This window comes from Thermotoga profunda AZM34c06 (genome assembly GCF_000828675.1).
Lineage (GTDB): Bacteria > Thermotogota > Thermotogae > Thermotogales > DSM-5069 > Pseudothermotoga_B > Pseudothermotoga_B profunda.
The window spans coordinates 692059-749729 of sequence record NZ_AP014510.1 but is presented as its reverse complement, the minus strand read 5'-3'; the positions used below and the strand labels follow the sequence as shown (position 1 = coordinate 749729).

The following is a 57671-nucleotide window of genomic DNA, read 5'->3' as shown; positions in this document are numbered from 1 at the left end:
CTTGGGAATAGGTATAGGTGTCCCTGGTACTGTGGATTCAAGGAATGGTTTTGTGAATTATATGCCTGCCTTCGAATTGAGAAATTTACCATTAAAAGAAGACCTTCAGAAAATGATCAGAATGCCAATTTTCGTTGGAAACGATGTAACTCTGAATGCGCTCGGTGAGATGTGGAAGGGAGCAGCAAAAGGACATAAAAATGTTCTGATGATTTCACTTGGAACGGGAACTGGTGCTGGGATGATCATCGATGGCAACCTTTACGAGGGCAGCAACGGAATGGCAGGAGAAATTGGTTACATGATAACCGATTGGTCCAAAGAAGATAGCCATGATTTACCTTTTGGCAGATTAGAAAGGTGGTTCTCGGGATATTCATTTGAAAAAATCTTGGAGAAAAATTTTTCTAAGATAACCGTGAAGGATTTTTTCGAGCTGAGTGATTCAGATCTCAACTTCAGTAAGATCCTTGATGAAGCTTGTGAACACCTTGCTTTGGCAATTTCGAATGCAGTCTGTCTTCTCAACCCAGACATTGTCGTGATTGGGGGTGGGATAGGGTACAATCAATATGAAAGAATCATCAAGAGAATCTTACCGGTGCTCGAAAATGTCACGCCCAGAGAAATCCTCGAAGGTCTTTTCTTTACAAAAGCCTCTCTTGCGGATTTAGGAGTTTGTTTGGGTGCTATATACATGGTACAAAAAAGTACTTTCATCATATGAGGAGGTGTTATCGTGAAGAGGTATTTGCTGGTTTTTTTGGCGGTTTTGCTAATTGTTTCTGTTTCAGTTTTCGCAAAAGTGAAGATCGTTTATTGGCAGTATTATTTTGAGACAAAAGTTAAGGCAATCGATGAACTGATCAAAGAATTTCAAAAACTCTACCCAGATATCGAAGTTGAACACGTGACTTTCCCTTACGAGACCTTCAACGAAAAGGTTGCAGCTTCTGTTCCTGCGGGAACAGGTCCCGATGTGGTGAACCTCTATTATGGATGGATACCAAAATATGTCACATCGGGTTATCTACAACCTCTCCCAAAGAGTGAATTTTCCGATGAGTATTTCGCAAAGAATTTCTTTTCTTTTGTTCCAAAAGGCGTTGAATTCATGGGAGAACGTTATGCTCTGCCAATAGCTGTGAGAAGTTTGGCATTATTTTGGAACAAAGACCTTTTCAAAGAAGCTGGTTTGGACCCAGAAAAGCCTCCAAGGACATTGCAGGAACTTGTTGAAATGGCAAAGAAACTCACAAAATACGACAAGCAAGGCAATATAGTTCAAGCAGGATTGGCAACACAGCCATCTGGACAAGGGCATCACTGGATAAGGGAAGTCCTGACCAGGCAATTTGGTGGTGCACCATACAACGATGACTATACAAAAGTAACCTATCAAAATGTTCCTGCGGCGCTGAAATTCTACACAGATCTCATAACCGTTCACAAAGTTGGCTATCCTGGCTTTATGAACGATGACATCACTGCTTTTACATCTCAGGCAGCTGCGATGAACATCGATGGGTCATTCAGAATTGCATCTTTGAAAAAAGCTGGTATCAATTTCGGTGTTGCTGAATTACCTGAATACAATGGCATCAAGTCGAATTTTGCATCCTTCTGGGCGAACGGTATAACCAAGAATGCAACAGGAGAGAAATTAGATGCAGCCATAAAGTTTATAAAATTCCTGTCGAGCGACAAAGTGATGGAAATATGGCTTGACAGGGTTGGAGAGCTCCCAGCAAATCCAACCGTGGCACAAAAATACTACAACGATCCAATTTATGGACCATTTTTGAAGGGCCTTGAGTATGCACACGCAACCATGTTTGTCGATGAAACGGCACAAAGACAAGTCATGATGGATGCTGTAGACAAAGTTTGGCTAAAGGGTATCTCTCCCGAACAAGCTTTCAAGGAGTCTGCTCAGACTGAACAAGCTGTGTTGGATAAGTTCTGGAAATCAGTTGGTAGATGAAATATGGGCGCGACTTTGGTCGCGCCCCTTTGAGGTGAAAACATGAAGCTCAGACACAAGAAGATCTTAACTGCGTATTTGTTTCTTTTAGTGCCTCTTACTTTTTTCGCATTTATACGTTTTTATCCCATGATATCTGCGTTTTACATCAGTTTCACTGACTGGAACATAATATCGCCGGTTAAACACTTTGTCGGTCTGTCGAATTATGTGAACATCTTTAAAGACTCTGTTTTTAGAATCTCTTTGTTGAACACGTTGAAATATGTACTGTATGGTGTACCGAGTGTGATAATTCTCTCGTTAATACTTGCACTTTTACTTAACAATATCACGAAGCTTCAGGGGTTTTATAGATTGATCTATGTCATGCCATACATCACACCTCTTGTTGCGACAAGTTGGGTCTGGAGATGGATGTATCAAAAACCACCGACGGGTATAATAAACAACTTTTTGAATTTCTTTGGTCTACCCGTCAGAAATTTTTTGATGAGTACAACTGAAGCTCTGCCTTCTATAGTTACAACAACTGTTTGGATTGAAGTTGGTTATTGTGTGATCATTTTTCTTGCTGGTCTTCAGAGTATACCCAAGGAATATCTGGAAGCCGCGAAGGTTGATGGTGCAAACCGAAGGCAATTGTTATTCAAAATAACTCTTCCATTGCTAAACCCGGTAATTGTCTTCTTGTCGGTGATGGAAACAATAATGTTTTTGAGGATATTCACACAAGTATACAACATGAGTGATCAAGGTTCGGGAGGTCCTTTAAATTCAACCAAACCGTTGGTTCTCTATATATATCAAAAGGCATTTAAATCATTTGATATGGGAATGGCCACTGCCGCAACTGTTGTACTTTTTCTCATAATACTTGGAATAACTGTGGTACAGCTAAAGGTTTTAAACAGAAAGATCCAATACTGAGGTGGTAAGATGACCAAATCAGAAAAGGTTATCAAGGTGGTCAGTTACGTTGTTCTAACGGCATTGATAGTTGTCATGATTTTTCCTTTTGTCTGGATGGTTTTATCGTCTTTAAAACCCTTCAGAGAAATATACAGGCCATATTTGTTTCCGAAAAATCCGACATTGGATAACTATAAACAGATAATGGGTTCTTCGCTCTTTCCGAATTGGTTTTTAAATAGCCTACTTGTAGCTTTATCAACCACTTTTTCTGTTTTGTTTTTTGATTCTCTTGTGGGTTACACGATAGCCAAATATCGCTTTCCAGGGAGAAATATCATCTTTATCTTCATTCTAAGCACTTTGATGATTCCAACAGAAATGCTCATAATACCTTGGTACATAATGTCATCGAAGTTGGGTTGGATCGATACATATTGGGGTATCATGTTTCCAGGCATGATAACTGCCTTTGGAATCTTTTTGATGAGACAGTTCATGGAAACGATACCAGATGACCTTTTAGATGCAGCGAGAATCGATGGTGTTTCTGAGTTCGGAATTTTCTATAAGATAGCTCTACCACTTGTCAAACCTGCATTGGCATCATTGGCAATCTTGAATTTCATAGGAAATTGGAATGCATTTTTGTGGCCACTCATAGTTTCTTCCAAACCAAAGATGTACACATTACCCGTAGGTTTGGCTTATTTCTCGAGTGAGAACTTGATGCACTGGGAACTCATTATGACTGGAGCGACCATCTCAACTATTCCATTGATAATTGTTTTTCTGATATTTCAAAAACAGATCATCAGGGGAATAATGCTCTCTGGATTGAAAGGATGATCAAAATGAGATTGATAGATTCTCATGTTCATTTTCCAATTGGTTCTCTTATAAAATCAGTGGCAGACCCATGGATAAAAAAAGAGAAAGAAAGATGGCTCAAGGCATGGAACTTTCCAGAGCCAGTAAAAATAGACGATTTTGATGAACTCTCTCGGCTCTGGTACAAAGAAACTTTAGATTACTCTATTGACAAAGTGGTCTTTGTAACTGCGAATGGCAACGAGAATATGTTAAAGCTTATTTCTAAACATCCAAACAAATTCATAGGATATGCCCATCACGATCCATCTAAAGAAGGTGCTGCACAAGAACTTGAGGAATGTCTCAAAAACGGTCTTAAGGGATACAAAATCTTAGGACCTGCGGTAAACATACCACTGAATGACAAATCACTTTATCCAATTTGGGAGGTCGCAAATTCGTATGAAATACCGGTGTTGATACACTTTGGCATCATGGGTGCCGCTGGTGGTATTGCTTATCATGTGAATATAAACCCTCTGATCATTCACGATGTTGCAAAACAGTTCAAGAAAATAAAGTTCATCGTGCCGCATTTTGGTTGTGGATATGTCTTTGAGACGTTGAATCTTTGCTGGGCATGTTCGAATGTCTACATCGACACGAGTGGTTCAAATCAGTGGATGAGATGGATGCCTTATGAACTCAATCTTGAAACATTGTTTAGAAAATACAGAGAGACGATTGGTCCAGAGAGAATAATCTTTGGCACTGACTCGAGCTGGTTTCCACGTGGTTTTTGTAAGGCATATTTGGATGAGCAAGTGAGAGCTATGGTTGATGTTGGTTACAGTGATGATGAAATCGATCGTGTCCTGTATAAAAACATCGCTGAAATATTGGGGTTGATCAAATGAGATTTTCAGAGATCTACAAAGAAATAGTGTTGGACAGTTCTTTTGAAAATTGGAAAAAACTCGTAAGATACTACATGCGATTGAACAAGGCTCATTTGTTGATGTTAAAGAAAACAAAGATAGTACCACAACAGATATGTGTTGAGATAGCAAAGACTTTGAAAAAAATCGAAGTTGAAAAGATAGAAGAAAAGCTCCCAGAACAAACAGAAGATCTGGTGTTTTTGATAGAAAAAAAGTTATCGGAAGTGGTCGGTATTGAAAAAGCAGGATTTCTTCATACGGCAAGGAGTAGAAATGACATAGATACGACTATCTTTAGAATGTGCATTCGTGATGAATTGATGGAGTTCGCACACCAATTGATCGATGTGATAAATGTAATTGTTCAAAAAGCAAAAGACAATCTTGAAACTCTCATCTTGCTCTATACCCATGGTCAACCGGCTCAGGTATCGAGTTTTACACATTATTTACTTGCCTATGCATTCGATTTTCTTGATGTTTTAGAGAATCTAATTAGATCAATACAAATTGTGAACATCTGTCCTATGGGTTCAGGTGCAATAACTACAACGGGTTTTCCCATAGACAGAGATATGGTAAGCGAATATTTAGGTTTTTCAGAACCTGTGGAAAACTCCTACAGAGCCATTGCGACTTCACATTGGATCACATTTCCTTCGAGTTGTCTGAGAATATTGATGAACGATTTAACAAGATTCACCCAGGAATTTATCCACAAATCTTCTTGTGAAGTTGGGATCTTTCAGTTTCCAGATGAAGTTGTTCAAATAAGTAGCATAATGCCACAGAAAAGAAATCCCGTGATACTTGAACACATCAGGATAAGAGCGAACATAGCACATGGAATCTTTGACATGACTGAAAAAACTTTTGTTAATACACCATATCAAGATATCAATGAAAATGGGGATTTTGTGTTGTTCAAATTCTTGGAAGGAATGAAAACAGCAAAAGAAGCACTAACTTTGGTCAAGGAGACTGTGCAAAAGGTTGATGTTGATCAAACAAGGGTGAAAGAACTCTCCTTGAAAACGGGTGCAACAACAACGGAGTTGGCAGATGAACTTGTTAGGAGATTCAATATCAGCTTTCGTCAAGCGCATACAGTTGTCTCTGAGTATGTGAGATCTAATATGAGATACGATGCCTTGAATCAAAGTTTTGAAAAAATATGTGGCATGAAACTCACCTTAAACCAAAAACAGGTTGAGAAAATATTATCACCAGAACATTTCGTCAAGGTCAGAAAAATAGCCGGAGGACCAGGGAAAAAACCAGCACTTGAGATGATTAAAAAGATTGAAAAAATCACCAAAACACTGAAGAAAAAAGTGGAAATGATGAACCAGGAAATGACAAAATCCTTAGAAAGACTCGAGAGTGATTTTTACTCCATAGAAAAATAAACCCAGCAGGCAATCCCTGCTGGGTATTGTCTTTCAACAGATCTTACCACCATTTTCTAAGAGTAAGGGTAATTGTGGGTGTATTATTAACGATTTTGACATCTGGATAAGCTTCTTGGAGTTTAGTCGTATCAACATCATTTCCTGTGTAAGAAATCGTCACAATGACTTCACCTTTTGTAGCCCAATTGGCGTTATCTACCTTCATCTCGTATTCGTTACCTGGGTTTGCGGACAGATAACCTGAATCTACTAAGTCGTCTATATCGAGATCGAGCCCTGATGTATCGGATGGCCTTTCAATACTTACGTAACTTTCAATGGCGCTTTTGATGTTTCTCATATTACTTGCTACTCTCATTACATTTGCTCGAGCAACTGCATTAAGTGCGATAGGAGTTGCAATAGCCATCAAGGCGGCCATAACTGCCAAGACGATCAACAATTCGATCAATGTGAAACCTTTCCTTATAAAAATCCCTCCTTTTCAATTTTCAAGAACATTATACTATACTATAATTTTCAAAGATCAACAGTTTGTTCCACTTGAGTTACGTTATTTTATCAAACTCATTCCTGATATCAAAGCAATCTGGATTGGATAAGCCTTGTGTTCTTTGAGTTCTGTGAATTTATTGTTGGTCATGATAATTTTAATTTCTTGAATATATTTTTCACGCCTTTGAGAATAGTACAACAAACCTTCCTCGATAGGTTTTTTGATCTTACCGGCTCTGATGGCTCTGAACTCTTTGTAAAACGGTGATACATTCAGATTGTAAGCATAACTTCTCATCGAACTCAATAAATCTCGAAACCTTCTGACTTCGTATACTTCATCATCGGGGCGTTCTCTTGGTACAACTCCATTTCCTGGACTGAAGGTCCATTCTCCGAAAATATTATTCGCTTCGATCGCAAACCTTGAAGTTCCCCATGCCGATTCTATTGCCGCTTGAGCTAAAGCGATCTCTACTGGTATCACATCGACTTTCTCAAGGAGTTCTTGTTTTGTCTTTGCTTTATACTTTGCCAGATAATGTTGGAGTTCCTGACTGTCATTTGTCAATTTCATGATTTTTTCTCTTTCTTGTTTGATCTCCTCGTTCACCTTCAATATTATCGGCAACATTATCTTGACAAATAAATCTTTTTTCAACTGGACGTCTTTTATCTGGTTCATGTCTTTTGGTAAGTTCTTCAAGATAACCGCTGGAACTTCTTTTTTACCAAGGTCATATCCTATCTTTTCGAAAAACTCCAAAAGATCTTTGTAACTATCAAATCCAAGCTCAACAACCTGATCTTCTTCTGTCTCGAAGTTTTCAAAATAACTCACCAACTCAAAGGTGAATTTCGGAACAGTCACAAAAAGAACAGTGAGTGCGAGAATCATTATCATCTTTTTCAACTTGATCACCTCTGTTTATAGACTCACTCACCCTGTGCGTTAAAGATTAGATGGTATCTTAGATATTCTTTTTTACCGTCATTAGCACTGATCATGACTCTGTTGTACATTTTTGTCAGTGCAGTCTCACCAAAGATTTCACTATCTTTGAGATGACTTTTAATTATGCCTTTTTCGGACACGTACAGGGTCGCGTACTTCACCTCCTTTGGAACTGTTATCTTTGCTTTTACTGTTAGTATACCATTTTGTAACACGAATGACAAACTTTCTGTCACAAGAGGTTCCCTGTTCAAGATATACTTCAGGTGTTTTTCGCTTGCCCAATCTTCAAGCAGTGGTTCTCTTGGTATTTCAAAGATCCCATAGCTCAGATCATAAGGGCCAGGATTTTGGGTAAAACCGAGTGTAAAACCTTCTTGTTTCAATACATCGATCATTTCTGGAATATAATGCCCATAAGGGTACGCATAATAATTCGTAGTTTTACCTGTTTTCTCTTTGAAGACTCGCTGAGCCTTTTGGAGATCTGATCTGAAATACTCGAGCATTTGTTCCTTATTCATCTTAGACAACAGTGAAGGAAAATCTGAGTGACTAAAAGAATGGTTTGCAAATTCCACACCGTTCTTGATCATTTCATTGATCATTTCCCAGGTTAGATAATCTGGATATCCTACAGCACCAACTTGAAGAAAGACACAAAAAGGAACGTTGTGTTTTTTGAAAATCTCATATGCGCTATCGTAGACCGAACGATAACCATCGTCTATTGTGAAAACAACGGCATCTTTTGTCATCTTCCTTTTTCCATAGATATAATTCTCAAGGTCTTTCACTGTCCAAATCTCAAGACCGAGTTCTTTAACAATGCGAATGTGATTTTCAAGCTCGCCTGTCCATGTACTTGTCGATGGATATCGAGCATCATCAAAGCGATGATATAGAAAGATTATCACCTTTGCCTGTACAGAAATAGACACAATCACCAACAAAATCAGCACGATCTTTTTTATAGACATTTTCATAGTGATTATTATACACTATTTGTGGTATTGTGTATAATGATCTAAGGATGGTGATTGGATGAGGCTTTTAGTAATGTTAATAACTATTTTCTCTCTTTCTTTGTTTAGCCAAACACTTTATTTTTCTCCAAATGGCGATCTTGCTTTAACTGTCTATGATCCCTTTATCATGGTTAAACCAACAAATCCAAATGAAATAGGATCATTCAGAGTCCTGACGAGTAATTCTGTATTGCAAGTATTATCCGTCAATCTTACTCAATCAACGGACTTGGTGACTTTTTCAAAATTGATAGGGATACAACTCGTTGGAGCAGAGGAAACAGCCGCAGGGTTAACCAAAATCGATGATCTACAGATTTTCTATAGAAGATTCTCACTCAATATTTCTGGTACAAAATCAGAAGCCTTTCAGATTATTTTTATCAAGTTTCAAAGAGGTTATGTCATGACTTATTATTCAACGCAAGAGGATTTTCACAAATACCTTGTTCCTGCATTGCTGTCGATGAGTAGTGTCAAAACTGCCTCGATCAAACAGGAATATTTGAACGAGGAATTCAGGTATTCGGTGAATTTGATCGAACCTTTTGAAGTTATAAAACCAATCCAAGGTGAGATAGGCTCGTTCATAGCCGTTCAGGATAACAAAGCAGGGTATATTCAAATAGTTCGTGAGGAACTGACAAAGAAAATGGACACTCAAGAATATGCAAAATCAGTCGAGAAAAATTCACTCATCAATCTTTCTGATTACAAAGAATTCTCGAATGGCAAAAATCTGGTTCAAGGGGAAGAATTCTATTGGAGAATCTTTCAATTTTCTTCAAAAGGTACTTTCTATAAATGTTTACAATCACACGTTCTTTTGGGCAATGATGCTTTTACTCTGACATATATGGCAAAATTGGAGGACTTTGATCAGTTCATCTTACCTGCTGTGTGTGTTGTTTTTTCTTTCAAGCAAAAGTAAAACCTACCCCTCCCTTGTGTGATAATTTATACGAGGGAGGTGTTGATATGAAAAAAACTTTTGTGTTTTTTCTTGTAGCAATTGCGATCATATCTTTTTCTCAAGAGTTGGAAAATTACGTGATCAATCACAAAGATGTTAAATACGAAATCTATTCCGAAAAGATAACAGATACTGGAATGAAGATAACTCACGTTATATTCGAAAGCCAAACTTGGCAAGATATACGTTGGGTTCATGATCTTTTGATCGTCCAGCCAAGTCAGATTACATTCAGTGATGTAGCAGTCTTGTTCATTACAGGAGATTTCGATCCCACAAAATCAAAAGATGTCGAAGATTATCTCTGGATTGCAGAAAAGTTTTCCTGTGTTTTTGCAGTCCTTGGAGATATACCAAATCAGCCCATTTACAATTTGAGAGAAGACGATCTGATAGCACATACATTTTTACATTACACCAAGACAAAGGACCCTACTTTGCCACTTTTGTTTCCAATGACTACATCGGCTGTGGGAGCAATGGATGTGATCGAACAATTGTTTAATGTGAAACGGTTTTTTGTAACTGGTGCATCAAAAAGAGGTTGGACTACTTGGCTTACAGCAGTGGTTGACAGCCGTGTTTTTGCCATAGCGCCTATAGTCTTTGACAACCTGAATTTTCCAAAACAATTCGAACAACAACTGAAGATGTATGAAAATTACAGTGAGAGCATTTCACCTTATGTAAAACGAGGTCTACCTGAAATGATACACACGCAAGAAGGTCAAGATCTCCTTAGGATGGTCGATCCTTATACCTATAGAGACAGGCTCACTATGCCTAAGTATATAATCAACGCCACAAACGACGAATACTGGACTATATATTCAGCCAACCTTTATTTTTTTGATCTACCTGGAAAGAGTTACATTCTCTATGTTCCAAACAACAAGCATGGTATTAAAAATATTCCATACGTTGTTGATAACGCATCGATTTTTCTTAAACTTGTAATAACAGATAAATTGCCTAATTTTGAATTCTCAATACAGAAAGATGAGATAACCATCAAAGATTGTCCTCAGATCAAAGAAGTATACGTCAACAGAGCTGTTTCAGACAAAACAGATTTTAGGGGTTCACTCTGGATAAGATTACCAGTTCTACCAGAGAAAGGTATATACTCAATTCATGTTGAACCACCGCAATCAAGACATGTCGCTTATTATGCAGAGGTGGTTTTTGAGATCGAAGGAAACAAGATAAGTTTTTGTACACCAGCGGTTTATAAATAATAAATAAAAAGAGGTGGGAAAATGAAAGTAGCTGGGATTGTAGGTGGTATGGGATCACTTTCAACAGTAGATTTTCTACAAAAAGTCGTTGAACGCACAAAGGCAGAAAAAGACCAAGATCACATCAGGATGGTAGTTGATTTCAACACGGCGGTACCCGATAGAACAACGGCACTACTTCATGGTGGAGAGGATCCAACACCGTATCTCGTTGACTCTGTAAAAAGGCTTGAAATGGCTGGTGCGGATTTTGCTGTTTTCATTTGTAATACAGCACATGCCTTCCTTGAGAAAGTGCAAGAGCAAAGCAACATACCAGTACTCAGTCTACCAGAACTCGCCGTGGAAAGACTCAGAAAAAAAGGAATCGGTGAAGCTTGGTTAACAGGAACAAAAGGACTAATAAAAAGCGGTGTTTATCAAAAAGCAGCACAAAAAGTCGGAATGATCTTACACATCCCAAATTCAAAGATACAGGATCATCTGATGCAAATAATCTATTCCGTAAAAGCAGGAGAGCTTTCCAAAGCCGAGAAAATTTGGTATGAAAATGTAGAACCATCTCTTGGTGGTAGCGTTCTTTTGGGTTGTACAGAACTTCCGGTAGTTGCGAAGAGTCAGAGATTCAACGTAATAGACCTAAACATGGTCTGGGCAGAGATAGTCATAGAATTGTGTGGTGGGAAATTGAAATAGCTGTAGCCGGGAGGTGGAAAAGTGAATATCGCCAAAGAATCTGCAAGAAGACCTATCGCCATATTGATGCTCCTTTTGGCTATTTCAGTGATCGGAATCATCGCGCTTAGAAAATTGCACATGGAACTATTACCTCAGCTTGAATATCCATATGCCGCAGTTTTTGCAACCTACATGGGTATGGGAACTGAAGAAATAGAACAACTCGTAACAATACCAATTGAAAAAGTCATTGCGACGGTACCCGGTGTGAAGAATTTTACATCCATCTCCCAACCAGGTCTTTCTTTGATTCTCGTGGAGTACGAATGGGGTGTTGATGTACTCACTGCTTCTTCAAGGCTTGAAAGATATCTCAATATTGCTCAAACAGAACTGCCAGAACAGGTCAAGCCGACCGTCGTTGAATTTGATCCATCGATACTTCCCGTTTTTGTTTTTGCAACGACTGAAGATCCCAATTCATTCATTGACAAGATCAAACGTCTACCAGATGTATCAGGGGTGGAAAATTTAGGAGAACCGAAGAAGATAGTAAAGGTAACGATAGATCAACAAAAAGCAAGAGATCTTGGGTTAGATCTCACGTTGCTCGATACCTTTCTGGCTGGCAATTTTGTCTATCCGATGGGACAACTCAAGGACGAAAAGGGAAGTGTCTATACTGTCACAGTTGATGGGAGATTTAAAGATATCAACGATCTGAAGAATGCGATAGTCGGTTTTCGTGGACTTTCATATCAGATGGCAATGAGCGGACAGATGCCAAGACTCCTTGTACCGGTGAGATTAGGACAAATCGCAGATATACAAGTTGTGGATGAACAAGTAAGGGGATTGGTAAGGGTTGATGGTGAAAAGTCAAGTGTCATTTCAATTAGAAAGAGAGCTGGGGCAAATACTGTAAACAGCGTCAGACAAGTGAAAAAACTCCTCGATGAACTAAAGGTATCATATTCCACATTGGTAGATCAATCTCTGTACACCGAGAAGGCTATCAGCAATCTATTGAAAAACCTTATACTCGGATTGATCGGAGCTGCGATAGTTGTCATGATATTCGTATTGGATGTAAAAAGCATGATGATTGTTTCACTGAGCATTCCCATATCACTCATAATTGCTATTGTCTTGATGTATTTGTTCAGGATAAACATCGATCTTCTAACACTCGGTGGGTTAACGATGGCCGTTGGCATGTTGGTTGACAACGCAATTGTCGTTTTTGAAAATATATACAGGCATAGATCAGATGGTTTGGTATACGACGAAGCAGCATCAAGGGGTACCAAAGAAGTTTTTGGAGCTATCTTTGCCTCTACTGCTACAACGGTCATAGTTTTTGTTCCGTTGCTTTTCACTGAGAGTTTTGCCGCAACTATGTTCAAATATTTTGCCGCAACGCTCTCATTGTCTCTTGGCGCATCTCTTCTTGTGGCTGGAGTACTCGTTCCGGCGGGTTCAAGATGGATAAAAAGTAAAAAGATATCATTTTTCGAGTATTTTAAGGAACATTACAAAAAGACTCTCGATAAAGTCTTGGATAAAAAGTTATCGGTTTTTATAGCCACAATAGCTGCTGTAGTATTTTCAGCTTTCTATCTATTGAACAGACCAAGGAGCTTCATTCCAGATTTTGCCACTAATACCTTGACGATAACGGTCAAAGCCAAAGAGCAAGCGGGTTACGAAAAAACAGCAAAGATTGCAAAGCAAATAGAAGATTTCATTCTCGATAGAAAAAACAAATACAAGATCCAAGCCGTCTATTCTGATATAGGTATCACCAGCGAATTTTCACAGATAATAGGCAGTGCAAGTGAAGACAAAGCCATTATAAATATCTGGTTTACGGGTAAGAGGACACAGTACATCAAAAATAAAGAAAATCTATTACGAGAGATCTCTGCTCTGAAAATAGAAGATGCAGAGATCCAAATTGGCCAGACAGACTTTCTCTCGGAAATCTTTGGGTATCCTTTAACTGTTGAATTGACAAGCAAAGATATAGACAAATTAATGGACACAGCAAAAAATTTGAAAGAAGAACTCGTACGCGAAAAAATAGGTGAAGTTGCTATCAGGGGTGAAGCCACTGTTGAAACAATTTTGGTCAATATCGAAAGGTCTAAATCGATCTTTTCCGGCTTAGTACCTGGTCAATTGTTTATGGATCTTCAATATTATACAGTTGGAAAACAATTCGGTACTCTGAATACAGATTATGGAATACTCCCTATCTATATAAAGTTAGGAGAAATGGAAAAAGTGGATGATATTCAGCAGATTCTTTTCAAAAACATGAGAGGGCAGGAATTACCATTGAATGCAGTTAGTCAGATCGGTAAAAAAACAACACTCGGCTCAATCTCGCATAAAAATGGTCAAAGAGTTGTTTATGTGGATATTGTCAAATCACCTTACACAGTTTCACAACTGACAAACCTTGTTCAGAAAGTGATTGACAAATTAGACACAAGCGGAGTGAATTACTCTCTCGGTGGTCAGAAAACATCCTTAGATGTTTTGTTGAGAGAATTTAGAACGATCATCATTGTAGCCGCACTACTTGTTTATATGCTTCTAAGTGCTCAGTTCGAATCACTCACGATACCATTTATAATTTTCACAACTGTTCCAGTGGTAGTAATAGCACTCGCATTAGTTATGATGATCTTTGGCTATGTCTTGAATCTACCCGTCTTGGTTGGTACATTAACACTTGTAGGAGTTGTTGTGAACAACGCGATAGTCATGATAGCTTTCATTCAACAAAGATTGGATAGAGAAAGACCTTTGCGCCAAACGATAGTCGAATCTGCGGCTCTGAGATTGAGACCTATACTCATGACGACACTGACAACTGTGATCGCTTTATTACCAGTTGCCTTGAGCGCGGGTGAAGGTTCAGAACTCGAATCGCCAATAGCATGGACTATAATCTTTGGTCTTGGTATAACAACGCTTTTTGCACTATTTGCTGTGCCTGCCCTTGTGGAAATCTTTGTTGTAGTAAAGCACGAAAAGCGGAGAAAAGATCAGCAATTTCAAGCAGAAAAGTGAATTTCATTGATTTTGATGAGCGGTGGGCAGTGCGAAGGGTTATCCCTTTTTGACTGATGAAGATATTTGTGATAACTTTTATGTTGGGGAGGTGACAGGTCATGAAGAAGTTCTTTTTATTTATTTTACTCTTCAGCAGCATTTTCATCTTTGCACAGTCAAAACTGGTTATCTGGTGCTCTGAAAAACAGGTGGATATTTTGCAGAAACTCGCCGAGGAATTCAAGGCAAAGTACGGTGTAGTTGTCGAAGTACAGTATGTGAATTTTTCAGACATTAAACCCAAGTTTCTCACTGCGGCTCCAGAAGGTCAGGGGGCAGATATCATCGTCGGTGCCCACGATTGGGTTGGCGAGTTGGTGGTCAATGGATTGATCGACCCCATTCCGAGCTTCCCAGAACTCAATCAGTTCTACGAAACGGGGCTCAGTGCATTTTCTTATGGTGGAAAGTTGTACGGATTACCTTATGCACTTGAAGCAATTGCACTCATTTATAACAAAGATTTCGTACCGAACCCGCCCAAGACGGTCGATGAAATGATCCAAATCGCAAAGCAAATCGACCAAGAATTTGGTAAAGAAGTGCGAGGCTTCATCACTTCCACGGCGGAATTTTATTACGCAGTACCATTCATCCTTGGAGCAGGTGGATATGTCTTCAAAGAAACAGCAAAAGGGTTAGACCCAAAGGACATTGGGCTTGCAAATGAAGGGGCTATAAGAGGGGTCAACATCATTAAGAGATTCGTTGACGAGAAAGTACTTGATCCAAGTGACAATTACCAGATAATGGACTCCATGTTCAGAGAGGGAAAGGCAGGAATGATAATCAACGGTCCATGGGCTGTCAAGGCATATAAAGACGCCGGCATCGATTATGGTGTGGCAGTTATTCCAAATATCGATGCGAATCTTGTTGCAAAACCATTCGTTGGAGTTCAGGGATTCATGGTGAATGCAAAATCACCCAACAAACTACTTGCCAAAGAATTCTTGACCAATTTCATTGCAAGAACAGACACTATGTACAAATTGTATCTTGGAGATCCGAGATTACCGGCGAGAAAAGATGTACTGGAACTTGTGAGAGACAATCCAGATGTCGTTGCCTTCACTCAAAGTGCAGCAAATGGAGTACCGATGCCTAATATTCCACAGATGGCGGCAGTCTGGGGTGCTATGAACGATGCACTAAACCTTGTCATCAACGGAAAAGCAACCACCGAAGAAGCACTCAAGACAGCGGTTGAAAGAATCAAGGCACAAACACAATGAATCATGCCCGGCACATCATGCCGGGCTTTATCTTTTGGGAGGAAGAACTTGTGAAGTACTTATTAAAAATTTTTCTGTGGTCTTTGTTCCTACTTTTGAACGTATTTTTCTTCTGGGGGGCAAGTTTTCTAATTCAGAATTCATATTACGAAATGGGGATAGTCTTCTTTGCATTGTTGTTTCTCATAGATTTTTTCATTTTCAATCCACGTGCCTACCCATACAGATACATCGCACCCGCTCTGACGTTGTTGTTCATCCTGGTTTTGTACCCGATTTACTTCACTGTGAAAGTAGCATTCACCAATTATGGCACAGGACACTATATGCCACGACAAGAGGCGATAGAAAGGCTCCTTTATGATCCAAATTACACTTATACAATTGAAGAAGAGCGCAGTAATGATTACAAAATCTTTGTGGTTTATGATGGTATAACACCGACGGAAGACTTCATCGTTTTTTTCGATCTAAATGGCAAATTGTATTTGGGTGAAAGACCAGTACCAACAAGAAGAAAAGGTAGAGAGGTACTCCTGAGCGAATCCGCTCTGTATCCAGTAAATGGAGAGCAGATTCAGATAAATAGTCAAATTTACTCACTTGTTCCATGGACAGGTCAGTTAGAAGACGTGAAAATAATAACCGCTGGAAATAAAACTTATAAGGCATTCTACTCTCCAAAAGATCAGTTCCTTCAAATAAATTCACCGTACTTTAAGAGCAAAATAGCTCAACAATATCTTTACAAAGCAGATTTTGTTGATCTTGAAGGCAAGAAATATGCCCTCAGGGTAACATCTGAGGGGGAGTGGCAATTTGTTAGGATTGAAAGACTCTATCGACTGGGGTACGATGAAAATTTTGAGAACGGAAAGATTGAAATGAGAATGGCAATTTATAACAACAAAACCGGGAAAAAAGTGATGGAAAAAGATGGTGCGTTTTACGATAAAAACGATGAAGGTGAAGAAATCTTTCTATTGGGGTTCATAGATTATGTTGGTTCAAAGAATTTTCTAAGAATCGTTAAGGATCCAAAGGTTTCTGGTCCTTTCTTGCAGATATTCGTGTGGACTTTCATATGGGCGCTTTTGAGTGTTGTTTTGTCTCTCGCAGTCGGGTTACCTTTTGCATTAGTTCTAAATGACAAGAGCTTGAAAGCAAGAAATATTTATCGAACGTTGCTCATAATTCCATGGGCTATACCGGTTTTCATATCAGCACTTGTGTGGAGAAACGGTCTTTTGAATGAAAGCTATGGATTGATAAACAAATTTTTGTTGCCACTCTTTGGACTCAATCCAGTCAGATGGATGAACGACGCCTTCTGGGCAAGAGTTGGTGTTCTACTTGTGAATATATGGCTCACCTTCCCTTACATGATGACTATATCCTTAGGGGCATTACAGGGAATACCACCAGAACTTTACGAAGTCGCAATGATAGACGGCGCGGGTAAATTCAAGAGATTCACTGCCATCACACTTCCATTCATAATGGCTGTAATTGCACCCTTGCTTGTGAGTAGTTTTGCTTTCAGTTTTAACAACTTCACGATCATCTATTTGATCACCGCGGGAGGTCCACCTATTCCAGGCTCGACAACTCCAACGGGTTACACAGATATACTCATTTCATATGTATACAAACTTGCCTTTGAAGCCGGTAGAGGACAAGACTTTGGTTTTGCCAGTGCGATTTCCATTATGATCTTTTTCTTAGTTGGTGGAATAAGCTTCCTCAATTTCAAATTTTCGGGTGCCTTTGAAGAGGTGGGAAGATGAGTAAAGTTGTGCTTCATGCTATTTTGATCTTTTTGATTATCGTAATCTTGTTTCCCACCGTGTGGGTAATAACAACGTCTTTCAGAAGAGATGAGGCGGCGTTTTCGAGTGAACTTTTTTCCAGTCGATTGACATTGCAGAATTACATAGACCTTGTTCTACCAGAGAGAAATATGCCTGTTCTCGTTCAAGAATTGCAAAACATCATTTCACGAGCAAAACCCTTTGATCAACTGACTTTTGAGCGAGCACAAAAAAAGACCGAGGAGTCCTTGAAAAGATTGGAACAATATCTCCAGCAAACAATATCGAAACACAAAGTAACCAAAGAAACTTACCAAGAAATCGATGATTTTCTAAAGAAAAATAGCGAAACAACCAAAGAACTTGTCTTGAAGAATCTCGAAGAACTGAAAAAAGTGTCTCTAAATGAGCTCAAAAATGGACCACAAAACAAAGATCAATATGAAATTGTGCTATACGAATATCTTTCAAAAGAGCGCTTTGATTCAACGATTTTCAAGATTTTCAAAGAAGATCTCGAAACACACGTTGGTTTCTCTGTGAACAGTGTACAGGATTACGACAGTGCACTTGAAAAACTCAAGCAAGCCTATGATCTTTACATAGGAGATTATCTACAAAAGCTGAATGAAATTTCATCAAAGCTAAATCATCTGAATAAAACTTCTGAGGAACTTAGAAAACAGATTTCTCCCATACAAGATCAAGTCATGAAAACAGATTTGATTTTGAAAAATGATCTATTACCAGAATTAAATACCATATCTGACTCTTTACAAAATCTGAAGAATCTGAAGGATGATATCAAAGACAGTGCGATGAAAACCAATTTGCCGTTGGATGACTCATCTGTTTTGCAAAGCATCCCAATATCAATGGAACAACTTGGAAGGATCGAACAAAAACTGAATATTCTGAGTGATTATGCAGATTTGAAAATACCTATACAGAAAATAAAAGATATTATGAAAAACTTCACAGATATTGACGATCTTGACAGGGTAAAGATAGCATATTTGGATTTCATAAAAAGTTATAGAGAGATCCAGCCAAAATTGGAGAAGATCTTGAATGAAGTTGAAATGACATTGTCTGATATAGAAGACAAAGCGATCACTCTGCACAATGCCAATCAAGAATTAACACAGATTAAAGCACAAATAGATTCATTAGAACGTCAAAAACTCGCAGTTCAGGAGAAAGTCAATACCTTGGAAAACCAGATACTGGATGCGAGAAGAATCGGTCAGTTAAAACTGTTTTCTTATGAACTAAATAACAGAATTACAAGTGTCAAGGCTATCACATCCTTTGGTAAGACAGATCTTTTGAAATATTCTTCTCTCATGACATGGTTGAGAAATTTCATGAATTCATACCAAAGAAAGGACGAAATTTCTGCAAAACTTCGAAAAACTATTGATGATCTGAAATGGATAGAAGAATACAGAACATTTTCAACCAGATTTGAAAATACATCGAAGAACCTTGAAGAAGTTTTAAAAGCAACAAGAGACCTTTTAGATGATTTTGAAAAAACCTGGCGAAATCTTTTATCTGTCTCGTATTCAGGTGTTTTTGTGACATCTGAACATCTCAGCAAGCTCGATGATATAGTGAGATCTGAGTTCGTGAGCAAAGTGAGAGCCGATCTTGCCGTTGTGATGAGAAAAGCCGGAGTTTTGATGAATATCACACCCTTCTCTAACCTGAAAGATAGTTTTAGGAGAATAGATAAAGAATTCTACAGAATAGATCAAATATGGAAACAGAAGACAAAACACTATTTTTTGAGATGGGTTTTAAACTCTGTGGTCATCTCCTTAATCGTTGCTCTTATAACAACAGGTGTCTGTGCAACGGCGGCATATCCATTCAGTAGAATGAGGTTTACTGGAAGAAAGTATGGGATAATGAGCTTTTTGCTGATTCAGATGTTTCCCGGTGTCATTTTCATGGTTGCGATTTACAACCTTTTGAACTTTTTGGGCAGGTACATTACGTTTTTGGGAGTGGATACACCTGGTGGTCTGATCTTTGCCTACTTGACAAATATAGCCTACAACATGTATTTGATAAAGGGATTCTATGATCTAATTCCAAGCTCCTTGGAAGAAGCGGCGATAGTCGATGGTGCAACAAGATTCCAGAGTTTCTACAAAATAGTTTTACCTTTGGCAAGACCCATTCTAACAGTTGTTTTCCTGTTAGTTTTCATAGGTACGTTTAATGAATATGTAGTGGCAAGGATCATTCTCCAAAATGTTCAGAATTACACCTATGCACTTGGACTTCAAGCATTTGCAGTCGGTCCTTATGAAACAGAATGGGGGCTGTTTACTGCTGCGGCCTTGCTGGGCATGTTACCAATGGTAATACTATTCTTGTCTCTACAAAGGTATTTGGTCAGCGGCTTAACAAGAGGTGCAGTGAAAGAATGAAAGGGGCATTTCTCGATGAAGATTTTTACCTTGATGTTTTTACTGCCTATTTTGTGTTTTGGAATCATGAAACCGACTGAAGATTTCATAATTGGTGTAGATCTTTCCACGTTGTATGAAATTGAAAAGCAAGGTGGAAAATTCTATGAAAATGGAATACAAAAAGATTGTCTTGAAATTCTCAAAGATAACGGTGTCAACTGGATAAGACTCAGAATCTGGAATGATCCGACAGACGAAAATGGTGAACCCTTAGGCGGAGGAAATTGCAACTACATGAATATGACACAAATCGCTCAGAGAGCCAAGATGCTCGGTATGAAAGTGCTTATAGATTTTCATTACAGCGATTGGTGGGCTGATCCAGGAAAACAAAATAAACCAAAAGCATGGGAAAATCTACACGACGACGCTCTGAAAAAGGCTGTTTATGAGTACACAAGAGATGTCTTGGTCTACATGAAAGATCATCAAGCATTGCCAGATATGGTACAGATTGGAAATGAGTTGAACAATGGATTTTTATGGCCCGATGGAAAAATTTCAGGAAAGGATGCCGGGGGATTCGATGGTCTTGCGAGTCTGTTAAAAGAGGCTGTTAGAGCTGTGAGAGAAGTTGATCCAAAGATAAAAGTGATGATACATCTTGCGGAAGGTGGAAATAGTTCATTGTTCAAGTGGTTTTTCGATTCAATCGTTGAACGCAAAGTGGATTTCGATGTCATCGGTGCGTCCTATTACCCATATTGGCATGGAGCATTGCAGGATTTATCATCAAATCTGAATTATGTTTCGTTGAGATATGGTAAGGATGTTGTTGTGGCTGAAACCGCATATGCCTGGACTTTGGAAGATGAAGATGGTTACCCAAATATATTCGGACCAGATCAAATATCCGGGTACAAACCGACAGTGAAAGGACAAACTTCATTTCTCAGAGATCTGATCAGGGTCATCCGTTCTGTCCCCGAAGATAAGGGGCTTGGATTTTTTTACTGGGAAGGAGCCTGGATACCTGTAAAAGATGTCGGATGGAAATCAGGTGAGGGTAATCCATGGGAAAATCAGACGCTGTTTGACTTTCATGGGAATTTACTTTCATCAGTTCAGGTTTTCAAAGATTCATCTCTGCCGAGCGAAGGAGAATTCGAAATAGAAGAGGTTGCCCCTGTCAGAATCGAAATCTTCTCTAAAGAAGAATTCAAATTGCCAGAGTATGTTAAGGTAACCTTCAAAGACGATTCGATCAGATCATTGAAGGTGAAATGGAATGAGATTTCAAAAGAATTAGCGGCAGGTGAATATGTGGTAGAAGGTACGATATTGGAACTTGGGAAACAGGTCCAAGCCAAAATTTCAGTTAAAGATAAGGAAAACTACATGCTCAACCCAAGTTTTGAATCAGGTGAATTTGGTCCATGGCAAGTCAATGGCGAGCAGAAAGCGATCAAAGTAGTACGTGCAGATCCTGCACAAAATGCACATCATGGGATTTACGCGGTTAACTATTGGCTCGATAAACCTTTTGAATTTGAGCTTTATCAAATTGTGACAGATATACCAAATGGAATCTACGAAGTCAGTATGTGGATTCAAGGTAGTGGTGGAGACCTGGTGCAATTGAAGGTGAGTGATTATGGTGGTCAAGATAAAACGATAACTATTGCAAATAATGGATGGCTTAAGTGGAGCAATCCAAAGATCAGTAATATACAGATTCTCACAAACAGAATAAGAATAAGTGTGATTGTAAAGGCTAACGCTGGAAACTGGGGATGGATAGACCAATTTGAGCTCGTAAAGAGGTGAAGAAAGAGGTATACCGTCATAGACAAGATCACCATTGACAATGAGAAAACCAAGAGTCACGAATATAGGAGGTAAGAAAATGCTCGAATGGGAAAACCCAGAACTTTTGCATGAAGGTTTGGAGAAGCCTCATAGTTCGTTTATCCCATATTTTGATCCATCAACAGCGAATTGGATATATCCGGAAGACTTTTTGGCACTCAATGGAAAGTGGAAATTTCATTTTTCCACATCACCCTTGAATTTACCCAACGCATTTGAATCGCAAGACTTTGATGATACCTCTTGGAGTGAAATAGAAGTTCCAAGTAATTGGGAGTTTGCTGGATATGATAAACCTATATACACAAACACAATCTATCCTTTCAACAACAACCCTCCATGTCCACCAAAGGAATACAACCCAACAGGTATATACAGAAAAAAGGTATGGATACCCAATTCTTGGACAGGGAAAGAGATTTTTTTGCGTTTTGAAGGTGTTCGTTCCTTTTTCTATTTATGGATAAATGGCAAAAAAGTGGGATTCAGTAAAGACAGCTGTACTCCTGCTGAATTCAGGATAACAGATTTTGTCAAATCGGGTGAAAACACGATAGTTGTTGAGGTTTTGAAATGGTGCGATGCGAGTTATTTGGAAGATCAAGACATGTGGTGGTTTGCCGGTATATATCGTGATGTTTATTTGTACGCTCTGAGTAAATTACATATAAGAGATGTTTTCGTGAGAACAGAATTAGATGAACATTATAAAGATGCAAAATTATTCGTCGATGTAGATTTGAGAAATTTTCACGATCAAAAGACCAAAGATCTTTTGACTCTTTCTGTGATAAATCCACATGGTGAAAGAGATGTTCTTGAAAAAGTAGAGATCGAGGTGGATAAAGAAAGAACCCTTTCTTTTCAATTCGATATAAATGAACCACTGAAATGGTCTTGGGAGACTCCTTGGTTATACGTGTTATGTATAGAACTAAAAGAAGACAAAAAAAAGATCAATTTTGGGTTCAGAAAGATCGAAGTGAGAGATGGTAAATTGTTCTTCAACGGCAAATTATTTTATATAAAAGGTGTCAATAGACATGAATTTGACCCGAAAAAGGGTCATGCGATAACTGTTGAAAGAATGATTCAGGATATCAAACTCATGAAACAACATAACATAAACACCGTCAGAACATCGCATTATCCAAATCAAACGAAATGGTATGATCTGTGTGACTATTATGGTCTCTTTGTCATAGATGAAGCAAATATCGAATCTCACGGTGTTGGTTGGGATGAAAAAGTGACCTTGGCGAACAAACCAGAATGGGAAAAGGCACACCTTGACAGGGTTCAACGTATGGTAGAGAGAGACAAGAACCACCCCTGTGTGATCTTTTGGTCTCTTGGCAACGAAGCAGGTGATGGGAAAAACTTTGAAAAGGCTGCTATCTGGATTAAATCAAGAGATAAATCGAGATTGGTTCACTACGCTCCACTTGGAGCGGAAAAACCTGGTGATGGTTTCTACTTAGATGTCGTTTCTGTTATGTACCCTTCCTTTGATAAACTTCTCGAGTATTCTTCGAAAAAGCAAAGTAGACCTCTTGTGATGTGCGAATATGCACATGCAATGGGTAATAGTGTTGGAAATCTGAAAGATTATTGGGATGTAATAAAAAACAATCCTCATCTACACGGTGGCTGTATCTGGGATTGGGTGGATCAAGGAATCGAAAAAATAGACAAAAACGGCACCAGATTCTGGGCATATGGTGGAGATTTTGGTGATCAACCAAATGATGGAAATTTTTGCTGTAATGGTATCGTGCTACCAGACAGAACACCTGAACCAGAGCTCATGGAAGTCAAAAAAATCTATCAATACATCGAAATGACAATGACTGAAAATAATTCAATTCATATTCAGAACAACTATATGTTTACAGATCTTCGGGATTTCAATGGAATATGGATTTTAAAAGAAGACGGCTCTGAGAAGGCCAGAAGAAAATTCAAAATATCCCTTCCACCTGGTGAAAGTACATCACTAAACCTAAGTCTACCTGAACTCAAAGATGGAAGAGAATATTTTCTTGAAATTTCATTTACCACAGAAAAAGAAGAACTATGGGCACCAACAAACCACACAGTCGCTTGGCAAGAATTTCAATTGAAAAAGCCGACCTTTGAAAGAAGATATGTAAAAAAACACGTGAATATCGATGAAGATGTACGATATTATTTTGTCAAAACAAAAGATATGACTTTGAATTTTTCTAAACTCACTGGGCTTCTTGAAAAGATAATCTTCAAGGAAAAGAGCTTACTACTTGAACCTATTGTGCCAAATTTCTGGCGAGCCCCTACAGATAACGATATAGGAAATAAGATGCCAGAGAGATTGGCTATATGGAAAGACGCAGGTAAATTCAGAAGATTGCATAGAATGATTTGCCAGAAAGAGAAAAATAAAGCCATTGTCTCAACGATTTATCATCTACCAAAAGATAGTTGGTTGTATTTGACTTATACCATATTTGGAAACAACGATATTTTGGTAGATTACGCGTTCTTTCCCAATCAGAATCTACCTGAAATCCCAAGAATAGGGTTACAACTGAGAATGCCAAGGGATTTCTGGTTTGTGAAGTGGTACGGAAGAGGACCTCATGAGACATATGAAGACAGAAAGGAAAGTGGAATCTTCGGTATTTATACAAGCAGAGTTGACGAGATGTTTCACAAATACGTTAAGCCACAAGAGACAGGAAACAGAAGTGATGCAAGGTGGGTTTCAATCTCGGATGGTAGAACCTGTCTCTTTGTCTCGGGACTTCCCACGGTGAATTTCAGCGTGTGGCCCTTTTCAATTGAAGACATCGAGCAAGCAAATCATGTAAATGAATTACCAATTCGGGATTTTGTAACTGTGAATATCGATTACAAACAAATGGGATTGGGTGGAGATAACAGTTGGGGAGCACTACCACACAAAGAATACATCTTATCCGCAAAACCTTATTGCTACACTTTTAGGATGAAACCAACAGAGAATGAGAACAGTACATGGAAAACTCTGCCAGCTTTTGAACAAGATATGGATTTTTCAATGACTTTATCAAAAGAATTACTGGAGATTGGAGAGAAATTGATTGTCTCGCTGGCTGCAACAAATTATGGTTTAATCACATATCAAGACGATATCGTTTTATATCTCAACGAAAAACCAGTCCAAGTAAAGCAGCTAATGGTACCACCTTTGGAAAAACAGACAGTCAAATTCACTTTGCAATTAACAGAACCAGGTGATTATTTGATATCTACTAACATTGGAACAAAAAAGACTGTATATGTGAGAAGATATCCGATGTAAAACTGTGGGAGACTTTTTTGTCTCCCACAATGGTTTGTCACTTATGATCTTACCATTCGGTAGTTGTATACCAGTCTACTATGTTATCGATCGTCCAAATCTCACCATCTTCATAGTGTTCAATGCCTATGATGATTGGTAGATCACTCTGAATATCGACAACACCTACGTCATCTTTGATGAACTTTATCAAATCAAAAAATTTCGCCGAAAATGGTTCTATGGTACCTGATAAATCTTTTACAGTTTCACCGTTTGAATTACATATCCATATAGAGCCACTTGCCTCATCTTCATTGGGGTTTATCAAAACCAGTGCTGTCTCAGAATTGCCTTTGTTGACATAACCTGCGGCATACCAATAATATTTGGTGTCTTCAGAAGCCTGAACAGGCTCAATAACATGATCGGTGTTCAATAAGCCGTACTCTTCATCCTCATAAAAAGCAGTGATGTGTAATAGTTGATCACACTTGATCAATAGAAGACCCCAACAATCGTCATTGGATTCTATAAACTCAGCAAGGTTAATAGCCACAGTCGAATACTCTTTACTGATATAGGTGTCTTCCCAGAGCTTTTGACCAGTGCAATCAAAGGCTGAAATAGTGAAATTGGCTTCCTCTTCGCTCATGTTTGAAACAAACACGGTAGTTCTATAACCCGGTACCGACAAATGATAAAGCGCGTAAATATCTGCCAGTGCGAGAACTGCCAACACAAGTAATGCAAAGATGAAAATCCTTCTCATTGCCATCCCCCCAAAAGATGGATTGAGTTACAATTCATTCTACCACTTTTTTGAAAATCTGTGCGTCGCTACTTTCCTATAAAAACAGTGTAAAATCAAGATTGATTGAGGTGGTAAGTCATGAATGATCTGATTCTTTCGATTGATTGTGGTACACAAAGTCTAAGGGTACTCCTTTTTGATCCATTTGGCAGATTGATCGATTTTCACAAAGAAGAATATCCACAGCCTTATACATCATTGAAACCAGGTTGGGCTGAACAAGATTTGTCTGTTTATGAACAAGCGTTGGCGAAATCTTGTTTTGTTTTGAAGCAGAGAAATCCAGAGAAATGGCAAATGATAAGAGCAGTTAGTGTGACGACTCAAAGAGATACATGTGTACTTTTAGATGGAGAAGGTAGACCATTGAAGCCAGCAATACTCTGGCTTGATCAAAGAATGGCTGAATATGATTGTCATTTGCCTTTACATTATAAGATAGGATTCAAAATAATCGGAATGGATAAAGCCGCATTTATCTCAGCAAAAAAATGTAAAGCGAACTGGATAAGGCAAAATGAACCTGAGATATGGAAAAAGACTCATAAATTTCTTTTACTCTCCGGATGGTTCAATTATCTATTGACTGGACAATTCATAGACTCAGTTGCAAATCAGATAGGTCACATCCCTTTCAATTACAAAAAACAAAGATGGGCAGATCCCAAAACAGATTATCAGCCATATCTTTTCCAAATAGAAAAAGAAAAACTACCACAACTGGTTGATCCCGCAACTATTATAGGCGAACTCACTGAATATGCTCGGCAGTTGATGGGTTTAATGTCAAAGATTCCTGTGATCGCCGCCGGTTCAGATAAAGGATGCGAAACGCTTGCGATGGGATGTCTAAATGAATCTTCGGCTTGTGCCAGTTTGGGTACTACCGCAACTTTACAGATAACATCCCAAAAATACCTTGAACCGATCAAATTCATGCCACCATACCCTGCTGTAATTCCTGGACATTTTAATCCAGAAGTTGAGATCTTCAGAGGCTTCTGGATGGTCAGCTGGTTCAAAAACGAATTTGGTAATTATGAAGCGCAATTAGCGGCTCAAAGGGGTGTTGGCATCGAAGAAATCTTTGATGAACTTTTGAGAAATACAAAACCCGGTTCAATGGGCTTGATATTGCAACCTTACTGGGGCGCTGGGTTGAAAATGCCAGAAGCGAGAGGAGCAATCATAGGTTTTGGTGATGTCCACAGCAGAGCATACCTGTACAGAGCGATCATCGAGGGACTTTCATATGCATTGCTCGAAGCTGCTGGAAAAATGGAAAGAGTTTCGGGTGTGCCGATTGAAAAAGTAATGGTAGCTGGTGGTGGTTCAAGATCTGATTTTGTCTGTCAGATACTGTCAAATGTACTCAATCGTGAAGTATTCAGAGGAGAGATCTATGAAGGTTCTGGACTTGGTGCTGCAATAGTTGGATTCGTTGGATTGAAGTACTACAGAGATTTCAATGAAGCTGTGAAAAATATGGTTAGATATTCCAAGAAATTTGAACCACAAAAAGAACATACGCAACTCTACTCGCAACTTTATGAAAAAGTCTACAGAAAAATATACAAAAGACTCCGACCACTTTATAAAGCCATGCAGAAAATAACAGGTTATCCAGAGTTGTGAGAAAAATAAAAGCTGGGATTTTCAACCCAGCTTTAGAAATTCGACAAAGCCCTTTTGATGCGCAAGATAACACGCTCTCTACCTAATACCGAGAGGGTTTCAAAAAGCCCAGGAGTGACTAACTTTCCAGTTACTACACCTCTTAATAGTTGAAAGACTTTATTTTTCGATGCAATTTGGGTATTCGAGAGCGATCTGCATACCTTTTCGGTACCTTCAATGGACCAATCTTTCAATTGAGCAAAATACTCAAGGGCATTTTCCAGAACATCCTTAGCGTAAGATGTCTTGAGATATTCATCGATGAATTTTTGCTCATAAACATAATCATCGAAGAAAAATGGATAAGAAAAATCGTAGAGCTGAGATAGTGTGTTGACTTTTTCTCTACACATTGACATCACTCTCAAAGCATATTGTTCATCACTTTCAGGCATCTTCTTATTTGTGAAATGAATCCATTCGGTGAATTCACACCACAACCGTTTAAGATCCATAATTCTCATATGTTTTCCATTCACCCACTCGAGTTTTTCAGGGTCAAAAACCACACCTTTGTTGGATATACTCGACGGGTCAAAATTTTTGATCTTTTCTCTCACATCAAAAATTTCCTCTTCACCAACGCTCCAGCCGAGTAACGCGAGATAATTCATCAAACCTGTGTTTAATATTCCAATATTTCTGAAATGTTCAACAGAAGTAGCACCGTGTCTTTTGCTCAAAGGAGTTCTGTCAAAACCGAGTATCAATGGTATATGCATGAATTGTGGGGTTTCCCATTGCAAAGCGTTATAGATCATTATCTGCTTAGGAGTGTTGGAAAGGTGGTCTTCTCCTCTGAAAACGTGAGTGATCTTCATCAGATGATCATCTATCACAACAGCGTAATTGTAAGTTGGAAAACCATCGGATTTTATGATCACAAAATCCTCTATCGTCGAATTTTGAAACTCCATGTCGCCTTTCAGAAGATCATAGAATTTGGTTGTTCCCTCAGGAACTTTGAAAGAAATGGTGATATCATGACCTTCTTTTATGTATTTTTCTGGATACTCATACGTGTTCAAAATAGGTTTTTTCCTGTCTGATTTATCATAGACTGTGTAGTAAGCCATTTGCTTATCAATCAATATTCGAGCATAATGATCGTATATCCCTTTAAGAACACGTTCACTTTGTCTATATGGCCCAAAATCTCCACCAACATCTGGTCCTTCATCCCAATCAATACCACACCATTTCAAAGACTCAATGATTGCCTTTTCAGATTCTTTTGTTGATCTTTGAAGATCTGTATCTTCTATTCTTAAGATGAATTTACCATTCATTTTTCTGGCATACAGCCAGTTGAAAAGAGCTGTTCGGGCACCCCCTACATGAAGATGTCCCGTCGGGCTTGGCGCAAATCTGAGTCTTACTTCGTTCATGTTTTCTTCCTCCCGATCTCTTGGATCATTTTGATAACTTCTTCAACGGTACTCGCCTTCATCACAGTTGTGTTTTTTCTTGAATCGAGATACTTTCCTTCGATGAGAATCTCTGAGAATCTATCCGTCCAACCTCCTGTGTTGATGAAGAGTATTATCGGTTTGGATCTTGCATAAGCCATGAGTACCTCTATAGCCGTTCCAATCTCTCCACCTACCGAAACAATCACATCGCAACTTTCAACAAGTACCAAAGAACGAGTTATGTTATCAAAGGGCGTTTTGATTCTCAGAGATAGATATTGGTTTCCTGTCTCACCGTAAGGAAGTACACCAACAACTGTTCCATTCGCCCTTTTAACACCTTCTGAAACGAGTTCCATCACACCATCTCTACCGCCACAGAAAACCGTATGGTTGTTCTTGGCGAGAGCTTCTCCGAGTTGAACGCAAGTTTGTTTGATCTTTCTGATAGATGGCGAATCAACAGATCCAGAGTATCCAACGACACCGACGTTCATGTACCCAGATAAACCTCCTTGACTGTACTATTTTCAAGAACTTCACGTGGTTCTCCCTGTGCTATTATCTTTCCTTTGTGTATGATGTAGAGACGATCAACAACTTGCGATAGAGCATCGACTGTGTGATCTGTCACTATTATCCCTATGTTCCTTCCCTTAAGAGAACGAATCATCTGCTGTATATCCTTCACCGTTTTAGGATCTATACCAACAAATGGTTCATCGAGTAACAAAAAAGATGGATTGAGCGCCATCATTCTTGCCAGTTCTAATCTCCTTTTTTCTCCTCCTGAAAGATCATTTGCGTATTGATCTCTCAATTCCCATATCCCAAATTCCCTTAGCAATTCTTCGACTTTTTGCTTTCTTCTTTCTCTGTTTTTTTCATAAAATCTGAGAACCAATTCGACGTTTTCAAAAACCCTTATACCACCAAAGACCGATGTTTCTTGCTGAAGGTATGTTATACCAAATCTTGCTCTTTGACTGATTGGAACCTTTGTTATGTCTGTTCCCGAGAATATTATCTTGCCACTTGTGGGAATGACAACTCCCAACACCATATTGAAGATCGTTGTTTTGCCGGCACCATTCGGTCCCAAGAGACCTACAACTTCACCTTGTTCAACATATAGATCTACGTGATCAACAACGATCTTCCTTCCAAATTTTTTAACAAGTCCATGGCATTCAATTCTATTCATTGCGCCTTCAAATATTTTATGAGCTGGTCAGTGATATCGTATGCATCGTCACCATAAACAAGTGCTTGTTTGCTCAGGATATAATCATAACCCATCATCTTTGCGTATTTGTCTATCTTGTTTGCTATTTCATCTATCACCTGTTGCATTTTTGGTTGATATTCGTTTTGAATGAGTTGCTCATATTGTTGTTTCCTTGCAAGTATTTCCGCTTGTTTTTTCTCCAAATCCGATTGAGAAGCACCAGATTTTTGCATGTTCTCGAGTTCTTTTGTCATTTCGTTGATTTTGTTTTGATAATATTGGACATCTGCTTTGTAACGTTCGTTGAGTTCAACCATCTTGGGATACTCCTGAGTGATCCTGTTCACATCGATGAAGACTATCTTTGCATTTTCCTGTGTGGCTCCGTAAAGTAAGAATAACATCAACACAAGAACTAAAGCTGCCAAAAATATAGTTACGTTTTTCATACGAGCACCTCCTCAGAATGCAATCATATCTTTTATTTTTTCAACTGTTTTTGGACCTATGCCTGGTACTTGTAGAAGATCTTCTGGTTTTTTGAAGAACCCATTTTTCTCTCTGAATTTGATAATTTCACTTGCTTTGACTTCTCCTATACCAGGAAGTTCTAAAAGTTCTTCCAAAGTAGCCGTGTTTACATTGATCTTTCTAATACTTGATGGAACAGAAGAACTCCCAAGTCTCACATAATTTGATATCCTCTGAGCCGTAGATTTACCAATTCCAGAGACTTTTACTAAATCATCAACAGTTTTAAAGGGACCATTTTGTTCCCTGAATTGAATTATGGCCCTTGCCTTCGCCGGGCCAATCCCAGGTATTTCAAGTAACTCTTCGTAAGAAGCCACATTGATATCTATTGGAAATTCAATGGTTCTTCGAGCTACTTCTTCTGATGCCACATCTTCTTTTTTGTAACTCTTTTCAAGTGCAAATCCTAAAAGGAGTATCAAACCAACAAAAGAAATGAGAATTAACCTTTTTTCACTTACCGAAAGCTTCAAGGTGTTATTCTCCCCACATATCCGGGGCGCTGAGTACCAGCTATCTTCATCACCTCTGTCCAATCCAATTTCTTGTTAAAATCTTCTGCACTATTGACATCGCTAAAAGCCCCTATCACGAGTGAATACCAATCACGCCCATCTCGTGTAAAATGCATCAGATAAGCAGGATAACCAGCACTTCTAAAAGCCAATACTCGTTCCATAGCAGTTTCTTTGTTCACAACTGACAGTACAAGTACTCCATACAAAGTGCGCATAGGCGTGAGATTTTGAAAGATGTAATCACCAACGATCCCAACTGTGTAAGTATCTTTGGAATATTGGCAGATCAAAAATGGCAGATTAGAAGCCCTGATGACCTTTAGAGCATCTTCTGATTGTAGAACATAAACCGATACACTTGCGCCCTTTTCAACCACTTCAACTGCTTGAATTACGAGTTTTTTGTAATCAAATTCTTCTATTCTGTAGACAGAAGGAGTCACATACTCTGTTGAAGAGTCAGTTGATGTACTTGCTTTAGTCGGTACTTCGATTTTCGGTGGTGGTACCTCTACTATCTCCACTTGGATATTGGAACGACTTTTCAAAACAAAAAACGTTGCAAGTGTAAAACTGACAAAACCGATGCTCAATGCGATTATTAATATAGCAAGTAATCGAGCCTGCATTTCGGTCAATCTGATTTGACCTTTCGGCACCTTTACACTCCCTTCCCCACATAATTTATGAGTAACTCCACAGTATTTTCTACATCTTCCAGAGAGACAACTTCGCTCGGAGAATGCACATATCTTGTGGCAATCGATACCGTGGCAGAAGGTATGCCAGATCTTGTTCTTTGAAGTGCTGCAGCATTTGTCCCGCCAAACGTGAGAACCTCCATCTGATACGGAATTTTCTGTTGCTCGGCTATCTGTATGAGTTTTTCTACGATATTTCTGTTACTGATTGAAGCCCTGTCTTTGATCTTTATCGCCGGACCCTTCCCAAGAGCCATCGAGTGTCTCTTGAAAGATTTTGGATAATCTGAAGAATCAGTGACATCAATAGCAACACACACATCAGGAACCAAAGAATAAGCAGCAACCGATGCACCAATGAGTCCTACCTCTTCCTGTACTGTAAATGAACCTATGACTGTATTGTGAGGCTTCTCAATCCTCTTGAGAACTTCGACTATGATAGCACAACCTATTCGATCATCCATGGACTTACTGATCAACAGATCTCCGTTTTTGTAGAAATATGAATCGTAAACACCAAAAGAACCTATGGGCACGATCTTCATCGCTTCATCACGATTTCTCGCTCCAATATCGACAAACATATTGTCTAAATTCAAATTCGTGAAATTCTTCTTTCTCTCTTCTTCCGTTTCTCCTTCTACGTAAACAACCCCTACAACATTTGGAAACCTAACCCTGTGACCAACATAAGAATGTGGTGGAACTCCTCCTACACTCTCTACCCTCAGAAAACCTTTCTCATCGATATTTGTAACGACAAGCCCTATTTCATCGGCGTGTGCATCAAATAAGACCTTCTTGCCACTTGAACCTGTCTTCCATACCAAAAGATTTCCAACATTATCGAATTTATAACCATCTATGTGTCCTTCCAGTTCTTGAAGAATCAGATTGTGTACCTCTTCTTCTCTACCACTTGGTCCATATGCTTGTGTTAATTTTTTTATGAGATCTATCATCTTGCAAATGCCTCCCCTTCCTCGAGAATTTTTTGTAAAAGTAGAACCGTATTATTGTAATCGTTCAAATCAATCATGGAAACCGGGCTGTGAATGTATCTCGAAGGCACAGATACAACACCGGCTGCGGTACCTGCTCCCGTTCTCGCAAGACGCGCCGCATCGGTTCCCCCGGCGGTTCTCCTCTTTGACTGATATGCAATTGAATACTTTTGAGCGACTCCAATTATCGACTCGTATACCTTTTTATTCACGACATATCCTCTGTGCATGAAGGTAATCGCAGGACCATCGCCAAGATGGGTTGCCCATTGATATTCTGGTAATTCAGGGTCATCACCAGCAGTAGTTCCTTCAATCACTATCGCTATATCAGGATGAATTTGCTCAACCACAACAGCACTACCTCTGAGTCCCACTTCCTCTTGAACAACAAAGGTAAAATACACATCATCTTCGTATCGATCATTTTTGTCAATTAGGTCCATTAAAACCGAACACCCAGCACGATCATCAAAAGCCTTACCTGTCGCTCTACCATTTTCTTGATCAAATGTGGTGGTAAAAGCCACATAATCACCTATTTTGACTTGCTTTGATGCCTCATCTTTCGATTTTGCTCCTATGTAAATACGCAATTGTTCTACTGACAACGGCTTGAGTAATTGTTCTCTATCTTGTATGTGAATGGCTTTATATCCAATCACACCTAAGACCTTACCGTTTATACGAACAACTTTGCCAGCCATGACTTGTGTCTCAACTCCACCGACTGGAGAAAATGACAGAGTACCATCTTCTTCTATATTCGTTACCATGAAACCAACCTCGTCCATATGTGCTGCCAGAACGATCTTTCTTTTTCCTTTCGTTCCTTTTTTGTAAGCTATCAGATTACCAAGTACGTCTACTTTTACTTCATCAACTTTGTCCCTTATTTTCTGATTTATGAAATCCCTTACTTGTTGTTCATTGCCCGATACCCCGTCAAGCTCTGTCAACTCTTTCAGATACAAAATTACACCTCCCTCACTCGATTGTCGTAGCTAAGGCTAACAACCTTGCCGTTTCTTCTACATCTTTTGGATCTACAACTTCAACGGGTGTGTGCATGTACATAACCGGAATGGAAATAAGAGCCGTGCGTATACCACTTCCCGTGAGTTGTATTTCATCTGTATCGGTTCCTGACCTACCTGGAGCTGGTTCAATTTGTGTTTTAACATTGTTCTTTTGAGCAACTTCACACAGTTTATTCTGAAATTCCCTATCAATAGACGGACCAACACAAACAGCAGGACCTTCACCAACTTTGATCTGTACAAATTGCGGGATTTTTACATCACCGTGTGTCACATCCACCACAATTGCTCTATCGAGTTTGAGTTCATACGCAATCGATATGGCTCCTGGACCAGCGATTTCCTCTTGACCTGAAAAGATGAAGTAGACATCCTGATAATTTCTCACAGTTTGTAGCAATTCAGCTGTCAAAACTAAAGAAGCACATCCTGCTCTGTTATCCATTGCCTTACCACATAATTTGCCATCTAATTCGATTGGTTTCATATCTACCACACATATATCTCCAACTGAAACGTATCTACCCAATTCGCTACAAGAAAGATCCACAAAGATCTTGTCAAAACCGGGTACCTTGTTTCTGTGTTCTTCCTTTTGAAGATGAGGAGGAAGAACACCTATGACTCCTTTTGCCATACCCTTTCGCGTATAAACCTTGACTCTCTGCGCAAACATGATCTTCGGATCCACTCCACCAATTGTCTCTAATCTTGCGAAAAGTCCATCTTCTATCTTGGCTATTACATGTCCAACTTCATCTGCATGAGCAAAGATACCAAGTTTTCCCTTACCCAATCCCCTTTTCTCTGCAACCAGAGTACCGACTTTGTTATACCAAATTTTGTCGACAAATGGTTCAATCCTTTTTTCTATAACTTTCAAAACTGCTTCCTCATACCCAGAAGGTCCATCCAAGGACGAAAATTCTTTTATCAACTCTTTTACATCCAATTTCATCACTCCCTTATTGAAATTTTACATCTTTTGCTTTTTGAACTACAATCTTGTTGTCTTTTACATGTATCACAACAGGTTCATCAGATGGTTCTATCTCTCTGAGTGTGTATCCAGAGATTTGAATCAAAGTTGGGTGTATAGACAAAGCCGCTATTACTGCCTGATCACCTTCATTCAGACCTGCGCGCAAGATACCCTTTACATCACCAAAAACGGCTATTGAACCACCAGCCATGATTTCCGCACCGGAATGGACATTTCCTATCACAATGACATCACCGGAATGGATCAATGCCTGACCAGATCGAAGATTTTTCTTGACAACTTTTGTGCCAGACTTTGTCTCACCTTCTTCGACCATCTTCATTCTTCCACGAACGTTTATATTCTCACCCGAAGTGGCACCCATGAGTATTTGGGAAACTTCCAAGCCCATATTTTTCAAAACAGAGACAATCTTTGGCATATCTTGGGAATGTTTCTCATTGTTTTCAATCATCAACATGATCTTGTCACCAGTCGCAAAAAAGCCACTCATTTGGGATATACGCGACCCGAGTTGGTGGATAACCGTTTCTAAATCCTCGTAATCTTTTATCACCAAGACAAGACCTTCTTTGGTCATCTTGAAATCTACAAAGTCAAAAGGCAATACAAATCACCCCCAGTGTATCAATACGATTCTATCACGCTATAATATCAACATGAAAGAGAATTACATGGAGGCGGATTTTGTTGTTCAAGTTCAGGTTGGAAAGATTACTGCAACTCAAGACTTCTCAGGAAAATCAAATAAAATTGGAACTTGCGGCTGTTAGAATGAAGATCAATGAGTTACAAGAACAAATTGGACTCGCTGAGAATTCACTGCGTGATCTTTACAAAACAATGCTTCAGAATTCTTCAAAAGGCACAACAGGTGTACAAATCAGCCAGTGGTTCATGTACATAGATATGGAAAAAATGCATTTAAAGAGATTGTACGAACAGCTCGATCAACTCAAAAAGCAAGAAGAAGATCTCAAAGAACAATATCTTTCTGCGAGAAGGGATAGAAAAGTACTACAAAATTTGAGAACAAGGAGATTCAAAAGATATGTCTTTGAACAAGATAGGCTCAACAGATTGTATCTGGATGAAATTGCTTTGAGAAAGGTGGCTAAAAGTGAAAGATAGTGCAGTATTGCAGTTACCTGTTTCAACAATTGCCTACATCGGCGATGCAGTATATTCTCTACACTGTAGAATTAAATATTTAGACTTGTTAAGGGTTGACAGAATCCACAGAAAGGTGAATCAAATAGTTTCAAGGAGCGGTCAAGCAAAGAGTTTGGATAGATTGATGAGCATGCTCAATGAAACAGAGTTGTCGTTGGTGAAAAGAGCAGTGAATAGCAAAGCTGCAAAAAAGCACGGTAATGATCCTCTGTATCGTAAGAGTACTGCTTTTGAAGCACTCCTTGGATTTCTTTACCTATCACAAAACTATGATAGATTAATGAAACTGATCGAAATCACTTTGGAGAATGACGAAAATGATAGTCTACGGTAAAAGTGTCTTAGATGAGATCATAAGAACCCACTATCCTGTTAAGAAAATCTATCTCAAAGAAAGCGATGACGACAAATTCAAAGCGATTGAGCAACTGCTCAAAAAAAATGGCTATTCATACACTTACACAACTTCGAAGCATCTGGAAAAGCTGTGTGGAGAAGAAAAGAATCAAGGTATTGTCATAGATTTGGATTTCAATTACAGCGACGAAACAGCTCTTAATGGTAATTTGATCGTTTTGCTCGACCATGTCGTTGATCCACACAATCTCGGTGCAATAATCAGAACATCTGTTGGTGCCGGTGCGAGTGCCGTTGTGATCACTAAGGATCGTTCAGCCAAGGTAACAGCCGCTGTCGTAAAGGTCTCTGCTGGTACAGTTTTTAGGATACCAGTTGTTGTCGTCACAAATCTTGCCAACACAATTGAAAGATTGAAAGAACGAGGTTATTGGGTATATGGAACAGATATGCGAGGTAAAAATCTCTTCGATGAGAGATTCATACCACCAGTCGCCGTTGTCTTTGGGAATGAAGGAGAAGGCTTGAGCAGAATCGTCAAAGAAAGATGCGATCAATTGATCAGCATACCTATGTTTTCATCCATAGATTCACTGAATGTCTCTGTGAGCGCTGGGATAGTGTTGTTTGAAATAGCAAGGAAATGTGCCAGTATGAAAAATTAGGAAAGGACAATCTGGATGGTTAATTTCGATTTTGAATACAAATCACCTCAATTGTCAAGTGGATATATAATGAAAGGGAAAAATTTCAGAGTATCGTTGATTAAGTATCCAACACTCTATAAGAATCCTTTACCTGGTACAGAAACGGTGGAAATTTACCATATCGAACCTAAAGAAAAGCCGATTGGTTCTTTGATACTTTTGCACGGACTTGGCACGATGAATATTCCCTTTTTATTATGGATGGGTATACACATAGCAAATGCCGGTGTGAGAACCTTTCTCCCAATTCTCCCGGGAAATCTCACACGAACTGCCGATGGTTCGGTGAGTGGTAGGGAGTATTTCTCAACAGACGTGAAAAAAATGGTACTGTTTTGGGAACATGCAGTTGTTGATGTACTCACTACGCTACATATCGCTAAAGAAAAAAATTGGTGGCACGAAAACAACTGTCTTGTTGGGTATTGCTTGGGTGGGATGATCTCGGTAATTCTCAGTGCATTAACCGAGGAATTTCGCAAGACAGTTGTTATAACCTCTGGTGGAGATATAGCCACTTTGATGTGGTACTCACCCACACTTGCCTATTTTCGAAGAGATATCGAGAAAGGACTCGGTAAAGAATACAGAATGGATGACAAGAATTGGCTCTTAGAGACTTTTGAGAAAGATATCAAGAAGCTCGATTCTTTTAAAAATATACAGGAAATGATAACTTCACAGATCCATCCAATACTCAAAATCGATCCAATTGCTTATGCAAGATTCGTACAAACAAATAGAATAACTTTTATAGAAGCTTTATTTGACAGAGCCTTACCGCTTAGGACGAGAAAAATTCTCTGGAATGCCCTTGGAAAACCAAAAAGATACATAATTCCCACAGGACACGTGACTTGGTTACCTTTCCAATATTTTCTCGGAAGCCTCATTTTAAAAGAGATGAACATAAAAGAATTCAAGAGAAAGGTCAAACTACTCGAGAAACCAAAGATTGAAGAGAAATGAATCACTTGTTTCTCACTTCTATTAATTTTGGTAGGAGAAAATCTGGTGTTTTCACCTTTCCTTTATAGAGCTTATCCCTGAGTTCTGTCGGAGTTGCGTTGATCATTTCAAACCAAAAACCCTCAATTTGTATTGCCCAAATATCTTTGGTGGGTTCACAAAAAAACATAGGAGATGTCGATTTGTAAATGATGTTAATCCCGTCGTTGGCAATTCTTTTAAGTTGATACACACCATCGACTTTCTCTACAAAGTAGCTTACCAACTTTTCATCTTGATCAATCTTTTCTCTGAAGATGAATGCATTACCATCTTTGGAAACATTACCAACTGAAATTGAATGGAACCAAAAATCCATTCTCAAAAAATCAACAGCCATAAAAAAATCAATCTCTCTATCTACTCTACCAATGGTTTTTCTAAAGTGTGTTATCACTGTATTTAGAATAACAGCCGCTATGGAAACGAAGATCAAAGAAACGATCAAATAGATAAGAATTTGAATACTTATGGATCCTATAGAGATCACTCCAAATCTTCTCTCAAAAACTCATAAACTTCTCCATTCAATATTGCACATCCAGCGGCTCCTCTTATAGTGTTATGGACAAGCGCTACAAAGCGAAACCTCTTTTCCGAGATCTGTACAAGCCTCCCTATACTCACCGACATACCATTACCCAAGTTTCTGTGCAATTTGGGTTGTGGCGATCTCTGCTCAGGCAGATAAATCAGGGGTCTCTCAGGAGCTGTTGGAAGATTCAAGTCTTTCAATGGACGAAATTCTTCAAAGGCTTTGATAATGTCCTCAACGGTTGCTTTTTGGCATGTTTCCACGAAAACTGAAAGCATATGACCATCTTGAACGGGTACTCTGTTGCACTGAGCTTGTATATCAAAATCAGCGAATTCAACATGATCGTTCTTAAGGTTGCCCAAAATCTTTCTTGATTCTGTCATTATTTTCTCTTCTTCATTCTTTATATAAGGTATGACGTTATCAAGAATGTCCAACGATGCAACACCAGGATAGCCTGCACCCGAGATGGCCTGCATTGTCACCACATGTACCTGTTGAATGCCAAATCGATCCATTATCGGCTTGAGCGCCATAACAAGACCTATCGTTGAACAATTGGGATTCGTAATGATTTTGCCGGGTGTCTTCTGATGGTCGATCAAATTCAAATGATCAAGATTCACCTCTGGAATCATGAGGGGAACATTTTCATCCATTCTGTGACTTGCTGCATTTGAGAATACTATATACCCAGATTTGACAAACTCATCTTCTATCGGTCCTGCTATGTCCGATGGAAGTGCCGAAAAGACATAGTCACAATCAAAATTTGGCTCGCATTTTTGTACTTGCATCTGACAGACTTTATCTGGAATTGGCGTGTCTAAATGCCATTGTACAGCTTGTGAATATCGCTTACCAGCAGAATTATCTGAAGCTGCAAGCACCGAGATTTCAAAAAAAGGATGATTTGAAAGAAATTCAACAAATCTCTGTCCAACCAATCCTGTGGCACCAAGAATGGCGATCTTTTTCATGGCATTACCCTCCTCTACCATAAATAGCCTCTATCAAAGCCTTCGTTGACTGTCCTCGACCCATAGTGAAGATGTGTATACCAGGAGCACCAAAAGAAAGTAATTTCTCTGCAAGTTTTGCGATGTACTTGGTACCAATTTCGAATTCTTCCTTTGGTGTTCGAGCTTGTTGCATTTGTACTAAGAACGATTGAGGAATATTGACAAAGAATTTCCTTGGGATACTATAAATCGATTTCAAATTCACAATGGGTTTTATTCCTGGTATCACCGGGACATTTATGCCATATTCCTGAATCATCTGTATAAAATTCTTGTACACATCAAAATCAAAGATCATTTGGGTGATCACATAATCTGCACCTGCATCGACTTTTTCCTTTAAGTGTTTCAGATCTTCCTCCATATTTGGAGATTCAAAATGTTTTTCCGGATATCCTGCAACACCTATACAGAAATTCGTTGGTTGAGCATTTTCACAAGGATATAGGTATTTTCCTTGGTTCATATCTGAAATCTGTTTCACTAACTCAGATGCATGCTTGTAAGTATCTTTTTCATCAAAATCAGGTTCATTTTCATACTCACCCCGAATGACGAAAATATTTTCGACCCCAATCAAATGAAGATCTATGAGCATGTCTTCTATTTGGTATTTATTCATTCCAAAGCAAAGTACATGCGGGACAACATCTATCTTGTACCTATTCATCAACGCTGCTGTAAGACCAACGGTTCCAGGTCTTTTGACCTTTGGAACCTTGATTATCCTATCTGGCAGTTCCACATAGGTCATTTCTGGGGCATGTCTTGTGACATTTACGAAATTGACTGGAAAGACCATCAAACTATCCAGAACACGATATATCTCATCTATGCTCTGTCCTCTACCTGGGGGTAGAATTTCTATCGAGAGAATCTGTGATTTTTTAATTCTCTCAGTCACTTTCACTTTTACCACCCACTTTAGATGGTATGAAAATTAATTCGTGCTTACCTATTACACCGAGTTTGTCTTGGTAAATGACCAAGGTTGCCTGAACATGTTCATTCAAAGCTACTTCAAGTAACTTCTCGATATCTTCTTCGGTTTTTATCATATTACAATAAGCAGTTGCAAAGGCATCAGCAATGGTGGCATTTTCACAGATAACAGTCACTGCGTCGGCTTTTCCAAAACTAATCGAGTGCCCTACAGTACCAGAAGAAGTACAAACTCCCCAGCTACCAGCTGGTAATCTAAAACCAATCTTTTGTGACAACGGGGAATCTCCTGCATAAATACACACAGTCACAGGTTGTGTGTTCTTTATGAATATATCACCGCCGTTTTCCACAAGGACTTCGGAACAATTGAACTTTTCAATTAGTAATCTCCCCACTTCATCTGCAAAGGCACCGGCAACAGCTGCCATGGGACCAACACACGCATATTCCGCTGCTTCTGCCATCTTTTTTGCAATCTCGGGACATTGTGGAGAAACTTTCACCGGCTGAAAAGACAAAAGGAAATCTCTGTTTTCTTTCATATAATCACGTAATTGTTCATGTAATTCAATGACGAGTCGTTGTGTTGTATCTACCATTTCCTTTTTAAATCTATCCACGCCGATCCACAGATCGGTCTCCATGTAGGAAATATTAAAACTTTGAAATCTTCCATTGTGTAGATCACGATAAAATCTATTCATCTGGTGGTAATTTCACCCCTACTGGACATGTATCAGAACACATACCACACATCACACACCTTTCGGCAAAAAAGGTGAACTTATTATTGACCAGCGCTAAGGCATCAAATGAGCAAAGACTTACACATAGACCACAATCGACACAAGTTAACTTTTTAGATTCAAATTGCTTACCTTCTGTTTTCTCAACAAGTCCTTTCACAGTGTAATTTTCATTGAACAATTTCACTGGTTGAGTGAGTAAGAACTTGCCTTCATCTATCCAATTTTTCAAAACAGAGGCTATCTCTCGAGCCATTGAAAGACTCGATATCGGAGAGGTTTTGATTCTCTTTCCGTTGATCTCAACCCATCCAGATCTCAATTGAGCATAGTTAACCTGACCGATAGTGGGCTTACCTGGTTTACCGTAATCTTTTATCTCTGTCTCGATTTCTTCATTTGCTCGAGATACATGATAGGCGATTTCTTCGTTCAAGATTGGTATAGGGACTCCAATACCCACAAAGAGTGTTACACCATAATTCTTGAAATACGCTGCTCTTAAGTATCTTGAATTCATTTTCTTCGCATCACCAATTACTGCAAGGGTTCTTGCCGCACTGATTGGAATTTCATTTTCGTTCACCTTTACATTGTTTCTGAACTGAGTTCCAGTCCAGACTACATAACCTTCAGCCCCACAAAGAAAAATCTTCGTTCCAAGACCTATCGTGAGCATTTTTGGATCTTTCAAAAGTGGACTCAATTCACCAGAAGTTGAATAGGTCACATTACCGTAGTTTGGAAGCAATTTCCCCATATAAGTATAGATCGTTCTCTCAGAGCTATTTGTTGCAGCTGCATAGTTCTGGTAGGCATTTCTCGGATTAAAAAGAAAGAAGTCGTTTATCATATCTTTGTTTATATACCCTTCGAAGTACTTTCTTGGATAACAATCGGTACCTTTGCCGGATGCCCTCAGATATAAATCTTCTCCATTGATAAGCGCTTCGATTATGTGAGCCCCACCAAAACTCTTATCATCTCTCGATTCTTGTGTTGCTCCTATATACCCATCAACTGCAGCGAGGCCTCCATATACTTCAACTCCAGAAAGATCGATCTTTTCCATTCTCATCGGAGGAGTCGTATGACCAAAATTGATGAAGGCACCACTTGAACACATAGGTGCAAAAGTTGCGGTGGTCACAACATCTACCGTTTGTGCAATTTCTTTGGGACTTGACTGTTTTGCAAGCTGAACGACTTCCTCAGCCGTTAAAACTACTGCCTTCCCATTCCTAATTTTTTCGTTGATCTGCTCAATTGTTTTCACCATTCTCACCACCCCTGAAAAATTCTTCATGAATAGCCTGCAGTGCTTTGTCTCTATCGGTTAACCTGACTATGAAATATATGGTCACGTCAGATGCACCCGCAGAAATCATCTCAACATTTATATTCTTCCTTGAAACGGCTGTGAAAATTCTGGCAGCGATACCATGTCTTTTCAAGAGTCCATCTCCAACCGCAGCTATTAATGATATCTCCGTTTTGTAATGGATATCCTCAACCTCTGCTATTTGCATTTTTGAGGTTATTCGCTTACATTTTTCCAAATCTTGCTTCGAAATGAGAACATTTATACTGGTCTGCGAAGTAACAACGGATTTGATATTCACACCTTCATTGCCTAAGGTAGACGCTATCTGACCCAATAATCCAGGAACACGTCCAACATTGGTACCTTTGAACTGTATGACGGCGATATCATCGGTGAAGGATATACTCTTTATTATCGTTTCTGCAACAGAGTCATTGAAAGAAATTATCGTGTCTGGTTTGTCTATCGATTCAAAACTATTGATATTGAATATGTAAAGGGGAATATTTTTTTTGCGTACAGGGTCAACTGATGCGTGATGAAGGATCTTAGCTCCGAAATAGGAAAGCTCAGCGGCTTCGTCATAATTCAATCTTCTGACTGGTCTAACTCCATCAACATATTTTGGATCACAGGTCATAAAACCAGACACATCTTTGTACAGATCGACCCTGTTTGCATCTAAGCAGTATGCTATCGATGTTGCTGAATAATCGCTTCCACCACGACCAAGAATTGTTATTTGACCTTCGTGAATGCCATAAAACCCGGGCACGATGTAATTTTCATCTTGCCTGAAAAACCTTTTGAGATTGATTTCAGAATTGACTAAGTCCACAGAAGCATTCTTGAATTTACCATCTGTCACCAACCCGAATTCTTCAGGAAGAGCTTCTTTGCAATGAATATTATTTTTATTCAGATAGTGAGTTAAAAGAAATGAAGAACATCTCTCTCCATGACTCACGATTTGGTCATAGACAAAGTCAGGAACTTTGCCTATCAACTTTGTACCCAAAAGGATTTCCTTTATCTGATATACCCTTTCTCTTAATTGAAAACTTTCTTCACTTAAAAAACTTCGATAAGTTGAATACAACTCTTCAAGAAATTTATCTACATCAAGATCGGCGATATTATTCAAAGCATCTATCAATCTGTTCGTAACACCATTTACAGCGGAAACAACCACGATAAAAGGTTCTCTATACATACTAATCACTTTGAGTATTTTCTCAAGATCTGTCTTGTTTCTCAAATTAGATCCACCAAATTTGAGAACGATCACTTATTTTGCACCTCCTTGTACGAATTTTTTACAAAACTCCAATGCCTGTACTGCGTCTTTGGCGTACATAACCCCAAATTGATCTGCTAATTGTTGGTTCATCGAAGCCCCGCCAGCTAACAGAAAAACATTGATTTTCTCTGATCTCAATAAATCTGCGACCTCTTTCACCTGACCAACGGTTGTGGTCATCATGGCAGAAAGTCCGACTATATCTGGGTTATATTCCTTGCATTTTTGCAAAATTTTCTCAGCTGGTACATCTTTACCTATATCGTAGACTTCAAAACCTCCACTTCTAAGGACTGTTGCAACGATCTTCTTGCCGATATCATGTATATCTCCCTGAACTGTTGCAAGAAGTATCTTTCCAAGTTTTATCCGTGATTCACCAAGCAAGTTATTCAAATAATCAAAGGCAGGTTGTACTGTCTCTGCCGCTAAAATCAAATGTGGTAAATAGATGCTCCCGTTTGCATAAAGTGTTCCAATTTTTTTCATAGCTTCCGCAAGTACTTGCTGGCTTATGTACAAAGGATCATGTTGTTTTAGAAGTTCCTGAACAACATTCATCAATTGTTCTTTTTGTCCCTTGATTATGATATCAACGAGTGGATCATGCAAAACATTCTCGACTTTCACAATTTCTTTTCCTTGCAACGACAGAGCACCTTGTAAAGCCCCCATAGTAAGAGCTTCTTTGCTGTTGAGTATAGCGGCATTCAAACCGTTTTCAACACATAAAGCCAAAAAAGCAGCATTTATGTGTTCTCTATTCGGCATACCAAAACTCAAATTTGAAAGACCAATTGAAGATCTCAAACCAGCTTTATTGATAAGATCTATCACTTTCAAAGTTACATGGTAGTCGTTCTTTGCTCCTATTGGAAGAACAAGTGGATCGAAATAAACTCGATCGAGTTCGACTCCATTTCCTTTTAGTATCTCTGCAGCCTTTAGTACCAACTGAAATCTTTCTTCCGCAGTTTTGGGAATATCTTTTTCCATAGCAAGAACTATCAGCAGTCCTCCATATCTCTTCAAAAGATTAATCCTTTCAACCAAGTGGTCTTCTCTTGCAAATGCGGAATTGATCAAACCCCTTCCGACATATTCTTTCATTGCGATCTCCAAAAAATCAAGGTTCTGTATATCGAAGGAGACTGGTAAACAAGAATGCTTGTCAAGTTGGATAATCGCTTGTTGAAAATGTTCTTTTCTCAAAAGTTTCTCTATACCAAAATTAATATCTATTGCTGTACATCCTTCCTGTTCCTGTTCTTGTGCGAGAGTTAAAACACCAGAAAAATCTCTCTGTTGAATTTGAGCTTGGAGTTTCTTCTTCCCGCTCGCGTTTATTCTCTCTCCTATTATCAAGAAAGTATCGATTGGCTTTAGATTTGTTCTTGAAGAAAGATATTGAATATCAATTATTTCTCTCTTTCTTGGTTTCTGTGTTCCTATGTACTTGGTCATGACCTTTATGTGTTCTGGACCGGTACCACAACACCCGCCGATTATGTTAGCGCCAAGCTCGACAAAGTCTGCCATATACACTGCAAATTCTTCAGGGGTTGTCCTGTAAGAAAGTTTTCCATTCTCTAAAAAGGGTTTCCCAGCGTTTGGTTCAACGCTCAATGGTTTCTTACTGTACTTAGCTAATCTTGCAAAAATCGAAAGCATCTGCTTAGGTTCGAGCGAACAATTCACACCAACTACATCGACATCAAGATCGTTCATAAGTGTAGCGAAGATCTCAACAGATGTTCCCGTCACGGACTTTCCATCTTCTTCAAAGGTCATATGTGCAATCAATGGAATATCATTTGACAGATCTCTCACCGCAAGGATGGCGGCTTTGAGTTCTTTCAAATCTGACATTGTTTCGATGATAATTCCATCTACTCCAGCTTTTATCAAAATTGAAGCTTGTTCTTTGAAGATTTCATAAACTTCATCAAAGCTGATCTCACCAAAAGGTTGAACGAAACTACCCGTTGAGGACATGTCTCCAAAGACAAGTTGATTTTTGCATACCGATCTTGCTATCTCAACGGCGTTGAAATTTATTTTCTCTATCTCTGATTCAAAGCCATGCGCTCTCAATTTCATTCTATTGGCGCTGAAAGTATTTGTAAGCAGGATGTTTGCGCCAGCTTGGATATAATCGCTTTGAAGTCTTTCAACGATCTCTGGTTTACTTATATTGAGCAACTCTATCAAACCTTTGTATCCCCTCTTGAAAAACTCCGTGCCATAAGCGCCATCTAAGAATAAAACCTTTTCCCTCAACATCTGCAAAAATTCACTTCTCTTCATTGAACCACCCCACCATGCACGTCGTGGTTTTTCTTGGAACCATAACGCCACTGTCTAAAACCGTCACTTGATCAACTCCCAAAAATTCTTTAACTATGTACTTATTAATCCTCAGATCAACATTCCCATAACCTGGAGAAAACCTCATCGTACCCATACCAAATCTTTCCCTGAGTGATTGATCAAAATTCTCGTTGAGGGTTTCAAGTGCCTCAGATGCCCAAGAATCAATTATAAAAGCATCAAAGGTTTTTCCTTGCTCAGATAACTGTGATATCAGTGTATCTACCGCTGAACCAAGTGTGGATAAAAATATCGTCATTTTCTTGATATTACCAAAACTCGATGGAATGATTTCTTTTGGCAGTATAGAAAGATCTGATGTTCTGTAATAAACAACAGGTTCTATTTTCTCAAGTGCGATCAAAAACAGTTCATTGACACGATGTATGAAATCTTCATCGAGCTTACCATATCTTGCCCCTGCTCTCGCCAAAAAGATTTTCTTATCTGGCATGCAATCGAGTTTTCCTGGGTAAAAAACCTCACTCACTTTTTTCCCTCCATGATTGATCTTTGGTTAAAAAAAGGGCGTTCCCATTTTTGGAAACGCCCCTTTTAGTACCTCCAAGCACGATTAAATGCCTGGAGCACCTCCAGGGGCATGAATGCACATTATCATAACTATCACGTTGTTCTCAAAGTGAATAAATATACCAAGACTTTTCACTGCAAAACCTCCATCTTCATTTTTCTTATTATATCTATCAGAAAATTACACCTTTATTTTTGAAAGGTAAAAAATAATGCAGCACAAAGCTCGATTGATTTTTCTTTGAGTATATGTTTTTTCAAAAGACTTTTCTTTCTCTTAGTACTTTCGAAAAAATTTCAATGCGATAATCTTCAAAGAGGTGATGTCTACTGACTAACTTTCTCTTTTTGGGACTTGAGTATATAGTTTCATGTCTGACAGTATTGTTTGCCATACGATTTCTGAAAAAAGAAGGATTATACGTAGCCCTTGCTACTCTGATAGTTGCATCAAATTTAGGAGTGGCAAAACTCTTTAACCTCCTTGGTCTTGAAGTGACGGCTGCAAATATGAGCATGGGTATGGCTTTCGCTGTCTATTCGATCATCACAGAGATCTATGGACAAAGAGAGGGGAGAAAAGCCATCTGGATAGGTTTTTTTGCTCAATTCATTTTCGTATTACTTGGACTTGTTTATGTAGGATATATACCTTCTTCAAACGATGTAGCTCAGGGTTATCTTTCAAATGCCTTTGCCTTCACACCGAGAATAGCTCTTGCCAGTTGGATTGCTTATATACTCTCGGGCTATTTTGCCGTCTGGATACACGATAGACTGAGAACTAAAACAAAATTGTGGATGAGAAACAATATCGCGACAAAACTTGGACAAATCTTGGACAATTTCGTTTTCGTGAGTTTGGCATTCGTAGGAATATACGATTTCAGAACACTGCTAAATATATACCTTACAACCACAGTTATTGAGTTTGCACTGGATTATGTCGATACGTGGGTTGTGTATGCTGGGGTCAATATGCTAAAAAAAGATATACTTGGCAAAAACTGATTGCCTAATTTGGAGGTGATAAGGTGATAACTCGCGAAGAAATACTCTCACGAGAAAATCTGTGGTACAAGGTTTTGGTAACACTTGTTTTCACTTTCCTAACGGGCATTGCAGCTCAGATCAGAATTCCTCTTCCATTCAGTCCCGTGCCAGTAACTGGTCAAACCTTTGTGATTTTGCTCGCTCCGTTGTTTATAAACAAATTGGCAGTGTTCAGTCAGATACTCTATGTACTATTAGGTGTGCTTGGCATTCCATGGTTCTCTGGAAATAATTCTGGTTTTCATACTCTCATCGGACCAACGGGAGGTTATCTCATAGGTTTTATCTTTGCATCGCTGTTCATAAGCCAAATTTTCAAGCCAAATAGGTTCAAAGTGTTTAACACTGTGACAATACTTCTTGTTGCCAATTTTGGCATTATATACAGTTTTGGTTTAACACAATTGTACTTGTGGTTTTCGTTCAAGCAGGTTCAGCTGAGTCTTCCAAAATTACTTTCGATGGGATTATTGCCATTCATTCCCGGTGACTTGATAAAAATCATGTTGGTCAGTGCGACTTATTTTGCTTTTAGAAAGATCACAAGGTGAACCCCATAGGGGGTTCACTCTTCTACCGGTTCGAAATCCTCCTTAGAAGCACCACAAACGGGACACACCCAGTCATCAGGGAGATCTTCAAATGGTGTTCCTGCTGGGATATCGTTATCTGGATCCCCCTCAGCCGGATCATAGACATACCCACAAATTATACATCTGTACTTTTGCATCTTCATTCCCCCTTTAAAGGTAAGTGGTTTATGCACTTTGAAGATCTCACAATAAAATTGTACCATATTCAAAATTTAATAGTAGATACTCATAAATAGAAACTTTTAACAATGAATTTTTGCAATCTCGATGTCAATATACGTGTTTTGTACAACAATTCTATCATCTTTATTTGCTTTATCGAATTCTTCTCAAAAGGATTTTTTGGTTTTATACTTTAATTGGTGATGAAAAATGCAAATAGACAAGATCACTGATGACCTCCTCAAACCTGACTATGAGAAGTTGTCTCTTGTGAATGTATCAAACTCAATTCTGGCTCATTTTGGTTGCAAGATTCTTCATCCCATCTATCCATTTGAAGAATTGGCACCTGGTTTGTTCGAAAATATAGATAAAATCATCATATTTCTGATAGACGCACTTGGGCTAAACAGTTTGAAAAAAGTCCTTCAGAAAGAAGAACTTTTCGACCAAAAAAATATCTTATATGCCACTTCTGTTTTCCCAACAACGACAAGTGCCGCCATTTCTTCATTATTGACAGCATCTACTCCTATTGAACACGGTATCTTAGGATACATCCTATACCTCAAAGAACTTGGTGCTCTCGTAAATATGATAGAGTTATCCTCACCAACACTTGGCAAAGTATCATCGAATTTTTCATCAAAGGAGATTCTTTTTTCAGAAACGATCTTTGAAAAGATTCTCAACATTGGAGTCAAGGGATGTGTACTCACGTCAAAGAATATACGTGGCTCTGGGTTTTCAAATCTGATTCATACAGGAGCTTCGGTGAGAAGTTATCAAAGTTTTGGAGACTTGTTCTCTAAACTCAGAGAGATGCTCCAAGAAGATGGCAAGGTTTTTGGGTTTGTCTACTGGGGGTTGCTCGATTCAATCGGACATAAAATGGGAGTGGATTCACAAGCATTTGAAAGCGAGCTCTATTGGCTTTTAAAAATGATTCATAAAGAGGTGATCCCTGTTTTGGGAAATGATACTCTTTTGATGATAATGGGAGATCATGGACAAATTGCAACACCTTGGGAAAACGAAATTTGGTGGTCTTGGAAGGACGAGATCTCATCATTTTTAATGGTTCCACCTGGTGGCGAGATGCGAATGATGCACATATATACTCGCCAGCCAAGAGAAGTGATAGAATACATTCAAAAGACATACACAAACCAGGCGATGGTTTTGACCAGAGACCAGACCATACAGATGGGGTTATTTGGTGGTTCTTACTCAAAGAAAGAAAGTCTTGAGAGAATAGGTGATGTCGTTTTAATAGCAAGATCGAACTACTCTTTTTATTTCAAATTTACAGGTAGGGAAGAGAGTTTGAAATCAAAGCATGGTGGGCTGAGTTTCGATGAATTAGTAGTTCCTCTTGTTGTTTTTAGGAGGTGATTAATTCTTACTGAAGAGTCCAACTTATGGCATTGTAGATGTTGAAACAGCTAAGAAAATCATCTACGATTTCAAAGAACACAGTCCATTCAAGATATATATTGGAACTGATAGTGATGCACGAGATGGTGTTGTCACTTTTGCGACTGTTTTAATAGTCTACAAAATCGGCGTTGGTGCAACTTATCTGTATACTCTCAAGAGAGAATATAAACACTATGACATGTTCACACGATTATTCCAAGAAACCTATCTGAGTTTGGAAATGGCTAATTTTGCCAGAGAGATGCTCAATTTGACGAGTCCAGAGATACACATAGATATCGGTTATGACGGTGCAAGCAGAGATGTTCTCTCGACAGTAGTGGGCTATGTCAAAGGAATGGGATATCCTTATAAATTAAAACCTTGGGCCTTTGCCGCAACAAAGATAGCACACCGTCATACAAAGTAAATGAAGGTGTAAAATATTTAAGGGGGTATTGTATATGCGCAGAATGTTATATCTGTTTTTTATTATTGCCATTTTTGCACTCACTGGTTGTCTCTCTTTGTTTGAACCAGATGTTGGAGAATTCTCCGAAAAGGTTGTCAAAAACATCAACGATTATCTGAAAAACAATGTAGATGCAAATTACCTAACGGCTTATTATGTGCATATAAATGAACCAGCAACAACTACAGATGCGCTATATTACTGTAATAAATTACTCGATTTCTTCGATAAAAACGCGAGCGAGATCAGTCTTATTTCTTATGGTGATACTGGACTCAAATCTTTTGAACTAAAACAGCCTCCAAGTTGGGTTGAAAAGGTGTATGTTTTGAACTTGCTCATGAAAACTGCTAACGGACTTCAACCAAACTCATGTCCAATGCTTTTAATTGATGGTAAACCTTACTTATTGACTGTTTACGCTTCTGGTACAGAGATCGTCTCTTATCCTTTGTTGGGAGAGTGATGTTTATGAAGAAAGCTTTAATATTTTTTGTGATAATTCTTTCTACAATCCTCTTTGCGTCCAATTATGGGTTATATCATGACTCAACACCTGGTAGGAACACTGCCATAGTGGTCTCGAATTTAAGCGATGAAAACGCGTACTTCAGAGTTGTGGTTTATGACTATGAGGGAAAGGAAATATGGAAAGATACCTTCAAGTCGAAACCTTACGAAACAGTTCATATAGATCTTGCACAGAAAATACCACAGAGTGATAAAAACTGGGGATTGGTACTCGTTCAATGTGATCAATTACTCTACATCTCTGTTCTCTATAAAGATAGAGAAATGCTCTTTTCTCGGAACCACGTTATAGAACCTGTTCAGGTTTCCTCGGATGCAAAATATTACTGGTACGGCATTAATTATACGAACTTTGGCAACGCCGAAACTGCTTTCGCTTTGATGAATACTTCCAACAAAACAAATGATATATATCTTTGGGTGTACGATTATGCGGGGAATGTCATAAAAGAGTTATCGGGTAACATTTCTGCTAAGGCTTCGGCTTATGTGGATTTGACAAAAGAGTTGAACAGTCAAACCTCTGGTGTGATAGACATCAGATCTACCGAGCCAATTGTGATTGGTATAGAGTATTATCAAAGTGATGAAATTTGGATGATAGAAAATATCGTTGATTGGTACACAACGACAAAATGGTGAGAATTGGAGGTATTCTATGAGAAAGTTAACCATTTTGGTCTCTCTATTTATTCTATTTATTTCTATATTGGCATGTGCAAGTTATGTTGTTGTAGTCAGAACGGAGCCCTTTGCCAATGTCTATGTGAACGGAATATACGCAGGTATATCTGATATAAATGGTTTTTTACAGATAACCCTGAGTTCATCTGGAGAACACAGAATAACTGTGAGTAAGAGTTGGTATCTTGTTTTTGATGGCCTTGTATATGTATCTCAACCTGGCCAAGTTGTCGTTTATGCGCCTCTCAGCAGAGCTGGTAGTTTGAGAGTATATTCAAATGTTTATCCGGTCGAGGTGTATTCAGAGAATAGATTCCTTGGAAAAGTTAACAGCGTGAAAGACACCGTTTATGTTCCCGAAGGGAGTGTCTATATCACCTTCAAAGCAAGTGGATATATACCAGAAACAAGATTGCTGAACATTTCATATTTGAAGGAAACGAGTGTCAATATAAACCTGATAGAAGAAGTCTTATCTGTCAGTTTGAAGGTGGAACCAAAAGAATTTTCTCCAAATGGCGATTGGTATAACGATACTACAACTTTTTACGTGTATCTTTCAAAACCTGCCCAGTTGACAATCAATATCGTTGATATCAATCAAAACACCGTCTGGCAATGGAGCGGAAAAGGTAAACCTGGCTCGAACCAGATCTCTTGGGATGGAAAAGACATACCGGATGGTGACTACACAGTCAAAGCAATTGCTCAGACAGAAAAAGAGAGCTTCATCGCGACCGATTCTGTGAGAATAGATAGATCTCATTACACCAACACCAAAGAAATAATCCTGACAACCACGTTCATAGCGGTTGGAGCATTGGTTTTCATGTTCTTGATCTCATCAGGTCTATGATCTTGTAAGTTGATGTAATTGGTTTGGCTGTGACCCTCTTTTTTTCATCGGTTTGAATCCAGCCATTCATACCGAGTTGAAGTGCTCTCTGTACAGACACTTCATATTCTTCTTTGGTGAGCTTTCTCGCAATCAATTTATCAAATCTGGCATTGAACAGTGGATTGTATTGAGACATCAAAGAAATTGGTACAGTGGGTGACAGAGAATAAAAAACAAAATCAAGAACCTTTTGAGTACCTCCTACATTGTTTGGAAGTACAAGATGTCTAACTATAAGACCTTTTTTGCTATCTTCTTTAAATGCTCCAACTTGTCTATGCATCTCTATGAGCGCCTTGGTAGCTACTGTATAGTAATCTTTTACACCAGAATAAATATAACCCGATTCATCGTCCGCATATTTCAGATCAGCCAAATACACATCAACAATCCCATCAAGAAGCTTTAAAGTCTCAACGGATTCATAACTACTCGTGTTGTAAACAACAGGCAAACTAAATCCTTTTTCACTGGCAATCTCAAGAGCTTCCACTATTGACAAGATATGTGGTGTTGGAGTGACAAGATTCAGTGTCTCTGCACCATGATTCTGTAAATCCAAGAAAATCTCGGCAAGTTCTTGAGAAGTTATTTCCACACCGTTTGCCAATTGGCTGAAATTCATATTCTGGCAATAAATACAACGAAGATTACACCCGCTGAAAAAGATTGTACCGGCACCATTTTCTCCACTAATAGGTGGCTCCTCTCCAAAATGTAGAACCACACTCATCAACTTTGGCAGATTACCGATCTTGCACTTGCCCACACTTTGATATCGATTAACTCCACATTGAACAGGACACAGATCACAATGATACATCTTTTCTCTCAGTTTATGAATGATCTCTGAAAATTTATTTTTGATACTCGATCACCGCCGAAAGATTTGAGAGTTTTTGAACAATGTCTTCATATCCTCTGAATATTTGATCTACTTCGTTGACAGATGTTGTACCATTTGCGATTAAACCTGCGATTACAAGCGCAGCAGCTGCCCTTAAATCAGTTGCACTCACCTGAGCGCCACTGAGTCTCTCAACTCCATAAACAATGGCAGTCCCATCACTGACTTCGATCTTTGCTCCAAAGCGTCTCAGTTCATCGACGTGTTGAAACCTTGATTTAAAAACAGTTTCAATCACAGTTGATGTGCCCTGTGCTTTTGAAAGAAATACTATGATTTGTGGTTGCAAATCAGTCGGAAAACCTGGGTATGGAGTTACCTGAATTTTTATTGGATCTGGTCTTCGGTCCATCGAAACTCTTACCTTGTCTCTATCTAACTGCGATAGACTCACACCAGAATTTTTGAGTACATCGAATAATGATATTAAATGTGAAACATCTAAACCTTCTACTATAGCATCCCCCATTGTAGCCGCTATTGCTATTATGTAGGTACCTGCTTCAATTCGATCGGGTATTATCTTGTGTATGCAGCCATGCGCCTTCTTGACTCCAAAAACTTCTATTCGCTTTGTTCCAGCCCCCAAGACTCTGCAACCTGCTCGATTCAGAAAAATCGCCAGATCTTCTATTTCTGGCTCCATTGCTGCATTTTCTATGACTGTGTGAGTCCCATCCAAAATTGCCGCGGTTGTCATTATGTGTTCTGTAGCTCCAACGCTTGGAAATGGCAGAGATATAATTGCTTCATCTATCTTTTTCTCCATCTCAGCAGTGACAATACCGTGTTCAATCTTGATTGAAAAACCAAGTTTCTGTAAACCTTCAAGGTGATAATCCACTGGTCTGACACCTATCGAACAACCACCAGGTAATGAAACCGAAGCCTTTTGAAATTTCGCCGCCAAGGGACCCAAGACATTGAAAGACGCCCTCATTTTTCTAACGAGTTCGTATGGTATATCAGTGCATGGATTGGTTGGGGGATCGATTATGGCTACTCCATTCTCGAAAAAAACTCTACATCCAGCCGCACTGAGTATCTCTATCATCGTGTGAATATCCATCAAATTAGGTACATTTTCCAAAACAACCCTTTCATCACATAAAAGAGCAGCGGCAAGAATAGGTAAGGCAGAATTCTTAGAACCAGAAACTCTAACTGAACCAGTCAACCTGACGGGTCCTTCAACGATCAATTTACCCACTTATGATACCTCCGATTGAAGTTGTTGAATCATCTTCTCCAGATCTTCTCCATCGTTCGGGTAGACTTTGAAAGATACCTTTGTGTCAACTCCTACACTTTTCTTGAGCGAATCTTTGATTCTCTCAAAAACTCTTTGTGCATTTTCTTTGTTGACATCTGTTAAGAGAACGACAAATGTATCATCGGAGATCTTTCCCACACTGTCCATTGGAACTCGTACGACATTCTTCAAAAGTCTCCCAATCGATACGAGATGTTTCTCAAATTCCTCGTTTTGCTTACACAATTTGATCATGACAATCGCATAACCTCTGTTTTCTTCAAAAGCTTTTTGGTGATAATAAGATATCAAACGACTCATGTGCTCTTGAGAATAAACTCGTGTGACTGGATCTATTATCCTACTGGTGCCTATGTCTTTAACAAAGTCGTCATACAATTCGAATTGTTTTTTTATGAATTGATTGTACTCCTGAAGCATTTGCTCCATTTGTGCATCACGCATTCGATAATACTCGAGTTGGTCCTCGAGAATTTTGATCTTTTTCAACAAATCCTCTCTCTCGTCCATTTTTACTCCTCCCATGCTTGGAATCTCTCATGGTATATAATAACATCAAAGAGGTCAAAGTTAATGTCTGTTTAACCGCACAAGGGGAGGGATTTTTATGAAATTCACTGCTGTGTTAATAATCGCATCTTTTGCTTTCATATTATTCCTATTTGCATGTGGAAGTCCATCGGTTTCAACTAACAAAGCTCCACAATTTGTTTCATCAAATCCTTTAAATAACGCTACCGATGTCAGTACAGATACAACCCTGAGTTGGACATTCAACGATCCTGAAAACGACTCTTTGACATATGAATTGTTTTTTGGAGAGAACAAGAACACCGCTCCATCGATATACAAAGGTTATAGCAACTCTTATAAACCAAATCTTGAACCATCTAAGACTTATTACTGGAAAATAATAGCATATGATGGAAAAAACACCCCGACTCAAGTTGGCTCGTGTTTTCTACTCTTAAAGTGAACAGACAGCCCAACAAACCAGAACTCATATCACCTGTTCCATCCTCAGAGAATATCGATTATGCACAAGTTGTTTTTCAATGGAGATGTACAGACCCTGACAAAGATGTGCTGAAATTCGAAGTATATCTGGATGGCTCTCTTTTGGCAACGACTACAAATTATCAATACACAAAATACAATCTTACGCCAGGAAAAACTTATACATGGTTTGTCAAAGCCTTTGATAGTCAATACATTGTTCAAAGTGATCAAGCAACATTCACGACAGCTCAAAGTGGTCAAAACAGAGCACCGACTGTCCCAAAACTCATTTCACCTCCAGATGGAGCCCAATCTGTGAACATACCTGTGACACTACAATGGGAATGCTCAGATCCCGACAATGATACATTGAGTTATGAAGTCTATTTGAACGATGAGAAAAAAACAACTACCACACAATCAAGTTTTGAACTGAGTGCTCTTTCACCCAACACAACCTACAGATGGTACATCAAAGCTTTTGATGGAACCAACACAACAACGGGACCAACTTGGACATTTACCACAAAAGGTATACCAAACTCTCCTCCATCAACACCTACCAATCCTAATCCAAGCGATAAATCATCGATCTCTGAAACAAGTGTGACTTTGAGTTGGGAATGCTCAGACGATGATGGAGATGCACTTTTCTATGATCTGTATTTTGGAGAGAGTTCAAACCCACCTCGAATAAGAGAGAATTTGACAACTCAAAAGATGTTGATACAAAACCTTGAGATGAACAAGAAATACTACTGGAAGGTCGTGGCAAAAGATGGAAATAGTTCGACTGAAGGACCTGTTTGGAGTTTCTACACAGGTTTTCAGACGTCCTTCAGTAAATTATTAGCTTTAGCGAATGGCATCTATGAAGTTGATTTCACACAAACGACTGTTTCACCGAAGAATATATCTACCATAACTGGGAATGACTTTTTCTATTACGATAAGACTATTTTCGTGATAGGTAATGAACTCTCGATTATAAGTGATTCAACTGTGGCAACGGCTTCTTTTGCTGGAGAAAATATCTGGGTTGATACACTTGCTCCTATTCAAAAGATCGTTGCAGGAGAAGCGTTTGCTTGTATAACAAATGATGCAAGTTTACTCATCTTAAGAGTAACAAATCAAAACGCTTATGAAGAATCATCTGTGCAATTGAATCAACCATCTTCATTATTCGTCCTTGGACAATACATCTATCTCTGTGACAACGATGGATTGAAAAAAATCGATGCTGTAGATCCAGCTAATCCTGTGTTGAGAAAGAGTTATTCATGTACAGCAAAAGATGTCTTTGTTGTTGATGATATAGCATATTTGTTGACTGATTCGAAAATAATCAAGCTCAACAGTATTGATTTATCAGAGATCAAATCAACAGATTTCGATGATGGAAAAAAGATCTATTTTGATTCAGGTTTTGTTTATGTATTGAGCGATCAAAAACTTACCAAATTCGACGAAGATCTTTCCAAAATAAAAGAGATCGACCTGAGTAATGGTAAGTCCCTTGTAGTGAGTGGGA

General features: G+C 38.8%; 55 protein-coding genes (2 of these 55 only partly in view). 29 read left to right on the top strand and 26 right to left on the bottom strand.

From position 1 onward, the window contains the following. The 6 genes in view from TSP02S_RS03580 to argH are tightly spaced (at most 42 nt apart) and all read left to right on the top strand, a layout consistent with a single transcriptional unit that may run on beyond the window. Positions 1 to 727: the 3' portion of an ROK family transcriptional regulator gene (locus TSP02S_RS03580; RefSeq protein ID WP_041081937.1), read on the top strand. The gene continues 401 nt to the left of window position 1, outside the view; the window shows 727 of its 1128 coding nt (coding positions 402-1128); its start codon lies off the left edge, out of view; the stop codon is at positions 725 to 727. 12 nt (positions 728 to 739) lie between these two features. Then, positions 740 to 1984, top strand: coding sequence for an extracellular solute-binding protein (locus tag TSP02S_RS03575; RefSeq protein ID WP_041081935.1), 1245 nt, complete (start codon positions 740 to 742; stop codon positions 1982 to 1984). A gap of 42 nt (positions 1985 to 2026) precedes the next feature. Continuing rightward, positions 2027 to 2914, top strand: a complete 888-nt coding sequence (locus TSP02S_RS03570) for a carbohydrate ABC transporter permease (RefSeq protein ID WP_041081934.1) — start codon at positions 2027 to 2029, stop codon at positions 2912 to 2914. 9 nt (positions 2915 to 2923) lie between these two features. After that, entirely contained in the window at positions 2924 to 3745 is an 822-nt protein-coding gene (locus tag TSP02S_RS03565) for a carbohydrate ABC transporter permease (protein WP_041081932.1), read from the top strand. After that, positions 3742 to 4626 carry an amidohydrolase family protein gene (locus TSP02S_RS03560; RefSeq protein ID WP_041081931.1) on the top strand — a complete coding sequence of 295 codons (885 nt, stop codon included), beginning with the start codon at positions 3742 to 3744 and terminating at the stop codon, positions 4624 to 4626. Before TSP02S_RS03565 ends, TSP02S_RS03560 begins: the two co-directional genes overlap by 4 nt. After that, complete coding sequence (argH, locus tag TSP02S_RS03555; RefSeq protein ID WP_052465298.1) at positions 4623 to 6059, top strand: argininosuccinate lyase; 1437 nt, start codon at positions 4623 to 4625, stop codon at positions 6057 to 6059. The genes TSP02S_RS03560 and argH overlap by 4 nt, the downstream gene beginning before the upstream one ends. Before the next feature lie 43 nt (positions 6060 to 6102). Here the strand turns inward: argH and TSP02S_RS03550 are convergent, their stop codons facing one another. From TSP02S_RS03550 to TSP02S_RS03540, 3 genes are all read right to left on the bottom strand, one after another. Then, positions 6103 to 6531, bottom strand: coding sequence for a type II secretion system protein (locus TSP02S_RS03550; RefSeq protein WP_041081929.1), 429 nt, complete (start codon positions 6529 to 6531; stop codon positions 6103 to 6105). Positions 6532 to 6615: 84 nt separating this feature from the next. After that, positions 6616 to 7461, bottom strand: coding sequence for a glucosaminidase domain-containing protein (locus tag TSP02S_RS03545; RefSeq protein ID WP_052465471.1), 846 nt, complete (start codon positions 7459 to 7461; stop codon positions 6616 to 6618). 32 nt (positions 7462 to 7493) lie between these two features. Next, positions 7494 to 8498, bottom strand: coding sequence for a polysaccharide deacetylase family protein (locus TSP02S_RS03540; RefSeq protein ID WP_232503757.1), 1005 nt, complete (start codon positions 8496 to 8498; stop codon positions 7494 to 7496). Between the two features lie 58 nt (positions 8499 to 8556). Here TSP02S_RS03540 and TSP02S_RS03535 point away from each other — a divergent pair, with 58 nt between their 5' ends. The 9 genes from TSP02S_RS03535 (at position 8557) to lacZ (ending at position 25212) form a co-directional block, all read left to right on the top strand. After that, positions 8557 to 9471 (top strand): hypothetical protein, encoded by a 915-nt coding sequence (locus TSP02S_RS03535; RefSeq protein WP_041081927.1) that lies wholly within the window; start codon positions 8557 to 8559, stop codon positions 9469 to 9471. A gap of 47 nt (positions 9472 to 9518) precedes the next feature. Continuing rightward, a complete protein-coding gene (locus TSP02S_RS03530; protein ID WP_041081925.1) occupies positions 9519 to 10751 on the top strand; it encodes a PhoPQ-activated protein PqaA family protein in 1233 nt (410 codons plus the stop codon). A gap of 21 nt (positions 10752 to 10772) precedes the next feature. Next, complete coding sequence (gene cuyB / locus TSP02S_RS03525; RefSeq protein WP_041081923.1) at positions 10773 to 11447, top strand: cysteate racemase; 675 nt, start codon at positions 10773 to 10775, stop codon at positions 11445 to 11447. A 21-nt stretch (positions 11448 to 11468) separates the two neighbouring features. Then, positions 11469 to 14510, top strand: a complete 3042-nt coding sequence (locus TSP02S_RS03520; RefSeq protein WP_041081921.1) for an efflux RND transporter permease subunit — start codon at positions 11469 to 11471, stop codon at positions 14508 to 14510. Between the two features lie 101 nt (positions 14511 to 14611). Continuing rightward, positions 14612 to 15787 (top strand): maltose/maltodextrin ABC transporter substrate-binding protein MalE, encoded by a 1176-nt coding sequence (gene malE, locus TSP02S_RS03515; RefSeq protein ID WP_041081919.1) that lies wholly within the window; start codon positions 14612 to 14614, stop codon positions 15785 to 15787. Positions 15788 to 15837: 50 nt separating this feature from the next. After that, complete coding sequence (locus tag TSP02S_RS03510; RefSeq protein WP_041081917.1) at positions 15838 to 17574, top strand: DUF4896 domain-containing protein; 1737 nt, start codon at positions 15838 to 15840, stop codon at positions 17572 to 17574. Continuing rightward, positions 17571 to 20039 carry an ABC transporter permease subunit gene (locus TSP02S_RS03505; RefSeq protein ID WP_041081915.1) on the top strand — a complete coding sequence of 823 codons (2469 nt, stop codon included), beginning with the start codon at positions 17571 to 17573 and terminating at the stop codon, positions 20037 to 20039. Before TSP02S_RS03510 ends, TSP02S_RS03505 begins: the two co-directional genes overlap by 4 nt. Before the next feature lie 15 nt (positions 20040 to 20054). Beyond that, positions 20055 to 21848 carry a glycosyl hydrolase 53 family protein gene (locus tag TSP02S_RS03500; RefSeq protein WP_041081913.1) on the top strand — a complete coding sequence of 598 codons (1794 nt, stop codon included), beginning with the start codon at positions 20055 to 20057 and terminating at the stop codon, positions 21846 to 21848. A gap of 79 nt (positions 21849 to 21927) precedes the next feature. Further along, positions 21928 to 25212 carry a beta-galactosidase LacZ gene (lacZ, locus tag TSP02S_RS03495; protein ID WP_041081911.1) on the top strand — a complete coding sequence of 1095 codons (3285 nt, stop codon included), beginning with the start codon at positions 21928 to 21930 and terminating at the stop codon, positions 25210 to 25212. A 49-nt stretch (positions 25213 to 25261) separates the two neighbouring features. On the opposite strand, the gene TSP02S_RS03490 is transcribed toward lacZ, so the two are convergent. Next, positions 25262 to 25963 (bottom strand): hypothetical protein, encoded by a 702-nt coding sequence (locus tag TSP02S_RS03490; protein WP_041081909.1) that lies wholly within the window; start codon positions 25961 to 25963, stop codon positions 25262 to 25264. Between the two features lie 120 nt (positions 25964 to 26083). Here TSP02S_RS03490 and TSP02S_RS03485 point away from each other — a divergent pair, with 120 nt between their 5' ends. Then, a complete protein-coding gene (locus TSP02S_RS03485; protein ID WP_041081907.1) occupies positions 26084 to 27640 on the top strand; it encodes an FGGY-family carbohydrate kinase in 1557 nt (518 codons plus the stop codon). Between the two features lie 32 nt (positions 27641 to 27672). On the opposite strand, the gene gltX is transcribed toward TSP02S_RS03485, so the two are convergent. The 10 genes from gltX to minC are packed head-to-tail and all read right to left on the bottom strand — an operon-like array spanning position 27673 to position 35705. Then, positions 27673 to 29070, bottom strand: a complete 1398-nt coding sequence (gene gltX / locus TSP02S_RS03480) for a glutamate--tRNA ligase (RefSeq protein WP_041081905.1) — start codon at positions 29068 to 29070, stop codon at positions 27673 to 27675. Beyond that, positions 29067 to 29591 (bottom strand): TIGR00725 family protein, encoded by a 525-nt coding sequence (locus TSP02S_RS03475; protein ID WP_041081903.1) that lies wholly within the window; start codon positions 29589 to 29591, stop codon positions 29067 to 29069. The genes gltX and TSP02S_RS03475 overlap by 4 nt, the downstream gene beginning before the upstream one ends. Further along, positions 29588 to 30298: an LPS export ABC transporter ATP-binding protein gene (lptB, locus tag TSP02S_RS03470; protein WP_041081901.1), complete on the bottom strand. Its 711-nt coding sequence runs from the start codon at positions 30296 to 30298 to the stop codon at positions 29588 to 29590. The genes TSP02S_RS03475 and lptB overlap by 4 nt, the downstream gene beginning before the upstream one ends. After that, entirely contained in the window at positions 30295 to 30771 is a 477-nt protein-coding gene (locus tag TSP02S_RS03465) for an OmpH family outer membrane protein (protein WP_041081899.1), read from the bottom strand. The genes lptB and TSP02S_RS03465 overlap by 4 nt, the downstream gene beginning before the upstream one ends. 12 nt (positions 30772 to 30783) lie before the next feature. Beyond that, entirely contained in the window at positions 30784 to 31329 is a 546-nt protein-coding gene (locus tag TSP02S_RS03460) for a ComEA family DNA-binding protein (protein WP_041081897.1), read from the bottom strand. After that, positions 31326 to 32033 (bottom strand): SPOR domain-containing protein, encoded by a 708-nt coding sequence (locus TSP02S_RS03455; protein WP_041081895.1) that lies wholly within the window; start codon positions 32031 to 32033, stop codon positions 31326 to 31328. The genes TSP02S_RS03460 and TSP02S_RS03455 overlap by 4 nt, the downstream gene beginning before the upstream one ends. Before the next feature lie 2 nt (positions 32034 to 32035). Next, positions 32036 to 33040, bottom strand: a complete 1005-nt coding sequence (locus TSP02S_RS03450; protein ID WP_041081893.1) for a M42 family metallopeptidase — start codon at positions 33038 to 33040, stop codon at positions 32036 to 32038. Continuing rightward, a complete protein-coding gene (locus TSP02S_RS03445; RefSeq protein ID WP_041081891.1) occupies positions 33037 to 34056 on the bottom strand; it encodes a M42 family metallopeptidase in 1020 nt (339 codons plus the stop codon). Before TSP02S_RS03445 ends, TSP02S_RS03450 begins: the two co-directional genes overlap by 4 nt. 13 nt (positions 34057 to 34069) lie before the next feature. Then, on the bottom strand, positions 34070 to 35080 hold the full coding sequence (locus tag TSP02S_RS03440) for a M20/M25/M40 family metallo-hydrolase (RefSeq protein ID WP_332370265.1): 1011 nt from the start codon (positions 35078 to 35080) through the stop codon (positions 34070 to 34072). A 7-nt stretch (positions 35081 to 35087) separates the two neighbouring features. After that, a complete protein-coding gene (minC, locus tag TSP02S_RS03435) occupies positions 35088 to 35705 on the bottom strand; it encodes a septum site-determining protein MinC (RefSeq protein WP_041084070.1) in 618 nt (205 codons plus the stop codon). Between the two features lie 110 nt (positions 35706 to 35815). On the opposite strand from minC, the gene fliJ reads away from it, so the two are divergent. The 4 genes from fliJ (at position 35816) to TSP02S_RS03415 (ending at position 38331) form a co-directional block, all read left to right on the top strand. Next, positions 35816 to 36256: a flagellar export protein FliJ gene (gene fliJ / locus TSP02S_RS03430; RefSeq protein ID WP_171816313.1), complete on the top strand. Its 441-nt coding sequence runs from the start codon at positions 35816 to 35818 to the stop codon at positions 36254 to 36256. Further along, positions 36246 to 36632 (top strand): Mini-ribonuclease 3, encoded by a 387-nt coding sequence (locus tag TSP02S_RS03425; RefSeq protein WP_041081885.1) that lies wholly within the window; start codon positions 36246 to 36248, stop codon positions 36630 to 36632. The genes fliJ and TSP02S_RS03425 overlap by 11 nt, the downstream gene beginning before the upstream one ends. After that, the gene (gene rlmB, locus TSP02S_RS03420) at positions 36616 to 37320 is read left to right on the top strand and encodes a 23S rRNA (guanosine(2251)-2'-O)-methyltransferase RlmB (protein ID WP_041081883.1); all 705 of its coding nucleotides are present in this window, start codon (positions 36616 to 36618) and stop codon (positions 37318 to 37320) included. Before TSP02S_RS03425 ends, rlmB begins: the two co-directional genes overlap by 17 nt. 69 nt (positions 37321 to 37389) lie before the next feature. Beyond that, entirely contained in the window at positions 37390 to 38331 is a 942-nt protein-coding gene (locus TSP02S_RS03415) for an alpha/beta hydrolase (RefSeq protein ID WP_332370264.1), read from the top strand. A gap of 1 nt (position 38332) precedes the next feature. On the opposite strand, the gene TSP02S_RS03410 is transcribed toward TSP02S_RS03415, so the two are convergent. The 8 genes from TSP02S_RS03410 to TSP02S_RS03375 are packed head-to-tail and all read right to left on the bottom strand — an operon-like array spanning position 38333 to position 47105. Continuing rightward, entirely contained in the window at positions 38333 to 38860 is a 528-nt protein-coding gene (locus tag TSP02S_RS03410) for a hypothetical protein (RefSeq protein ID WP_041081879.1), read from the bottom strand. Next, positions 38857 to 39888, bottom strand: a complete 1032-nt coding sequence (asd, locus tag TSP02S_RS03405) for an aspartate-semialdehyde dehydrogenase (protein ID WP_041081877.1) — start codon at positions 39886 to 39888, stop codon at positions 38857 to 38859. The genes TSP02S_RS03410 and asd overlap by 4 nt, the downstream gene beginning before the upstream one ends. A gap of 4 nt (positions 39889 to 39892) precedes the next feature. After that, entirely contained in the window at positions 39893 to 40840 is a 948-nt protein-coding gene (locus TSP02S_RS03400) for a methylenetetrahydrofolate reductase (RefSeq protein ID WP_171816312.1), read from the bottom strand. Further along, positions 40827 to 41519: a UPF0280 family protein gene (locus tag TSP02S_RS03395; RefSeq protein ID WP_232503756.1), complete on the bottom strand. Its 693-nt coding sequence runs from the start codon at positions 41517 to 41519 to the stop codon at positions 40827 to 40829. The genes TSP02S_RS03400 and TSP02S_RS03395 overlap by 14 nt, the downstream gene beginning before the upstream one ends. Positions 41520 to 41571: 52 nt before the next feature. Beyond that, complete coding sequence (locus tag TSP02S_RS03390; protein ID WP_171816311.1) at positions 41572 to 42900, bottom strand: homocysteine biosynthesis protein; 1329 nt, start codon at positions 42898 to 42900, stop codon at positions 41572 to 41574. Then, positions 42884 to 44233, bottom strand: a complete 1350-nt coding sequence (locus tag TSP02S_RS03385) for an aspartate kinase (RefSeq protein ID WP_041081873.1) — start codon at positions 44231 to 44233, stop codon at positions 42884 to 42886. The genes TSP02S_RS03390 and TSP02S_RS03385 overlap by 17 nt, the downstream gene beginning before the upstream one ends. Then, on the bottom strand, positions 44234 to 46552 hold the full coding sequence (locus TSP02S_RS03380) for a homocysteine S-methyltransferase family protein (protein ID WP_041081870.1): 2319 nt from the start codon (positions 46550 to 46552) through the stop codon (positions 44234 to 44236). After that, entirely contained in the window at positions 46539 to 47105 is a 567-nt protein-coding gene (locus TSP02S_RS03375) for a methionine synthase (protein ID WP_198407761.1), read from the bottom strand. Before TSP02S_RS03375 ends, TSP02S_RS03380 begins: the two co-directional genes overlap by 14 nt. A gap of 389 nt (positions 47106 to 47494) precedes the next feature. Between TSP02S_RS03375 and TSP02S_RS03370 the strand changes: the two genes are divergently transcribed. After that, complete coding sequence (locus TSP02S_RS03370; RefSeq protein ID WP_232503755.1) at positions 47495 to 48157, top strand: queuosine precursor transporter; 663 nt, start codon at positions 47495 to 47497, stop codon at positions 48155 to 48157. Between the two features lie 23 nt (positions 48158 to 48180). Continuing rightward, a complete protein-coding gene (locus TSP02S_RS03365; RefSeq protein WP_052465296.1) occupies positions 48181 to 48750 on the top strand; it encodes a biotin transporter BioY in 570 nt (189 codons plus the stop codon). Positions 48751 to 48764: 14 nt separating this feature from the next. On the opposite strand, the gene rd is transcribed toward TSP02S_RS03365, so the two are convergent. Then, on the bottom strand, positions 48765 to 48929 hold the full coding sequence (rd, locus tag TSP02S_RS03360; protein WP_041081867.1) for a rubredoxin: 165 nt from the start codon (positions 48927 to 48929) through the stop codon (positions 48765 to 48767). A 235-nt stretch (positions 48930 to 49164) separates the two neighbouring features. On the opposite strand from rd, the gene TSP02S_RS03355 reads away from it, so the two are divergent. Genes TSP02S_RS03355 through TSP02S_RS03335 form a run of 5 tightly spaced genes read left to right on the top strand, consistent with a single transcriptional unit; the run spans position 49165 to position 52916 of the window. Further along, complete coding sequence (locus TSP02S_RS03355; protein ID WP_041081865.1) at positions 49165 to 50349, top strand: alkaline phosphatase family protein; 1185 nt, start codon at positions 49165 to 49167, stop codon at positions 50347 to 50349. Positions 50350 to 50359: 10 nt separating this feature from the next. After that, a complete protein-coding gene (locus TSP02S_RS03350) occupies positions 50360 to 50803 on the top strand; it encodes a ribonuclease H-like YkuK family protein (protein ID WP_041081863.1) in 444 nt (147 codons plus the stop codon). Positions 50804 to 50837: 34 nt separating this feature from the next. After that, complete coding sequence (locus TSP02S_RS03345) at positions 50838 to 51311, top strand: hypothetical protein (protein ID WP_041081861.1); 474 nt, start codon at positions 50838 to 50840, stop codon at positions 51309 to 51311. A 5-nt stretch (positions 51312 to 51316) separates the two neighbouring features. Continuing rightward, on the top strand, positions 51317 to 52018 hold the full coding sequence (locus tag TSP02S_RS03340; protein WP_041081859.1) for a hypothetical protein: 702 nt from the start codon (positions 51317 to 51319) through the stop codon (positions 52016 to 52018). A gap of 16 nt (positions 52019 to 52034) precedes the next feature. Beyond that, entirely contained in the window at positions 52035 to 52916 is an 882-nt protein-coding gene (locus tag TSP02S_RS03335; protein WP_041081857.1) for a flagellar hook assembly protein FlgD, read from the top strand. On the opposite strand, the gene TSP02S_RS03330 is transcribed toward TSP02S_RS03335, so the two are convergent. From TSP02S_RS03330 to TSP02S_RS03320, 3 genes are read right to left on the bottom strand one after another with little or no spacing between them, the layout of a single operon-like run. Beyond that, on the bottom strand, positions 52888 to 53781 hold the full coding sequence (locus TSP02S_RS03330) for a radical SAM protein (RefSeq protein ID WP_052465295.1): 894 nt from the start codon (positions 53779 to 53781) through the stop codon (positions 52888 to 52890). The genes TSP02S_RS03335 and TSP02S_RS03330 overlap by 29 nt on opposite strands. 34 nt (positions 53782 to 53815) lie before the next feature. Next, on the bottom strand, positions 53816 to 55075 hold the full coding sequence (gene murA, locus TSP02S_RS03325) for a UDP-N-acetylglucosamine 1-carboxyvinyltransferase (RefSeq protein WP_041081853.1): 1260 nt from the start codon (positions 55073 to 55075) through the stop codon (positions 53816 to 53818). Continuing rightward, positions 55076 to 55648, bottom strand: coding sequence for a GGDEF domain-containing protein (locus tag TSP02S_RS03320; RefSeq protein WP_041081851.1), 573 nt, complete (start codon positions 55646 to 55648; stop codon positions 55076 to 55078). Positions 55649 to 55745: 97 nt separating this feature from the next. Here TSP02S_RS03320 and TSP02S_RS03315 point away from each other — a divergent pair, with 97 nt between their 5' ends. Together TSP02S_RS03315 and TSP02S_RS03310 are read left to right on the top strand one after the other, a co-directional pair. Next, entirely contained in the window at positions 55746 to 56114 is a 369-nt protein-coding gene (locus TSP02S_RS03315) for an Ig-like domain-containing protein (protein WP_041081849.1), read from the top strand. After that, positions 56111 to 57671 carry the 5' portion of a fibronectin type III domain-containing protein gene (locus TSP02S_RS03310; RefSeq protein ID WP_144380711.1) on the top strand. Its footprint extends 110 nt past the window's final position, so 1561 of the gene's 1671 nt are visible here — the first part of the coding sequence; its start codon is at positions 56111 to 56113; its stop codon lies off the right edge, out of view. The genes TSP02S_RS03315 and TSP02S_RS03310 overlap by 4 nt, the downstream gene beginning before the upstream one ends.

Excerpts from the sequence above, each read along its gene's own strand:
- TSP02S_RS03570 (WP_041081934.1), top strand. The coding sequence starts at position 2,027 with ATGAAGCTCAGACACAAGAAGATCTTAACTGCGTATTTGTTTCTTTTA.
- TSP02S_RS03565 (WP_041081932.1), top strand. The coding sequence starts at position 2,924 with ATGACCAAATCAGAAAAGGTTATCAAGGTGGTCAGTTACGTTGTTCTA.
- TSP02S_RS03560 (WP_041081931.1), top strand. The coding sequence starts at position 3,742 with ATGATCAAAATGAGATTGATAGATTCTCATGTTCATTTTCCAATTGGT.
- argH (WP_052465298.1), top strand. The coding sequence starts at position 4,623 with ATGAGATTTTCAGAGATCTACAAAGAAATAGTGTTGGACAGTTCTTTT.
- TSP02S_RS03545 (WP_052465471.1), bottom strand. The coding sequence starts at position 7,461 with ATGATAATGATTCTCGCACTCACTGTTCTTTTTGTGACTGTTCCGAAA.
- TSP02S_RS03540 (WP_232503757.1), bottom strand. The coding sequence starts at position 8,498 with ATGAAAATGTCTATAAAAAAGATCGTGCTGATTTTGTTGGTGATTGTG.
- TSP02S_RS03535 (WP_041081927.1), top strand. The coding sequence starts at position 8,557 with ATGAGGCTTTTAGTAATGTTAATAACTATTTTCTCTCTTTCTTTGTTT.
- TSP02S_RS03530 (WP_041081925.1), top strand. The coding sequence starts at position 9,519 with ATGAAAAAAACTTTTGTGTTTTTTCTTGTAGCAATTGCGATCATATCT.
- cuyB (WP_041081923.1), top strand. The coding sequence starts at position 10,773 with ATGAAAGTAGCTGGGATTGTAGGTGGTATGGGATCACTTTCAACAGTA.
- malE (WP_041081919.1), top strand. The coding sequence starts at position 14,612 with ATGAAGAAGTTCTTTTTATTTATTTTACTCTTCAGCAGCATTTTCATC.
- TSP02S_RS03505 (WP_041081915.1), top strand. The coding sequence starts at position 17,571 with ATGAGTAAAGTTGTGCTTCATGCTATTTTGATCTTTTTGATTATCGTA.
- TSP02S_RS03500 (WP_041081913.1), top strand. The coding sequence starts at position 20,055 with ATGAAGATTTTTACCTTGATGTTTTTACTGCCTATTTTGTGTTTTGGA.
- lacZ (WP_041081911.1), top strand. The coding sequence starts at position 21,928 with ATGCTCGAATGGGAAAACCCAGAACTTTTGCATGAAGGTTTGGAGAAG.
- TSP02S_RS03490 (WP_041081909.1), bottom strand. The coding sequence starts at position 25,963 with ATGAGAAGGATTTTCATCTTTGCATTACTTGTGTTGGCAGTTCTCGCA.
- TSP02S_RS03485 (WP_041081907.1), top strand. The coding sequence starts at position 26,084 with ATGAATGATCTGATTCTTTCGATTGATTGTGGTACACAAAGTCTAAGG.
- gltX (WP_041081905.1), bottom strand. The coding sequence starts at position 29,070 with ATGAACGAAGTAAGACTCAGATTTGCGCCAAGCCCGACGGGACATCTT.
- TSP02S_RS03475 (WP_041081903.1), bottom strand. The coding sequence starts at position 29,591 with ATGAACGTCGGTGTCGTTGGATACTCTGGATCTGTTGATTCGCCATCT.
- lptB (WP_041081901.1), bottom strand. The coding sequence starts at position 30,298 with ATGAATAGAATTGAATGCCATGGACTTGTTAAAAAATTTGGAAGGAAG.
- TSP02S_RS03465 (WP_041081899.1), bottom strand. The coding sequence starts at position 30,771 with ATGAAAAACGTAACTATATTTTTGGCAGCTTTAGTTCTTGTGTTGATG.
- TSP02S_RS03450 (WP_041081893.1), bottom strand. The coding sequence starts at position 33,040 with ATGATAGATCTCATAAAAAAATTAACACAAGCATATGGACCAAGTGGT.
- TSP02S_RS03440 (WP_332370265.1), bottom strand. The coding sequence starts at position 35,080 with ATGAAATTGGATGTAAAAGAGTTGATAAAAGAATTTTCGTCCTTGGAT.
- minC (WP_041084070.1), bottom strand. The coding sequence starts at position 35,705 with ATGACCAAAGAAGGTCTTGTCTTGGTGATAAAAGATTACGAGGATTTA.
- rlmB (WP_041081883.1), top strand. The coding sequence starts at position 36,616 with ATGATAGTCTACGGTAAAAGTGTCTTAGATGAGATCATAAGAACCCAC.
- TSP02S_RS03415 (WP_332370264.1), top strand. The coding sequence starts at position 37,390 with ATGAAAGGGAAAAATTTCAGAGTATCGTTGATTAAGTATCCAACACTC.
- asd (WP_041081877.1), bottom strand. The coding sequence starts at position 39,888 with ATGAAAAAGATCGCCATTCTTGGTGCCACAGGATTGGTTGGACAGAGA.
- TSP02S_RS03395 (WP_232503756.1), bottom strand. The coding sequence starts at position 41,519 with ATGGAGACCGATCTGTGGATCGGCGTGGATAGATTTAAAAAGGAAATG.
- TSP02S_RS03390 (WP_171816311.1), bottom strand. The coding sequence starts at position 42,900 with ATGGTGAAAACAATTGAGCAGATCAACGAAAAAATTAGGAATGGGAAG.
- TSP02S_RS03380 (WP_041081870.1), bottom strand. The coding sequence starts at position 46,552 with ATGAAGAGAAGTGAATTTTTGCAGATGTTGAGGGAAAAGGTTTTATTC.
- rd (WP_041081867.1), bottom strand. The coding sequence starts at position 48,929 with ATGCAAAAGTACAGATGTATAATTTGTGGGTATGTCTATGATCCGGCT.
- TSP02S_RS03355 (WP_041081865.1), top strand. The coding sequence starts at position 49,165 with ATGCAAATAGACAAGATCACTGATGACCTCCTCAAACCTGACTATGAG.
- TSP02S_RS03345 (WP_041081861.1), top strand. The coding sequence starts at position 50,838 with ATGCGCAGAATGTTATATCTGTTTTTTATTATTGCCATTTTTGCACTC.
- TSP02S_RS03340 (WP_041081859.1), top strand. The coding sequence starts at position 51,317 with ATGAAGAAAGCTTTAATATTTTTTGTGATAATTCTTTCTACAATCCTC.
- TSP02S_RS03335 (WP_041081857.1), top strand. The coding sequence starts at position 52,035 with ATGAGAAAGTTAACCATTTTGGTCTCTCTATTTATTCTATTTATTTCT.
- TSP02S_RS03330 (WP_052465295.1), bottom strand. The coding sequence starts at position 53,781 with ATGTATCATTGTGATCTGTGTCCTGTTCAATGTGGAGTTAATCGATAT.
- TSP02S_RS03320 (WP_041081851.1), bottom strand. The coding sequence starts at position 55,648 with ATGGACGAGAGAGAGGATTTGTTGAAAAAGATCAAAATTCTCGAGGAC.
- TSP02S_RS03315 (WP_041081849.1), top strand. The coding sequence starts at position 55,746 with ATGAAATTCACTGCTGTGTTAATAATCGCATCTTTTGCTTTCATATTA.